Source organism: Natronospirillum operosum (assembly GCF_004768465.1).
Classification (GTDB): domain Bacteria; phylum Pseudomonadota; class Gammaproteobacteria; order Pseudomonadales; family Natronospirillaceae; genus Natronospirillum; species Natronospirillum operosum.
In genome coordinates this window covers 1-56,936 of sequence record NZ_SRMF01000002.1, presented here as the reverse complement: position 1 = coordinate 56,936, position 56,936 = coordinate 1, and the positions used below count along the sequence as shown (strand labels likewise).

The 56,936-nt window shown below is 59.8% G+C and carries 54 protein-coding genes, 1 pseudogene and 2 riboswitches (1 of these 57 running past the window's edge); of the genes and pseudogenes, 34 read left to right on the top strand and 21 right to left on the bottom strand.

Annotation, left to right across the window (positions count from 1 at the left end):
- A protein-coding gene (locus tag E4656_RS06715; RefSeq protein ID WP_135482405.1) for a helix-turn-helix transcriptional regulator crosses the window boundary here: on the bottom strand, positions 1-272 show its 5' end (the start). Its footprint begins 784 nt before the window's first position; only the first 272 of its 1,056 coding nucleotides appear in the window; the start codon lies at positions 270-272; its stop codon lies off the left edge, out of view.
- Between the two features lie 121 nt (positions 273-393).
- On the opposite strand from E4656_RS06715, the gene E4656_RS06710 reads away from it, so the two are divergent.
- From E4656_RS06710 to E4656_RS06700, 3 genes are read left to right on the top strand one after another with little or no spacing between them, the layout of a single operon-like run.
- A complete protein-coding gene (locus E4656_RS06710) occupies positions 394-2,877 on the top strand; it encodes an efflux RND transporter permease subunit (protein ID WP_135482403.1) in 2,484 nt (827 codons plus the stop codon).
- A gap of 18 nt (positions 2,878-2,895) precedes the next feature.
- The gene (locus tag E4656_RS06705; RefSeq protein ID WP_167855961.1) at positions 2,896-3,714 is read left to right on the top strand and encodes an outer membrane lipoprotein-sorting protein; all 819 of its coding nucleotides are present in this window, start codon (positions 2,896-2,898) and stop codon (positions 3,712-3,714) included.
- A complete protein-coding gene (locus E4656_RS06700) occupies positions 3,711-5,024 on the top strand; it encodes a DUF1302 family protein (RefSeq protein WP_135482399.1) in 1,314 nt (437 codons plus the stop codon). The genes E4656_RS06705 and E4656_RS06700 overlap by 4 nt, the downstream gene beginning before the upstream one ends.
- Positions 5,025-5,141: 117 nt before the next feature.
- Here E4656_RS06700 and E4656_RS06695 read toward each other — a convergent pair whose 3' ends face one another.
- The 10 genes and pseudogenes from E4656_RS06695 to E4656_RS06655 all read right to left on the bottom strand — a co-directional run bounded on the left by E4656_RS06695 (position 5,142) and on the right by E4656_RS06655 (position 19,512).
- Positions 5,142-6,218, bottom strand: coding sequence for a threonine-phosphate decarboxylase (locus E4656_RS06695; RefSeq protein ID WP_135482397.1), 1,077 nt, complete (start codon positions 6,216-6,218; stop codon positions 5,142-5,144).
- The gene (gene cbiB, locus E4656_RS06690) at positions 6,194-7,141 is read right to left on the bottom strand and encodes an adenosylcobinamide-phosphate synthase CbiB (protein WP_205849135.1); all 948 of its coding nucleotides are present in this window, start codon (positions 7,139-7,141) and stop codon (positions 6,194-6,196) included. Before cbiB ends, E4656_RS06695 begins: the two co-directional genes overlap by 25 nt.
- Positions 7,135-8,682 (bottom strand): cobyric acid synthase, encoded by a 1,548-nt coding sequence (locus E4656_RS06685; protein WP_240753920.1) that lies wholly within the window; start codon positions 8,680-8,682, stop codon positions 7,135-7,137. The genes cbiB and E4656_RS06685 overlap by 7 nt, the downstream gene beginning before the upstream one ends.
- Entirely contained in the window at positions 8,679-12,554 is a 3,876-nt protein-coding gene (cobN, locus tag E4656_RS06680; RefSeq protein WP_135482395.1) for a cobaltochelatase subunit CobN, read from the bottom strand. Before cobN ends, E4656_RS06685 begins: the two co-directional genes overlap by 4 nt.
- Positions 12,554-13,654, bottom strand: a complete 1,101-nt coding sequence (cobW, locus tag E4656_RS06675) for a cobalamin biosynthesis protein CobW (RefSeq protein ID WP_135482393.1) — start codon at positions 13,652-13,654, stop codon at positions 12,554-12,556. Before cobW ends, cobN begins: the two co-directional genes overlap by 1 nt.
- On the bottom strand, positions 13,645-15,033 hold the full coding sequence (locus E4656_RS06670; RefSeq protein WP_135482392.1) for a cobyrinic acid a,c-diamide synthase CobB: 1,389 nt from the start codon (positions 15,031-15,033) through the stop codon (positions 13,645-13,647). Before E4656_RS06670 ends, cobW begins: the two co-directional genes overlap by 10 nt.
- Positions 15,033-15,632, bottom strand: a complete 600-nt coding sequence (cobO, locus tag E4656_RS06665; protein ID WP_135482390.1) for a cob(I)yrinic acid a,c-diamide adenosyltransferase — start codon at positions 15,630-15,632, stop codon at positions 15,033-15,035. Before cobO ends, E4656_RS06670 begins: the two co-directional genes overlap by 1 nt.
- Positions 15,629-16,648 carry a VWA domain-containing protein gene (locus E4656_RS20740; RefSeq protein ID WP_420812678.1) on the bottom strand — a complete coding sequence of 340 codons (1,020 nt, stop codon included), beginning with the start codon at positions 16,646-16,648 and terminating at the stop codon, positions 15,629-15,631. The genes cobO and E4656_RS20740 overlap by 4 nt, the downstream gene beginning before the upstream one ends.
- Positions 16,649-16,906: 258 nt before the next feature.
- Positions 16,907-17,407: pseudogene (locus E4656_RS20735) on the bottom strand (ATP-binding protein); the annotation flags it as partial.
- A 71-nt stretch (positions 17,408-17,478) separates the two neighbouring features.
- A riboswitch (cobalamin riboswitch) is annotated at positions 17,479-17,687 on the bottom strand.
- Between the two features lie 181 nt (positions 17,688-17,868).
- The gene (locus E4656_RS06655; RefSeq protein WP_135482386.1) at positions 17,869-19,512 is read right to left on the bottom strand and encodes a DUF6880 family protein; all 1,644 of its coding nucleotides are present in this window, start codon (positions 19,510-19,512) and stop codon (positions 17,869-17,871) included.
- Positions 19,513-19,656: 144 nt separating this feature from the next.
- Here E4656_RS06655 and E4656_RS20470 point away from each other — a divergent pair, with 144 nt between their 5' ends.
- From E4656_RS20470 to E4656_RS06630, 6 genes are all read left to right on the top strand, one after another.
- Positions 19,657-20,058 carry a DUF3800 domain-containing protein gene (locus E4656_RS20470; protein WP_240753919.1) on the top strand — a complete coding sequence of 134 codons (402 nt, stop codon included), beginning with the start codon at positions 19,657-19,659 and terminating at the stop codon, positions 20,056-20,058.
- Positions 20,046-20,558, top strand: coding sequence for a DUF3800 domain-containing protein (locus E4656_RS20465; RefSeq protein WP_240753918.1), 513 nt, complete (start codon positions 20,046-20,048; stop codon positions 20,556-20,558). The genes E4656_RS20470 and E4656_RS20465 overlap by 13 nt, the downstream gene beginning before the upstream one ends.
- A 345-nt stretch (positions 20,559-20,903) precedes the next feature.
- Entirely contained in the window at positions 20,904-22,409 is a 1,506-nt protein-coding gene (locus E4656_RS06645; RefSeq protein WP_240753917.1) for a Fic family protein, read from the top strand.
- 217 nt (positions 22,410-22,626) lie between these two features.
- Entirely contained in the window at positions 22,627-23,820 is a 1,194-nt protein-coding gene (locus tag E4656_RS06640; RefSeq protein WP_205849134.1) for an NnrS family protein, read from the top strand.
- Between the two features lie 103 nt (positions 23,821-23,923).
- On the top strand, positions 23,924-24,175 hold the full coding sequence (locus tag E4656_RS06635) for a type II toxin-antitoxin system Phd/YefM family antitoxin (RefSeq protein ID WP_135482384.1): 252 nt from the start codon (positions 23,924-23,926) through the stop codon (positions 24,173-24,175).
- Positions 24,165-24,422, top strand: coding sequence for a type II toxin-antitoxin system RelE family toxin (locus tag E4656_RS06630; protein ID WP_135482382.1), 258 nt, complete (start codon positions 24,165-24,167; stop codon positions 24,420-24,422). The genes E4656_RS06635 and E4656_RS06630 overlap by 11 nt, the downstream gene beginning before the upstream one ends.
- On the opposite strand, the gene cobF is transcribed toward E4656_RS06630, so the two are convergent.
- The 3 genes from cobF to cbiE are packed head-to-tail and all read right to left on the bottom strand — an operon-like array spanning position 24,382 to position 27,237.
- A complete protein-coding gene (cobF, locus tag E4656_RS06625; protein WP_135482381.1) occupies positions 24,382-25,176 on the bottom strand; it encodes a precorrin-6A synthase (deacetylating) in 795 nt (264 codons plus the stop codon). The two genes, E4656_RS06630 and cobF, sit on opposite strands and share 41 nt — an antisense overlap.
- Positions 25,173-25,997: a precorrin-4 C(11)-methyltransferase gene (gene cobM, locus E4656_RS06620; RefSeq protein ID WP_135482379.1), complete on the bottom strand. Its 825-nt coding sequence runs from the start codon at positions 25,995-25,997 to the stop codon at positions 25,173-25,175. The genes cobF and cobM overlap by 4 nt, the downstream gene beginning before the upstream one ends.
- A 22-nt stretch (positions 25,998-26,019) precedes the next feature.
- On the bottom strand, positions 26,020-27,237 hold the full coding sequence (gene cbiE / locus E4656_RS06615) for a precorrin-6y C5,15-methyltransferase (decarboxylating) subunit CbiE (protein WP_135482377.1): 1,218 nt from the start codon (positions 27,235-27,237) through the stop codon (positions 26,020-26,022).
- On the opposite strand from cbiE, the gene E4656_RS06610 reads away from it, so the two are divergent.
- Positions 27,224-28,003, top strand: a complete 780-nt coding sequence (locus tag E4656_RS06610) for a cobalt-precorrin-6A reductase (protein WP_240753916.1) — start codon at positions 27,224-27,226, stop codon at positions 28,001-28,003. The genes cbiE and E4656_RS06610 overlap by 14 nt on opposite strands.
- Here E4656_RS06610 and cobJ read toward each other — a convergent pair.
- From cobJ to cobG, 4 genes are read right to left on the bottom strand one after another with little or no spacing between them, the layout of a single operon-like run.
- Positions 27,961-28,734, bottom strand: coding sequence for a precorrin-3B C(17)-methyltransferase (gene cobJ, locus E4656_RS06605; RefSeq protein WP_135482373.1), 774 nt, complete (start codon positions 28,732-28,734; stop codon positions 27,961-27,963). The two genes, E4656_RS06610 and cobJ, sit on opposite strands and share 43 nt — an antisense overlap.
- On the bottom strand, positions 28,731-29,459 hold the full coding sequence (gene cobI / locus E4656_RS06600) for a precorrin-2 C(20)-methyltransferase (RefSeq protein ID WP_135482372.1): 729 nt from the start codon (positions 29,457-29,459) through the stop codon (positions 28,731-28,733). The genes cobJ and cobI overlap by 4 nt, the downstream gene beginning before the upstream one ends.
- Positions 29,456-30,088, bottom strand: a complete 633-nt coding sequence (locus tag E4656_RS06595) for a precorrin-8X methylmutase (protein WP_135482370.1) — start codon at positions 30,086-30,088, stop codon at positions 29,456-29,458. The genes cobI and E4656_RS06595 overlap by 4 nt, the downstream gene beginning before the upstream one ends.
- Positions 30,088-31,248 (bottom strand): precorrin-3B synthase, encoded by a 1,161-nt coding sequence (gene cobG / locus E4656_RS06590; RefSeq protein ID WP_135482369.1) that lies wholly within the window; start codon positions 31,246-31,248, stop codon positions 30,088-30,090. The genes E4656_RS06595 and cobG overlap by 1 nt, the downstream gene beginning before the upstream one ends.
- Before the next feature lie 203 nt (positions 31,249-31,451).
- Here cobG and E4656_RS06585 point away from each other — a divergent pair, with 203 nt between their 5' ends.
- The 6 genes from E4656_RS06585 (at position 31,452) to E4656_RS06560 (ending at position 39,258) form a co-directional block, all read left to right on the top strand.
- On the top strand, positions 31,452-32,201 hold the full coding sequence (locus tag E4656_RS06585) for a sulfite exporter TauE/SafE family protein (protein ID WP_135482367.1): 750 nt from the start codon (positions 31,452-31,454) through the stop codon (positions 32,199-32,201).
- A 186-nt stretch (positions 32,202-32,387) separates the two neighbouring features.
- Positions 32,388-33,491 (top strand): ATP-binding protein, encoded by a 1,104-nt coding sequence (locus E4656_RS06580; protein WP_135482365.1) that lies wholly within the window; start codon positions 32,388-32,390, stop codon positions 33,489-33,491.
- 159 nt (positions 33,492-33,650) lie between these two features.
- Positions 33,651-34,979 carry a hypothetical protein gene (locus E4656_RS06575; protein WP_240753915.1) on the top strand — a complete coding sequence of 443 codons (1,329 nt, stop codon included), beginning with the start codon at positions 33,651-33,653 and terminating at the stop codon, positions 34,977-34,979.
- Positions 34,976-35,599, top strand: coding sequence for a condensin complex protein MksE (locus tag E4656_RS06570; RefSeq protein ID WP_135482363.1), 624 nt, complete (start codon positions 34,976-34,978; stop codon positions 35,597-35,599). Before E4656_RS06575 ends, E4656_RS06570 begins: the two co-directional genes overlap by 4 nt.
- Complete coding sequence (locus E4656_RS06565; RefSeq protein WP_205849133.1) at positions 35,596-38,358, top strand: hypothetical protein; 2,763 nt, start codon at positions 35,596-35,598, stop codon at positions 38,356-38,358. Before E4656_RS06570 ends, E4656_RS06565 begins: the two co-directional genes overlap by 4 nt.
- 18 nt (positions 38,359-38,376) lie before the next feature.
- Positions 38,377-39,258, top strand: coding sequence for a DUF7281 domain-containing protein (locus E4656_RS06560; protein ID WP_135482361.1), 882 nt, complete (start codon positions 38,377-38,379; stop codon positions 39,256-39,258).
- Between the two features lie 27 nt (positions 39,259-39,285).
- On the opposite strand, the gene E4656_RS06555 is transcribed toward E4656_RS06560, so the two are convergent.
- The gene (locus E4656_RS06555; protein WP_135482359.1) at positions 39,286-39,804 is read right to left on the bottom strand and encodes a GNAT family N-acetyltransferase; all 519 of its coding nucleotides are present in this window, start codon (positions 39,802-39,804) and stop codon (positions 39,286-39,288) included.
- Positions 39,801-40,088 (bottom strand): type II toxin-antitoxin system TacA family antitoxin, encoded by a 288-nt coding sequence (locus E4656_RS06550; protein WP_135482357.1) that lies wholly within the window; start codon positions 40,086-40,088, stop codon positions 39,801-39,803. Before E4656_RS06550 ends, E4656_RS06555 begins: the two co-directional genes overlap by 4 nt.
- Before the next feature lie 134 nt (positions 40,089-40,222).
- A riboswitch (cobalamin riboswitch) is annotated at positions 40,223-40,444 on the top strand.
- A gap of 263 nt (positions 40,445-40,707) precedes the next feature.
- Here E4656_RS06550 and E4656_RS06545 point away from each other — a divergent pair.
- From E4656_RS06545 to E4656_RS06510, 8 genes are all read left to right on the top strand, one after another.
- Positions 40,708-41,526, top strand: a complete 819-nt coding sequence (locus E4656_RS06545) for a (2Fe-2S) ferredoxin domain-containing protein (RefSeq protein ID WP_135482356.1) — start codon at positions 40,708-40,710, stop codon at positions 41,524-41,526.
- Positions 41,504-42,520, top strand: coding sequence for an ABC transporter substrate-binding protein (locus tag E4656_RS06540; protein WP_135482354.1), 1,017 nt, complete (start codon positions 41,504-41,506; stop codon positions 42,518-42,520). Before E4656_RS06545 ends, E4656_RS06540 begins: the two co-directional genes overlap by 23 nt.
- The gene (locus E4656_RS06535; protein WP_135482352.1) at positions 42,521-43,618 is read left to right on the top strand and encodes a FecCD family ABC transporter permease; all 1,098 of its coding nucleotides are present in this window, start codon (positions 42,521-42,523) and stop codon (positions 43,616-43,618) included.
- On the top strand, positions 43,615-44,409 hold the full coding sequence (locus tag E4656_RS06530; RefSeq protein WP_135482350.1) for an ABC transporter ATP-binding protein: 795 nt from the start codon (positions 43,615-43,617) through the stop codon (positions 44,407-44,409). Before E4656_RS06535 ends, E4656_RS06530 begins: the two co-directional genes overlap by 4 nt.
- 30 nt (positions 44,410-44,439) lie before the next feature.
- The gene (locus E4656_RS06525; protein ID WP_135482348.1) at positions 44,440-45,243 is read left to right on the top strand and encodes an ABC transporter ATP-binding protein; all 804 of its coding nucleotides are present in this window, start codon (positions 44,440-44,442) and stop codon (positions 45,241-45,243) included.
- A complete protein-coding gene (locus E4656_RS06520; protein ID WP_135482347.1) occupies positions 45,240-46,199 on the top strand; it encodes an ABC transporter substrate-binding protein in 960 nt (319 codons plus the stop codon). Before E4656_RS06525 ends, E4656_RS06520 begins: the two co-directional genes overlap by 4 nt.
- Positions 46,196-47,251, top strand: a complete 1,056-nt coding sequence (locus tag E4656_RS06515) for a FecCD family ABC transporter permease (RefSeq protein WP_135482345.1) — start codon at positions 46,196-46,198, stop codon at positions 47,249-47,251. Before E4656_RS06520 ends, E4656_RS06515 begins: the two co-directional genes overlap by 4 nt.
- Before the next feature lie 147 nt (positions 47,252-47,398).
- A complete protein-coding gene (locus E4656_RS06510) occupies positions 47,399-47,704 on the top strand; it encodes a hypothetical protein (protein ID WP_135482343.1) in 306 nt (101 codons plus the stop codon).
- A gap of 218 nt (positions 47,705-47,922) precedes the next feature.
- On the opposite strand, the gene E4656_RS06505 is transcribed toward E4656_RS06510, so the two are convergent.
- Positions 47,923-48,444: a phage integrase N-terminal SAM-like domain-containing protein gene (locus E4656_RS06505; RefSeq protein WP_135482342.1), complete on the bottom strand. Its 522-nt coding sequence runs from the start codon at positions 48,442-48,444 to the stop codon at positions 47,923-47,925.
- Between the two features lie 359 nt (positions 48,445-48,803).
- Between E4656_RS06505 and E4656_RS06500 the strand changes: the two genes are divergently transcribed.
- The 10 genes from E4656_RS06500 (at position 48,804) to E4656_RS06455 (ending at position 56,713) form a co-directional block, all read left to right on the top strand.
- Entirely contained in the window at positions 48,804-49,466 is a 663-nt protein-coding gene (locus E4656_RS06500) for a hypothetical protein (protein ID WP_135482340.1), read from the top strand.
- A gap of 282 nt (positions 49,467-49,748) precedes the next feature.
- Complete coding sequence (locus E4656_RS06495; RefSeq protein WP_135482338.1) at positions 49,749-50,714, top strand: SMEK domain-containing protein; 966 nt, start codon at positions 49,749-49,751, stop codon at positions 50,712-50,714.
- Positions 50,707-50,949, top strand: a complete 243-nt coding sequence (locus E4656_RS06490) for a hypothetical protein (protein ID WP_135482336.1) — start codon at positions 50,707-50,709, stop codon at positions 50,947-50,949. Before E4656_RS06495 ends, E4656_RS06490 begins: the two co-directional genes overlap by 8 nt.
- Positions 50,936-52,654 (top strand): DUF2326 domain-containing protein, encoded by a 1,719-nt coding sequence (locus E4656_RS06485; protein ID WP_135482334.1) that lies wholly within the window; start codon positions 50,936-50,938, stop codon positions 52,652-52,654. Before E4656_RS06490 ends, E4656_RS06485 begins: the two co-directional genes overlap by 14 nt.
- A 110-nt stretch (positions 52,655-52,764) precedes the next feature.
- Positions 52,765-53,232 (top strand): GIY-YIG nuclease family protein, encoded by a 468-nt coding sequence (locus tag E4656_RS20730; protein ID WP_135482333.1) that lies wholly within the window; start codon positions 52,765-52,767, stop codon positions 53,230-53,232.
- 74 nt (positions 53,233-53,306) lie between these two features.
- Complete coding sequence (locus E4656_RS06475) at positions 53,307-53,951, top strand: DUF6680 family protein (RefSeq protein WP_135482331.1); 645 nt, start codon at positions 53,307-53,309, stop codon at positions 53,949-53,951.
- 91 nt (positions 53,952-54,042) lie between these two features.
- On the top strand, positions 54,043-54,348 hold the full coding sequence (locus E4656_RS06470; RefSeq protein ID WP_135482330.1) for a hypothetical protein: 306 nt from the start codon (positions 54,043-54,045) through the stop codon (positions 54,346-54,348).
- A gap of 93 nt (positions 54,349-54,441) precedes the next feature.
- Positions 54,442-54,948, top strand: a complete 507-nt coding sequence (locus E4656_RS06465) for a hypothetical protein (protein ID WP_135482328.1) — start codon at positions 54,442-54,444, stop codon at positions 54,946-54,948.
- A 397-nt stretch (positions 54,949-55,345) separates the two neighbouring features.
- Complete coding sequence (locus E4656_RS06460; RefSeq protein ID WP_135482326.1) at positions 55,346-56,083, top strand: hypothetical protein; 738 nt, start codon at positions 55,346-55,348, stop codon at positions 56,081-56,083.
- Between the two features lie 93 nt (positions 56,084-56,176).
- Entirely contained in the window at positions 56,177-56,713 is a 537-nt protein-coding gene (locus E4656_RS06455) for a hypothetical protein (protein WP_135482324.1), read from the top strand.
- Positions 56,714-56,936: the final 223 nt, after the last annotated feature.

Genomic DNA, 56,936 nt, shown 5'->3' with positions numbered 1-56,936 from the left:
AGGGTGGTGAAGAAACACCCCTTGGTGTGGTGTACCAGAGCCGCACTGGCATGCAGGCCCAGATGGTCATCATTGCTCAGTTCCAGCGCCAGCTTCCAGATTTCATCCGGCCTTCTTTGCAGCAGATCCGATTCCATTCGATACCCGCGCTGTACCCGCCCGGCGGAGGCCCTGTCGTCTCGTTCCTGCCAGTAAGCACTGAGAATCTGCAAGGCAGATCTAGAATAGGTGTCCTCGATAGGACTGGACTGATGTTCCGGCAGTGCTTCCATAGTCTCACCACTGTGAACAAGTTTGCGCGAATTATCAAATTTTGCTGATCAGAGATCAATATTGCTGCCGGTCAGATCGGTACCCTCGGTGGTCACTATTCAACAAAAACGGTTGCAGATCATGAGAGTAAAGAACGGGTTGCCAAGGATAGCAGGCTGGACCTTTGATCATCCGCTGCTGAGCCTGCTGATGATACTCGGTATGACCCTGGCATTGGGTGCAGGGTTGCCCAAATTGGAGATGGATTCCAGCAACGAATCCCTGTTTCAGCGCGGCGATCCGACGCTGCTGGACTATCAGGCGTTCCAGCGGGAATTCGGTCGCAATGATGTAGTCGTGGTGGCGGTCACCACGGATGACCCGCTCAGCGCCGATTTCATGCACAGCCTGACGCAGTTGCATCGAGAACTGGAAGACCGTGTGCCCTGGCTGGACGATGTGACCAGCCTGGTGAATGCGGACTGGATGGCCTCCAATGAAGACGGCGGCCTCACGGTTGGAGAAGTCGGAGAGCTTTGGCCTGCAGAGGGCAGCCTCGACCCGGCGCACTGGGAAGACATTGTCACCAGCTCCCTGTACCGGGACACCCTGGTGTCCAGTGACGGGTCCATGGTATTGCTGGTGGTGCGCGCCATGGCCCAGTCTGCCGGTGAAGCAGACCCCGCCGCCCAGCAGGACTTCTTCAGCGCCGTCGGTGTCGAAAGTGGCGGCGGCTTCGATGAAACGCAAGGCAGTGGCGCCGGGCAACAGCGCCTGAGCAGCGCCCAACTGAACGATTTTGCCGGTGCTGTCGAGCAGATAGTCGCGGAATATCAGGCCGATGGCATGCAACTGCGGGCTGCCGGCGGCCCCCTGCTGGACAAGCTGCACCACGATGCCATTCATCATGACGTCGCCATACTGATGAGCGCTGCTTTTCTGCTTATCGTCATTGCCCTGTACGTGCTGTTCCGGCGTGTGTCCGCAGTTGTCATACCCGTAGTGGTCATCGCCCTGGGGATGGCCAGTACCTTTGGTCTGATGGGATGGGCGAATTCCCCCTTTACGCCCGTCACCCAGGCCCTGCCCGCACTGTTGCTGATGTCCGGTGTGCTGGCGTCGGTGCATCTGTTCGGGCTCTTTTATGTCGAACGACGACAGGACAGGGACGCCCGCACGGCCATTGTGAACGCGGTTGCGCACAGTGGCATGGCCATACTGTTTACGAGCCTGACCACGGCGGCCGGCTTCCTGGCCTTTACCGTAGCCCGCATGAAACCGATCGCGGATTTCGGCTGGCTGGCGGCCTTCGGCATTCTGCTTATCTTTGTCTACACCCTGGTGTTGCTGCCGGCCTTCATCCGGATTATTCCGGGGCGGGTTTCTGCTTCTGACAGGGAGACGCATACCCTCTGGCCAGCGCTCACCGAGAAAATGATGCAGCTGTCCGGCTTTGGTGTCAGGCATCCGGTCAAGGTGCTGAGCATGGTCGCCGTGCTGATCGTGGCGGCGATGCCGGGCGTCATGAAAACCGAGTTCTCCTACGATGTGCTCAACTGGTTCCCCGCAGACACGCCCATACGAGTCGACACCCTGGCCATTGACGAGAAAATCCAGGCCACGGTGCCGCTGGAGGTCATCGTCGATACCGGGCGTGAAAACGGCATCCTGACGCCCGAGTTCATGACCGCGCTCAGAACCTTCCAGGACCGCGCGGAAACCATGGACCCGGAAGCCGTGAAAGTGGGTCGGGCCAGTTCGATCGTGGATGTACTGCAACGCATTCATTCCCAACTGGCCGGCGTGCCGGTGGAGCAGGGCATCTCCGACAACGAGAATCTGATCCACCAGGAGATTCTGCTGTACGAGAGCGGCGGCGCGCGCGAGATCACCCGCCTGGTGGACCGGGATTACTCGAAAGCGCGCATCACGCTGCGCCTGGCCTACGCGGACGGTCGCGACATGGTGCCACTGCGGCAGACGGTGGAAGACTCCGCGCAGGAACTGTTTGGCAATCTCGGCGAGGTGACGGTCACCGGCACCGTGGATCTGGTCGCTACCGGCACCGTGGACCTGATCACCAGCATGACCGAAAGCTACCTGTTTGCGGCCATCAGCATCAGCCTGATGCTGATCATACTGTGGCGCTCGGTGCGGCTTGGCGTGCTGGCCATGATTCCCAACTTCATCGTGATCTATCTGGCCCTGGCCGCCATGGGCTATACCGGCATGGATATCAACCTGATCACGGTACTGCTCGGGGGCATTGCACTGGGGCTGGCGGTGGATGACACCGTGCACCTGATCAACGGCATGCAGTACAAGATACGCCATGCCGGGCACTCGCTGGACACTGCGGTCAGGGAAACCGTAAGAGTCATAGCGCCACTGCTGCTGATCACCACCCTGGTTCTGGCCGGCGGGTTCTCGATGTTCTCCCTGTCCATGATGTCTGCCCTGCAGAGCTTCGGCATCCTGCTGGCGCTGACCATCCTGCTGACCTTCCTGTTCGACCTGGTGGTGATCCCCGCCATCATGTCGATATTCGACCGCACCCAGCCTGCGGCTGATCAGAACGAAAGCCAAAGCGCCGACGACAACCGCCGTCAGGCCATCGGCAAATAGACCATGAGGATTCATACCATGACTGCGAAGAAAACCCGTTTCACCCTGGTTGCCCTGATGCTTCTGGCCGGTCTGCTGTCCTTGCCCATTATCGCCGGCGCCGATGAGCGCGGCGAAGGCTGGCGCATCATGACCGATGTCGACAACCGCTATCGCGGCGACAGCTGGTCCATGGACATGTACATCCTGCTGACGGACGAAAACGGCAGAGAGCGGGAGCGCTCGCTGCGCATGCTCGGCAAGATGTTCGGCGATGATGAACGAACGCTGACTTATGTGACGTCGCCTTCACGGCTGCGGGGCACCGGCATACTGACCTATGACTGGGATGATCGCGCAAGAAGCAATGAATCCTGGCTGTATCTGCCCGACCTGGGTCGGGTCACGCGCCTGACTACATCCAGCCGGTCCGACTATTTCCTGGGTACCGATTTCACCTATGGCGACCTGGAAGGGCTCGACGTGGAAGACTTCGAGTACGCAATAGACCGCGAAAACAGCAACGACAGCGAAACCGTGGTCGATGCCGAGCCTCTGGACCGCGACATCATCGACAAATACGGCTACACCCGGATCAGATACTGGGTGGATACCGAACGTGACCTGGTGACCAGGGCGCAGTACTGGCTGCAGAACGAAGGCTGGGTCAAATACTACAGTCAGTTCGACTTCGAGGAGATAGATGGCGTCTGGGTATCAGGCCGGGAACAGATGGTGCTCACCAGAGACAACAGAAGGATTCATTCAACGGTGATCACGCGGGGTGATGTCGAAATCAATCTGGATATCTCCGACAACACCTTTACCACCGGTGGACTCGAGAGGGCTGCGGAATGAAGGTCAGAACAACTGTCGCCGCCGCCTTCCTGCTACTGGGGGCCAACGCCGCCGGGGCGGAAGACTTCTTCGAGATGAGCGAGTCCGAACCGACGCGCAGCGCGGACCGGGACGAGCGGGCCATCGATCTGTCCGCCACTTTCACCCAGCGGATCCATTATGCGGTGACCGAGCAGAGAGAGTCATTTCCCTTTCGCCGCGAGGACAGGGGCCTCGCCTCCGTGCGCAGCGATCTGCTGCTGACAGCGCGTCACCGCCCGGCGTCTGATCTGGTCATCCAGGTCGCCGGGCTGGCCAGCTATGATGCCAAGCTGAATGACGACCCGGCCACCGTGGAGGTTGAGCAGACCTACGTCGAATGGGGTATGACGCCGGCCTTCAATATCAAGACCGGGCGTCAGATCATTTCTCTCGGGGAGTCCAACTACTTCCAGATTGCCGATCGCATCAACCCCATTGACGAACGGGCCTTCGGCCTGGCTGAGTTGCGTGAGTCCAGCCTGCCGGTGACCTCGACCCGGCTGAGCTATTACCAGTCCCGGTGGGGCGTCGATCTGGTGGCACTGCACGAGTTTCGCCAGAACCTGTACGACGAACCCCGTGGTGACTTCGACCCCTATATCGCCTTGCGTGATCAACCACTGGCTATAGAGGAAGACACGCCGGACACCTTTATGATCGTTCCGGACATTGCCGGCCGACTGTTCTGGTCGCTGCCCTGGGGTGATGTCGCTCTCTTTGCCTCCCGGCTGCACAACCGGGAGGCCCGGCCGCTGAAGGCCGGAGCGGATGTGCTGACGCTGGACTATCCGCAGATTACCCTGCTCGGCGCCAGCGGCAATCTGGTGCTGGGCAACTGGTTGCTGAAGAGCGAATACGCCTTCAGTGATGGCGATCTGTATCATGTCGAGCATGATGAAAACACGCAGACCCTGTCTGCGGAAGGGCAGGCGCATCAGTTGATGGTGGGCGGCCGCTATACCGGCATCAGCAATCTGACGCTGGATGTCGAGTTGCTGAACACCATTATCAGCTCAGTGGACGGCAGTCTGGATGAAGACAGAGCCCGGACGCAGGGGGTGGCGAATCTCGAGTACGAGATGCTGAACGACGACCTGGTGGCCAGCCTGACCTACATGGGCTGGGTGAACGAGCCCGCATCAATGCTGCGGGCGCGCATGGACTATGCGGTTCGGGACGACATTGTACTGTTTGGCGGCGCCATCGGTTACAGCGCCAGTGACGACGCCATGCTGGCACCCTACAGAAACAATGACCGGGTTTTTGTGGGGGTGACGATCAACCTCTGAGGCAGGGCATGTAGTCGACCGAGGACAGTCAACAGTCGACAGTAAAAACGGGCCTGAGGCTGTTTACGCTCATTCTGTCATCGGTCGACTGTCTACTGTCGACTAGATTGCCGCCGCCTACAAAAGTGCCAGGCTGTCCTCGAGCCGCCTGCGTTCGGCTTCATTGTCCGGATCGAACCGGCCAATGCGCACCAGGCTCTGCCGATCGTCGACATGAATCACGCGCAGCAGGATGCCGGCCCGGGCGCAGTGCATTTGCAGCCCTTCGGCTTCGGCGCGCGGCAGGCTCAGCGTGGAAAACAGCGGTGTGTGCACCGCCGGAGAGTCAATATGGCGCGTCAGCAGGCCACTGATCAGATCAGCAGCGTCCTGCAGGCGTGTGCGCACCTGCGCCTGCCAGCGATGGTCGGCCAGGGCTTCACAGGCAATGGCCTGCGCCGGGCCGTTCACGCTCCACAGCCCCAGCGCCGCGCTCAGATCGGCGCGCAGCGTTGTCGGCGCCGCCACAAAGCCCAGCCGCAACCCCGCCAGCCCGAAAAACTTGCCGAACGAGCGCAACACGATCATGTTCTCGCGCCAGTGCCCGGGCAGCACGCTGTATTGGGGCTCGGCATCGACAAAGGCCTCGTCGATGATCAGATAGTGGCCCGGTGCCAGCCGGTCGGCCCAGGTGCGCAGCTGCTCTGGTTGCAGCCGCACGCCGCTCGGGTTGTTGGGGTTGATGATGACCAGATGGCTGTGTCGATCCGCCGTCAGCGCCATGTCCAGGGCCGAGATCATGGCCTGAGCACTGTGCGCGGGATAACTGCGACACAACCGCCCGGCCCCGGCCCACTGCTGTGCATGTTCCCGATAACCGATATCCGGCACCCAGACCGGCGCTTCCGGCAGCAGGCAGGGCAGGGCCTGAATTAAAGGCTGGGTGCCGGCCGAGACCAGCAGGTTGGCATGGCCATAATAGTCGGCGGCGACCTGGTACAGTTGCGGGTCCGGGTAGGGCAGACGCCGAAAGGCGCTCGCCGGCGGTGGCGTGAACGGATAGGCAAAGGGGCTGATGCCGGTGGACAGGTCGATCCAGTCCGCAACCGGAATGCCGAACTGACGGCTGGCACTCAGCAGGTCACCACCGTGCAGGGTCGGGTGGTCGGCGGTCAGGCCGGTTTCCGGGTTCAGATCAGTGTCAGTATTGCCCATAGTATCCCCAGTGCGGCCAGCCAGATCAGCAGCGTGCGATCCACCAGCCGGCAGGCCTGCTCAATGTGCGTGGCCTCGGCAGGGCAGTCTGCCGGGCCCAGTCGGGGCCGCTCCTGCCATTGCCCATGATAGGGCGCGCCGCCACCCAGTGAAACATTCAGTGCCCCGGCGCCGGCGGCCATCACCGGGCCGGCATTGGGGCTTTTCCAGACGGAGCCCTGGGACCGCCAGCAGTGCAGCGCGCGTCGGACTGCAGACGGCGTACTGCCGGCCAGGGCATAGCCAAGCGCGGTCAGCCGTGCCGGCACCAGATTCAGCAGGTCATCGAAACGCGCGGCAGCCCAGCCGAAACGGTCATGGCGCGGGGTGCGGTAACCCCACATGGCATCCAGCGTATTGGCCAGGCGGTACAGCACCACGCCGGGCAGACCGGCCACCAGATACCAGAACAGGGCCGAGAACAGCGCATCGGCGCCGTTTTCCAGCACGGATTCGGTGGTCGCCCGCGCCACGCCGGCGCTGTCCAGTTCTGCCGTATCGCGGCTGACCAGCATGGCCACGGCGGCGCGCGCTGCAGTCAGGTCACCCTGTTGCAGCGGTCGGGCCACGCGGGCGGCGTGCAGCAGCAGGCTGCGTCGCCCGATGGCCAGCCACAGAATCAGCACCGACACCACACCATGGACCAGCGGCCAGGCGCGCAGGCCGTAGTCCAGCCCGGCGGCCAGTGCCGTCAGCGGCAGTACCGCCAGCGCCAGTGCCAGCAGGCCGGCGCGGCGCCCGCGCTTCGGGTCGGCCCGGTTCAGCCGTGCTTCCAGCCAGTGGGCAGCATGGCCGAAAGCCACCAGCGGATGGGCGCGTCTGGGCTCGCCCAGCCACTGGTCCAGTAGCAGGGCGCCGATGACAATCAGCAGCAGCGTCAGCATGAAGACGGCGTCTCCAGTTCCAGCAACTGGTACAGCCGGGGCAGTGTAATGGCGGTTTCCACCGCATCGGCCAGACGGTCGAAAGAGACTTCCTTGAGGCGGGCGTAGTCGAAATCGTGGCCTTGTCCGGGCTGGTCGAGTACCCAGTCGATCACCGCCTGCAGCAGGGCCGGCTCATCCAGACAGCCATGCAGATAGCTGCCGGCAATGCGGCCGTCTGCGCTCAGGGCACCGTCGGTCAGGGCCTGACCCCGAGGGTCATCCACCGGGGTCAGGCGGAACAGCGGCTTGTCCAGCGCCGGGCCGGTGCTCTCACCGGTATGGATTTCATAACCGCTGACCGGCGTTCCGGCCGGCGCCAGGGTGTCGCTGATGGCTTCACCATGCATACGGCGCAGCGTCTTGGTGCCGGTCAGCCGGGTGGCCATGTCCAGCCAGCCGAGGCCGGGTGAAGTGCCGGCGCTGGCCTCGACACCGTCCGGGTCGTCAATGCGCTGGCCCAGCATCTGGTAGCCGCCGCAGATGCCGAACAGGCGGCCGCCGAAGCGCAGATGGCGCTGCAGCACCGGCACCCAGCCCTGATCGTGCAGCCACTGCAGATCGCCGCGCACATTCTTGCTGCCAGGCAGAATGATCAGATCGGCGCCCCGGAAATCCGCCGGGTCGCGCAGAAACTGGCAGTCCACCTGCGGGTGCAGGCGCAGCACATCGAAGTCGGTGTGGTTGCTGGTACGCGGGTAGACCGGTACCACCACCTGCAGGCGGGCGCCGGTATCGGCTTCCGGGGCGTCCGTGAGCTGGCGCAGGTTGAGCGAGTCCTCGGCTTCGATATGCAGATCGGGCAGGTAGGGAATCACCCCCAGTACCGGCACGCCGGTGCGTTCTTCCAGCCAGTCCAGCCCGGACTGCAGCAGCGACACGTCGCCGCGAAAGCGGTTGATCACAAAGCCCTGTACCCGCGCCTGCTCGGTGGCACTGAGCAGTTGATAGGTACCGTAGAGATGCGCAAACACGCCGCCGCGGTCGATATCGGCGATAATGATCACCGGGCAGTCGATGGCCTCGGCAAAGCCCATGTTGGCAATGTCATTGGCGCGCAGGTTGATTTCGGCCGGGCTGCCGGCGCCTTCCACCAGCACCACCTGATGCCGGGCCTGCAGACGGCCATGGGCCGCGCAGACTTCGTCCAGCAGCTGCGGCTTGAAATGGTGGTACTCGCGCGCCTGCATGTTGCCGATGGCCTGCCCGTGCACGATCACCTGGGCCCCGAGTTCACTGTTGGGCTTGAGCAGCACCGGGTTCATGTCGGTCTGCGGAGTCAGGCCGCAGGCTTCCGCCTGTACCGCCTGGGCCCGGCCAATCTCGCCGCCGTCGGCCGAAACAGCACTGTTGAGTGCCATGTTCTGCGGCTTGAACGGTGCCACGCTGATGCCGTGCCGGTACAGGATGCGCGCCAGTGCCGTCACCAGCACGCTCTTGCCGGCATCCGAGGTGGTGCCCTGTACCATCAGGGTATGGGGGTGCTTGAAGCCCTGAGTCATGAGTCGGTGCCCGTGGGTTGGAATCGGGGCGACGGCTGTTTCTGGTCGGTCGCGCCCTCGGCCTCTGCATCCAGCTCCAGCAGCAGGTCGCGCAGGGCGTCGGCGTGCGCGCCCGGGTTCTGCCACAGGCCGCGCTGGGCCGCCTCCAGCAGGCGTTCGGCCATGTCTTCCAGCGCCTTCGGGTTGGCCTGGCGCATGAATGCCTGGTTGTCCGGGTCCAGCGCCAGGGCGTCGGTGACCTGGGCGTACTGATGGTCATCCACCAGGCCGGTGGTGGCGTCATAGCCGAACAGCAGGTCGACCGTGACCGCCATCTCGAAGGCGCCCTTGTAGCCGTGTTCGTGCATGGCGTGGATCCACTTGGGGTTCAGCACCCGCGAGCGAATGACCCGGTTCAGCTCTTCCTTCAGGGTGCGGATGCGCGGGCTGGCCGGGTTGGCATGATCGGCATGATAAATGGTCGGCTGGCGGCCGCTCAGGGCCTGTACCGCAGCGGCCATGCCGCCCTGAAACTGGAAATAGGGGTCGGAATCCAGGATGTCGTGCTCGCGGTTGTCCTGGTTCTGCAGTACCGCATCGAGTCGGGTCATCTGGTATTCCAGATCGGCCCGTGCCGGCACGCCGTCGCCCGGGGTCTGGCCGTAGGCGTGGTGGCCGGTGCCGAGCCAGGTGTTGGCCAGGTCGTCCCGCGTCTGCCAGCGCCGGCTGTCGAGCTGGTTGTTCAGGCCGGTGCCATAGGTGCCGGGGCGGCTGCCGAATACCCGGTAGCTGGCCTGGCGGAAAGCGGCCTGCGCGCTCAGGCCCTCCTCCTGCAGCTCGGCCTGCCGCGCCTGCACATGGGTGCGGATCAGGTTGCCGGTGCCGGGTTCTTCATACTCGGCCAGCGCCTGCACCGCCTGATCATAGAGGCGTATCACATTGGGAAAGGCATCGCGGAAAAAGCCGGACACGCGCAGCGTCACATCCACGCGCGGATAATCGAGCAGCATGGAAGGCACGACTTCGATATCCATCACCCGGTTGGAACCCGGCGCCCAGATCGGCCTGACCCCCATCAGGGCCAGTGCCTGGGCAATGTCGTCACCGCCGGTGCGCATGGTGGCGGTGCCCCAGACGGACAGCCCGAGCCGCTGCGGAAAATCACCGTGGTCCTGCAGGTGCCGTTCGATCAGTGCCCGGGCCGACTGCTGGCCCAGTGCCCAGGCCGCCGGTGAGGGAATGGCGCGGCTGTCGACGGTATAGAAGTTGCGCCCGGTGGGCAGGGTATCAAGCCGGCCCCGGCTCGGCGCGCCACTGGGTCCGGGCAATACAAAGCGCCCGGCGAGGCCGTCCAGCAGTGACTGCAGTTCCAGTGTGGCGCTCTGCTGCAGCACTGGCAGCAGGGTCTGGCGGGCAAAGCGGCACAGGCGGGCGGTGGCCGGCAGCTCGGCGGCCAGTGCCGCCAGATCGCCGTCTGCCAGCACATGGTCCAGCATCAGTTGCCGGGCCAGCAGTTCCAGGCGCTCGCGGGTGTCGGCAGCGGTGCGCCAGAGGCTGCGGTCCTGCGCGGCCAGACGTACGGGGCGCGCCCCCTGCCAGGGCGTGGCACCGGCGTCCAGCGGGTTGAAGGCGTTGCCGTCGGCGTCAGTCAGGTGCAGATCATGGGCCAGATTGTGCAGCAGGCCCTGTTGCTCCGGGGCCTGGCCCCGGGGCAGGCGCAGCAGGGCCACCAGGGTGTCGGCCAGCCGCTCGGTCTCCGGCAGCGCCCCCAGAATATGCAGCCCCTGGCGGATCTGGGCTTCCTTGATGTCGCACAGATAGGCATCCAGCTCATTGAGCAGGGTGGCTTCATCGGCGCTGGCCGGGTCCTCGATGCCGGTCAGCTCGCGGTCCAGCCCGGTGCGGCGCAGCTGTTCGAAGATGGCTGTGCGCAGCCACTCCTCCCGCCGCGGGTCCATGCCCACGGCCTGATAGTATTCATCCACCAGACCTTCCAGCTCGGCCAGATCGCCGTAGCTCTCGGCGCGTGTCATGGGCGGCATCAGGTGGTCGATGATCACGGCCTGAGCCCGGCGCTTGGCCTGCGCGCCTTCACCCGGATCATTGACGATGAAGGGATAGAAATGCGGCAGCGGCCCCAGAATGATGTCGGGCCAGCACTGGGCCGACAGAGCCGTGCCCTTGCCGGGCAGCCATTCCAGATTGCCGTGCTTGCCCACATGGATGACGGCGTCGATGCCGTATTCATGGCGCAGCCAGAAATAGAAGGCCAGATAGTTGTGCGGTGGCACCAGATCCGCATCGTGGTAGCTGGTGACCAGATCGATGTCATAGCCCCGGGCCGGCTGGATGCCGACAAAGGTCTCCCCCAGCCGGATGCCGGACAGCATCAGGCGGCCCTGGCGACAGGCCGGGTCGGCTTCCGGTTCACCCCAGCGGCGCAGTACGGCGGCGCGGTTCTCGGCCGGCAGCTGATCGAACCAGTGGCGGTAGGTCGCCAAGTCCAGACTCTGCCAGCAGGGCCGCAGCGGGCGGGTGTCGGTGTCGTTGGTAACGGCGCCCTGCAGGGCAGCGATCAGTTCGGCGCCATCGGCCGGCATGTCCGCCAGAGGGTAGCCGGCCTCGGCCAGCGCGTGCAGGATGCGCACGGTGGACTCCGGGGTATCCAGGCCGACGCCGTTGCCCAGTCGGCCTTCACTGGTCGGGTAGTTGGCCAGCACCAGCGCCAGGCGCTTCTCATGATTGGGTTTGCGGCGCAGGGCGCAGAAACGCCGGGCCAGCGCGGCCACAAAGGCCACCCGGTCGGGCTGCGGCGCATGGCGAATGACCGGTGCCTGACAGCGCTCGCTGTAGCGGTCTTCGGTCTTGAAACCGACGGCACGGGTGATGACGCGGCCGTCCATTTCCGGCAGCACCACCTGCATGGCCACATCACGGCTGCGCAGGCCGCCGGGCTGCTCTTCCCAGTCCTCGGCGCTGCTGCTGGCCAGAATCACCTGCAGCACCGCCGGCTGACCGGCCAGCACCGCCGCTTCCTCGCCCAGGGTGTTGCCCAGTTCGCGCGCCGGTACCCGGTTGATGGCAAAGCCGGTGGTGTTCAGCACTACGGCCGCATCGGTCTGCTCGAGCAGCGCATTGACCTCGGCCCGGCAGTGGTCTTCCTTCAGCGAAGTGATGGCCGCCGCCAGCGGCGCCAGGCCTTGCTGTTCCAGCGCCGCAAGCAGCGCATCCACCACGGCCGTATTGGCGCCCTGAAAATGACTGCGATAGAACAGGATCAGCGCCACCGGACGCTCCGGTGCCTGTTGCGCCTGCCACTCGGCCAGCGTCTGTTCACGCCCGCCGGGGCGGTAGATCAGGCAATGGGGCAGGGTGCGAGGTGCCTGCCAGTCGGAGTGCCAGCCCAGCCACTGGTCGGCCAGATGACGCAGCAATTGTTCGGCATTGTCCTCGCCGCCCTGCCGCAGATAGTGCCAGACGCGCTCGGCGGCCTCCGGCGTCACGGTAGAACCGGTCAGCAGTTCATAGTCCGGCGCATCACAGCCGGGCACCAGAATCAGTTGCCGCGTCGGGTCGGCCTCGGCCCAGGCCAGCAGCTGTTCATGGCCGTATTCCCAGTAGCGGGCGCCGCCCAGCAGCGACACCACGACGACTTTGGCCTGTTCCAGTACCTGATCCTGGTAGAGATCGAACGCGGCTGGCTTGACCAGGTTCATCCAGTTGGCCAGCCGCAGTGACGGGTAATCTTCCGGCAGGCGGTCGGCCGCCTGGGCCAGCGCCGACAGCGTGCTGTCTGCAGCCGACAGAATCACCAGGTCGCCGGGCGTCTGCGCCAGGTCGACAATGCCTTCATCGTCGACGAAACCGCCGGGTTTGGCCGCAAAGAGATGCATCAGGCGACCTGACGAATCTCGCAGCCGCGCAGGCGCTCGGTCAGCTGTGCCGGGTCCAGACTGCGGCCGATCACCACCAGCCGGGTCTGGCGGGTTTCATCGGCGGCCCACAGGCGGTCGAAGTGGGTATCCAGCCGCTGGCCCACACCCTGAATGACCTGCCGCATCGGCTTGCCGGGCAGGGCCGCAAAGCCCTTGGCGCGGTAGATCTCGAACTCGTTGAGCAGGCTCTGCAGAGACGCGCGCAGGGCCTCGCCGTCCACTTCGTCCAGCGTGATCACGCAGGAATCGAAATGATCATGCGCGTGATCGTGATGCGCACCCTCGGCATGGTGCTTGTCATGATGGTTGTGGATCTGGTCGATGCTGTCCTCGCTGGCGGCACCGATGCCGAGCAGGGCTTCCAGCGCTGCCGGGTCGTGGCTGAAGGTGTCCTTCTCGACAAACAGCGTGCGCACGGCCTCCGGCACCCGGTTGTTGACGATCTCGGTCACGCGCCGACGTTCGTCTGCGTTGAGCAGGTCATTCTTGGTGACCAGCACCAGATCGGCGGCGTCCAGTTGGTCATCCAGCAGTTCCTGCAGGCTGGGATCGTGGTCCAGGCTGTCATCGGCCAGACGCTGGGCTTCCACCGAGGCCACATCCGAGGCATAGCGCCCGTCGGCCACGGCCGGGCCGTCGAGCACGGTGATGATGGCATCGACGGTGCAGTGGCGGCGGATTTCCGGCCATTTGAAGGCCTGCACCAGCGGCTTGGGCAGGGCCAAGCCACTGGTCTCGATCAGGATATGGTCGATGTCGTCGCGGCGCTTCACCAGTTCCTGCATGACGGGCAGAAACTCTTCCTCCACGGTGCAGCAGATGCAGCCGTTGGCCAGTTCATAGATGCCACTTTCGCTGTTGCCGCTGACGGTTTCGTCATCGCAGTCCAGAGCACAGCCGCGCAGCACCTCGGAATCGATATCCTGCTGGCCGAACTCGTTCATGATCACGGCAATGCGCTTGCCGGTGACCTGGCGCAGAATGCCGGCGAGCAGGGTGGTCTTGCCACTGCCGAGAAAACCGGTAACCACGGTCGCGGGAATCTTGTTCAGTTGCATGGGGTTGTCTCCGTGCGCTGGGTGGAGGCACTGGTCTGCCGTTCTGCCATGGGCAGAAACAGCCGGGCCACCGCCTCGGGGTTGTTGGGGAAAAACAGGTGCAGATAGGTCGCGGTCAGGCCACGCACCCGGTAGATGGCTTCGCCCGGGGCCGGATGGCGCTGGCGCCGGCCGTGGCCGATGGGTTCGGGCGTGCCCTCGGCGCGCGAGCGATGGTGGGCGTGTGCCCGTACCTCGCCTTCCGGGAATACTGCCGTCTGCATGCCCTGGCAGCCGCGACGGCCGCGCATGGCGCCCTGGCCGGGCAGCAGGCCCAGCATGTCGTGAGTGAGGTCCTGCTGGTCGGTCAGGGTGTCGAGGCAGTACATCAGGCCGCCGCATTCGGCCAGTATGGGCTTGTCGGCCTCGAAGTGCCGGCGAATATCGGCCTTCATGCCGGCATTGGCGGCCAGCCCGGCCGCATGCAGTTCCGGATAGCCGCCGGGCAGCCACAGCGCATCACAGGCGGGCAGGTGAGCGTCATGCAGCGGCGAGAAAAAACTGACCTCGGCGCCCATGGCGCGCAGCAGGTCCAGATTGGGTTCATAGGTGAAGCTGAAAGCTTCATCTCGCGCCACGCCGATGCGCTGCCCGGCCAGCGGGCGTTCGTTACCGGTCGGGGCTGGCGGAGGCGCAGCGGGCGCCGGAAAGCGTACCAGTGGCAGCTGTTCGAGGTGAGCCAGCAGGCCGGACTCGGCCAGTACGGCCGCCCCGGCTTCAAAGCGCACTTCCAGGTCATCGCGGATTTCCGCCGCCTGCACCAGGCCCAGATGGCGCTCGGGCAAGGCAATGGCCGGATCACGCGGCACCGTCGCCAGCAACGGAATATGAACGGGCAGAGCCTGTTCGATCAGCTCCCGATGGCGTGCCGTGCTGCAGGCATTGGCGATCAGCCCGATCACGTTCAGGTCGTCGCGGTGTGCCACCAGACCGGTGACCAGCGGTGCAACCGTCTGCGCCATGCCCTTCACATCCATGACGATGGCCATTGGAATGCCGAACAGCGCTGCCAGATCGGCACTGGACGGCTCGCCGTCGAACAGCCCCATCACGCCCTCGACCAGAATGAAATCGGACTCCCGGGCCGCTTCCTGCAGACGTTCCCGACACCAGTCTTCGCCGGCCATCCACAGGTCGAGCTGCTCTGCCGGCACGCCGGCAGCCTGGCCCAGCACCTGCGGGTCGAGATAATCCGGGCCGGTCTTGAACACCCGCACACGCCGGCCCTGATTGCGCAGCAGGCGCGCCAGGGCGGCGGTCAGCGTGGTCTTGCCCTGACCGGAGGCCGGCGCGGCAATGAACAGGGCCCGGCATTGCGGCTGGGGGGTCGGGTTTGTCATCAGTATTCAATCCCCGGCTGTGCCTTCACGCCCTGGCGGAAGGCATGGCGTTCGTCCTGTACCGTGCTGATGGTGTCGGCAACGTCCTGCAGCTCGGCCGCCATGGTGCGCCCGGTGATGATCACGCTCTGGTGGCGCGGCCGCTTTTTCAGCGCTTCGACCACCGGCGCCGTGTCGAGATAGCCATACTTGAACATGTAGCTCATCTCGTCGAACACCAGCAGGTGATAGTTTTCGTCCTGCAGCATCTGCTCGGCTGTGGCCCAGGCCGCCTGCGCGGCTTCGATGTCCTTGTTGCGGTCCTGGGTTTCCCAGGTGAACCCATGGCCCATGATGTGCCAGTCCAGTTGCGGGTGGTCGCGGAAGAACCGGTACTCGCCGGTTTCGCGGCGGCCCTTGACGAACTGGATGACGCCGCCGCGTTGGCCGTGGCCCAGTGAGCGTGCCAGGGTGCCGAAGGCGGAGCTGCTCTTGCCCTTGCCGTTGCCGCGCAGCAGGATCAGTACGCCGCGCTCTTCCTGGGCTTCCGCGATGCGCGCATCCACCACTTCTTTCTTGCGTTGCATGCGGGTCTGGTGCTGGGTGTCTGTAGTGTTCATGTGGCCTCCGTTGCAGGCAGATTCATATAGTGCGCGCCCAGTCCCCGGGCGAGCTCACGGGTACGGCCTCGCCGTACAAAGGATTGTTCGGCATCCACCACCACGCAGTCGCCCAGCGCCGGCAGATGGTCGAGCGTTTCGCGGGTGCGCCCGTCGGTAATGATCCAGGTGCGGATATGCAGGCCCGGTTCGCGCTGCTGCCACTGGCGCAGCCGGGTGGCGGCCTGCTCCAGCGCCTGGCGCAGCGGGGTGCCACCACCGCCGGTCCACTGATCCAGTTGGCGAGTGATGGTTTTCGGTGCCCGCCGGCGTGGCAGCAGTTCCTGCACCTGATCATTGCCGAAGCCCAGCACGGCGAACTGTTCACGGGCCCGATAGGCCTGCTGCGCCAGTTGCGCCACCAGCCCCTTGGCGCGGCCGAACAGTTGCTGCTTGAGTGTCGAGCCGGAGGTATCGATCAGAATCAGATGCAGCCAGGGCTGGCTGGTGCGACGCGGCCGGAACCGCCACTGGCGCGGCGGCCACTGGCCGCCGTTGGCCACCAGGGTGGCGAACCAGTCCGGCCGGTCGGTGGTGTGCTGCCCGCAATGCGGGCCCGGGCCGGTTTGGCCGCGCTGGCTGCCAGCCGTGCCGCTCCAGGTGTCAGTCTGACGCTGCTGTGCCGGCGGGCGATCCGGTGCGCTGAGCTGCGCCGGCTCGACCGCAGTCTGGTGCTGCGGCGGCATGGCGCCCCAGGGGTTGTCGCCGGTGCCTGATGGCGCAGAGTCGTTGGATTCGCCCTGGGGCTGGCCGGAGCGACCCGAGCCGGACCGGCTCTGCGGCGGTTCGGGTGGTTTGTCGGCACCGGATGAATTGTTCGCATCGGGCGGGCCGGCCGGCGGTTCGGAAGACGAGGGGCTGTCATGGCGCTGACGGTGGGCCAGCACCCAGGGAGCTACGGCGTCGAGGTCGGCGCCCTCCACCCGGGTGCGGCCCTGCCAGGCGGCATAAGCCAGCGCCGCCTGCAGCCAGATCACATCGGCCCGTACGCCTTCCACCCCGGCTTCCAGACAGCACTCGGCAATGCGGGTATAGAGGGCATCACTGGCGGTGACATCCGCCAGCAGCGTGCGTGCCTGTTCAATGCGGGTGCGCAGCGCCTGTTGCTCGGCCGTCTGCTGCGCCACAAAGGCCGCCGGGTCACGTTCGTAGGCCTCGCGCTGGCGCACTATGGCCACCCGCTCGGCCACCGCATGCTCGCCCTGCATCTGCACCATCAGACCAAAGCGGTCCAGCAGTTGCGGGCGCAGGTCGCCTTCATCCGGGTTCATGGTGCCGATCAGAATAAAGCGGGCCTCGTGGCTGTGGCTGATGCCGTCACGCTCGACCACATTGATGCCGCGTGCCGTGGTGTCCAGCAGCAGGTCTACCAGTGCATCGGGCAGCAGATTGACCTCGTCCACATAGAGCACACCGCCATGGGCGCGGGCCAGCAGGCCGGGATGAAAGGTCACGGCCTGGTCATTGAGCGCACGCTCAAGATCCAGCGTGCCCAGCAGGCGATCTTCGGTGGTGCCCAGCGGCAGATTGACGAACGGTGGTGTGGCGCCATCATCCGCCGCCGGCAGAATATCGGCCAGACCCCGCGCCAGGGTGGATTTGGCACTGCCACGCGGCCCGCTGATCAGCAGCCCGCCAATGCGCGGATTGATGGCATTCAGAATCAGGGCAGTCTTCAGACCGCCTTGCCCGACCACAGCCGAGAAGGGATAGTCCGGACGCTGTTGGGTGCTCATGACAGCACCTGCAGCGCAGGCTTGAAACACGTCATACTGAAACCCTCGAGTACCCGCCGTACCCTGTGTGAATGTGGGTGTTCGAGCAGGCCGGTCTTCGGGCTCGGACTCGACCTTCTGCGCCTTCCCAGCCCGAAGGCCAGTGGCGAGTGCAGAAGATCGGTAGCTGTCCATTACCGATGCGGGGGCAGCGATGGAATCGGCCTTGCGGCCTCACCATACTTCCCGATTATCTCCATTGCCGAGTTGGCTCCGGAGCACCTGTTCGATGATCCCGTCATCGTAACTCATGCGGGGGTCCAGTCAAAGAACCTCTGTACAATCGGACGTGTCCGAACGCGACATTCCGGCAACCGATTGACCCGGGTCATGGTAAGGCGGAATGGCACCGTCTGGCGGCTTGTGTGACGACGCTGGGACTCGTCGAGCAGTTTCATTCGGTGGGATATTTACCGACGACATTAGGGCTTGTTTGGGTGCCCTGCCTGGGACCAGAACGAACGTTTGCGCCAGTGTTCTGTCTGCAGCTTCCTGATATAGGTTTGTGCATTGTCCAGGCCCTGATAGTCGGTAATCTTCTTGTCGAGTGCCAGCAGTCTCTTGAAATACTGGGCGCCGTGGTGATAGGCGCGACTGTATTTGCGCTCCAGCAGGTCATCCAGCAAGGCTCGGTAGCATACTACCTGAGCGAGCAGTTGACCGTGCTCCGCAAAGGTGTCTATCCAGTTCAGCAGGGTTGGGTAGGGCACAGAGGTCAGGTTCTCAGCTTGTGACAGCACCACAGATTCCGCCCGTTGCAGGTTGCCCATGAACAGCAGTACATTGACCAGCCGGCCGGGCGCGCTGGTGTCGACGGGCAGGTTATTCACTTGCTCTTTGAGCTGCGCTTTTTCGTGTTTGTTGGCCAACTCCCACAGCTCGGTTAGGGTGCCCACCTGGGGGAGCTTTGTGAAATCGCTCAGCAGTTCGCGTTTGAGTTGTTCGAGGTCGCCTTTCTGGCGCAGCCACTGGTGACGCAGAGGCTGATATCGCTGCGGCCGGCTTGAGTGCTTGAGTTTGTCCAGCCAGAACTCGGCACGCTCCAGCTCGTTTATCGCCAGTGCGTATGCTATGAGGTGCTCCAGTTGTATGGGGTTGGGGTCCGGACTGGTCAGCAAGGTACCCTGCTCGTACAGCGAGATATCCCGCAGCGCTTCAGCAACGGATTTCAGGCCGATGCAGGCGTGTGCGGCGGCGTGATTGTAATGGTCCTGCTGCGTTGGATTGGCCAATGCGTGTTGGGCATTGGCCTTGAATCGGTCCGCCAGTTGTCGCAGTTCCTGCTCCGTCAGCAAGCCGGCGCTGTGGGGAATGAGTTCGTCCAACACACCGTAATCATTATGGTCAAAGAAATGCAGGACTTTTCCCGGCCAGTCCTCTGCTTCCGGCGCCTCAGCGCGTACCTCTTCGGCGATGTTCAGCCACAGATCAGCGGCTTCTCGAAACAGGTCGCCCAAGTGACCATCGGAATCGTCTACCCGCTGAAACGCTTCCTCGGCCATATTCAGGAAGTCTTCCGTCAGCTGCAGGGCCGCCACGGGGGCCTGTGGGCGCAAGGCAGTGTCAATGGCAGAGAGCACTGACGCGAGCCGTTCACTGAAGTCGAAGCAGCCGTGGTAGCCATAAAAGTTGTCATTATAAACGAGTTCATGCAGTTGCTTGGTCAGCGTTTTTTCCAACGCCTGAGTACCGCGCCCGGAAGAGGTGTCGGCAGCCAGGTAGCGGTCAATGATGGCATCGACAGAGTGCTCAACACCATAGACGGATTGCAATAACTGAATCAGTTCCTTTTTAGTCAGCTTGCTGACCTGCTTCTCGAATGTCATGACCGGTAGGTTTCCTTCTGGGCTGCATAAATGGTGAATTGCAGTTCTTTCCCAATCATCTGATAGTCTGGCCGTGTGCTCGACAATTGTTCGGATTCGGTAAGAATGATCGGCACGCCCTCTCTCCACTTGACTATCATGCGGGGTCTGCGATGAATTCGGCGAGGCGACCTTACCATACTTCCCGAGTTCCCCGCTCCCACAGACGACGGCGGGGCACCTGCTCAATGATCTGATCATCGTAACTCATGCGGGAGTACGGTCTAATGAACCTCTGTACAATTGGACGTGTCCGAACACGGCATGCTGAACGTGAAGTTCGTTTTTCTGCCAGTCCGTTCATGTTAAAAAGAATCAGGCGCAAGCAGAGCATTTGCAGCACGGATGGATATTCTGACTATGGTAAAAACATCGGAAGGAAAAAGGGAATCAGGGCAGCTCTCATTATTCGAGTTTGACAAGGAAAACCTGAAAAAGGTCCAAAGCCATAGGCCCGGCCGCAAGACACCAGAGTCGGAATTTTCAAAATATATCGTCTATGTCGACGAAAGTGGTGACCATAATTTGCAAAGTGTGGATGAAAGCTATCCGGTATTCGCCCTGGCCTTCTGTGTGTTCCACAAACGGCACTACAGTGAAGTGATAGTTCCGGCACTTGAGAAGTTCAAGTTCAACCATTTTGGTCATGATCAGGTGGTACTGCACGAGAATGAGATAAGACGGCGCACCGGCTGTTCAACATCTTCAAGTCAAGGAATCATCAGACTCAGTTTATGGAAGAGCTGACTCAGATAATTGAGTTCAGTAATTTTATTCTGATCAGTACCACAATTGATAAACGTGCTTTGAAGCGACAAGACATAGACGACAATGCCTATCACATTGCACTTGGCTTCTGCATGGAGACGCTGCACGAGTTCCTCGCAGAAAAACAGCAGTCCGAGAAGAAAACGCATATCGTGGTGGAGCGAAGAGGCGAAAAAGAAGACAAGGAACTGGAGCTTGAGTTTCGTCGAATATGTGATGGTAACAATCGATTGGGAAAACCATTGCCTTTCGAGATTCTGGCTGCGGACAAGAAAGTGATGTCATCAGGTCTTCAGCTCGCTGATCTGGTAGCGAGACCGATCGGGTTGAAGACATTAAGACCGGATCAACCCAACAGAGCCTTTGATGTTCTAAGGAAAAAATTCTACTGCGAAGGAGGCCGAGAAAGCGTCGGGATTGGCTATGAAGGCATGGGTATGAAAATTTTTCCTTCCCCAAAAAGCGAAAAACCCCGATGAAACCACCGAGGTATAGACGCCGACCGGGACTGCCCAATCCATTTGGCTTTAGTTTGTCCAAATGTGGCTTGAGTGTCAACTCCGCCCCTTGCATGTCGCTGTAAGGCAAAACACACCCGATGCTTCATACTCTGCAACCGGCCCCCTATCGACCCTTCTTCCTGCTGGCCGGAGCAGCGGCACTGGCCGGCATCGCGCGGACCAGTGCCCAGACTGGTGTTGAGTGGGCCCAGAGTAGATCGTATTTCAGGGTAAACGGCTTGCGAACGTACTACAGGTGCGTGTAAAAAATATCTTTAAACCGGATAATAGTGTAAAAAAGGTGGGCTTGCTGTATAAAATTAAGTGCAGGAAATCAAAATGGGTTCAGGTATGCAGCCTGTGGGCTATACGCAGCTTATCAGCCATCACGGTATCGCCGCCATACCGCCTGCAGTGACAGCGGAGGTACGCTCGGTTACCCGCAAGGAATGGATCGGCGATACCATTGCAGTGCCCGCCAAAATGGCTCCGGCACCTGAAGACTTGCTCGGCCAGGTCTTGTTTGCCATCAAGCACGAAGGCATCAACCTTCAAGTATTGGCCCAGATCCTGCCGAAGATTCCGGAAGCCGACATACGGCAGGCCTTCGATGCCTCTCCGAACAGTCAATACCTGCGCAAAGCCTGTTATTTGTGGGAATTTTTTGCCGGGCAGACCATCCAGCGTGCCACAGATCACATCAGACAGTCCTATATCCCACTGTTCAATCCCGAGCAATATATTACGGGTGACGGTGAAAAGAACGCGCGCTGGCGCATCATCTTCAATGGCCTAGGATCTCTGGATTACTGTGTAACCGTGCGACGCACCGATACATTACAAGCTTTGCTGGACAAAAGCTTGCTGGAGAAAGCCGCAGAGTTTACAGACTCTCTGCCAAAAGACATTCTCAATCGCACCCTGGCCTGGGCCTATCTGCACGAAACCCGGGATTCTTACGCCATCGAGAACGAGGCGCCATCGGAAGACAAGGCCAGTCGATTTGTCAGCCTGCTCAAACAGGCCCATAGCTCCCGCAAGCTCGATGAGGAGTATCTGGTAGAACTGCAGAATGCAGTGATCAGCAATCCTTTCGCGCAGGCAGCTTCGTTCAGAACCGAGCAGAACTACCTGAGCAATGGACTGCGCGGAGCACTGGGGGTCACTTACGTGCCTCCCGGCCCGGAATTGTCACGGTCGCTGATGGACCAGTTGATGGCCCTGGCCAACCAGCCAGCGATGGAAGTGGAGCCGTTGGTTCTGGCCAGTGTCGTGTCTTTCGGTTTTGTGTTTGTGCATCCGTTCATGGATGGCAATGGTCGCCTGTCCCGATTCCTGTTTCATCAGGTTCTGTGTCAGTGTGGCGCTCTGAAAAACGGCCTGGTGCTCCCCGTCTCAATCGTCTTGCGTCAGAACGAGTCGGATTACTTGAGTGTGCTGCAGCAATTCTCGGAGCCCAGCCGCGCTTACTGGGATGTGACCTTTTTTGACGAGAACCAGTTCCAGTTCGACTTCAAGGGGCATGATGCACTTTATCGTTATTGGGACGGTACGGCTTGCGCCGAGTTTATGGCACGCGCCACCGAACAAGCCATTGAGCAGCATCTGAAGGCGGAGACGCTTTTCCTGACTCGGTATGACGAGATCTTTCGCCGTATTGACCGGGCTTATGATGTGCCGAATGCCGATCTGTCCAGATTGGTCATGTTTTGTCTGGATCAAAATGGGCGCGTGTCCGGGCATCGACGCAAGCAGTACCGGTACCGGGTTCCGGAGGAGGTATTCGATGCGCTGGAACGCGCTTACCAGAAAGTGGTCGTGGATACATGACAATGGCCAGGATCGGCTCGTCGCATCGGCGATGCCGCAACTGGCGCTGGCGTAGTCAGCGCGGGAATCGCCGTGTCAGCTTGCCGGACTTCCCGATTATCCCCTTGTTACGGAAGGCGGCGGGGCACCTGTCCGAACGCAACATTCAGACAGTCGATTGACCCGGGTCATGGTCAGGCGGGATGGCGCTGGCGCGTGAGTGCTGACACAGGCCAGAATGTTGCTCACTCTGGCCCAGGTTGGCGCTGCCATGCTTGATGATCTGCAACAGGCCCCCTATCGGCCCTTCTTCCTGCTGGCCGGAGCAGCGGCACTGGCGGGCGGCTTGCTGTGGTGGTGGCCCTGGGGCTCGCCGCTGTTGCTGCATCTGCACCTGCTGCTGTTCGGCATGGCCAGTGCCGCCATGGCTGGTTACCTGCTGACGGCGCTGCCAAGCTGGACCGGTTGGCAAGACTGCCCGCCGGTTCTGCTCTGGGCTCTGGTGGGCCTGTGGTGCCTCGATCGCATTGTGGTTCTGCTGCCGGAACCGCCCCTGTTCATCCTGCTGACGCCGGGGCTGGCCTTTCACGGCCTGCTGACGCTGTTTCTGCTACGCCGCCTGTGGCAGGCCCGTATCTGGCGGCCGGTTTGGTTGGCGCTGGCGCCGCTGGGGCCGGGTATGGCCGAGTGCTGGCTGCTGTTGAACTGGCACAATACTGGCTGGATCGGGGATGCCGGCGAATGGGCCGCATTGTTTCTGGCCCTGTTGCTGATTCTGGTGGGTGGCCGAGCCGTGCCTGCCTTTACCCGCACCGGACTGCAGCATCTGGGGCACCCGGATCGGATCATTGCACCCGACTGGCTGCAGCGTCTATCGGTAGGCTTGATGGGTATTGTGCTGTTGATGCAGGGTCTCGGTTGGCCTGCGCACTGGACGGGCAGCCTGCTGCTGGCCACCGGCCTTTTGCAGATGCTGCGCTGGGTCGGCTGGACACCCTGGCGCATCGGCCGGGCCCCGGCACTGTGGATGCTGCATGCTGCCTGGCTCTGGCTCGCCACAGGGCTGGCGCTGCTCGGCCTGACACGACTGGGCTGGCTGGACCTGCCACCCGGCACCGTTCTCCACGCCCTGACCATGGGCGCCATCGGCGGCATGTGCCTCGGCATCATGCTGCGCGCCGCCATGAAGCGCACCCCGCGGGGCCTGCAGCCCTCCATCCTGCAACTGCTCGCCGCCGCCCTGGTACTGCTGTCACCCCTCCCGCGACTGTTGCCCGCGCCCTGGTTTGAAAGTGGGCTGGTCACCAACAGCCTGTTGCTGGCCGCCACCCTCTGGAGTGCCGGCTGGTTGCTCTACCTGATGGCGCTCTGGCCGGCTCTGCGCGGACCGGTGCCAAGGCCGGTGTTGAGTGGGCCGAGGTCGACTGCTTGATGCAGCGGGCTTCCTGGCTTGCAAGGCATATTTCGGTGGGTGGCATAGCAGTCAAAAAAGACCTATAATAAGTGCCAAATATTGGTCCTTTTTAGGGGGCTCCATGCGTCAGGTTCATGCAGATTTTTCCGTCAGTATCTCGGAATTGAAAAAAAATCCTTCCGCCCTGCTGGCGCAGGCCAGTGGATCACCCATTGCAGTTCTGAACCACAACCGGCCTGCTGCCTACCTGATTCCGGCGGAGACCTATGAGGCTCTGATGGACCTGATCGAGGACTACGAGCTTGCGAAGCTCGTTGAAGAGCGCCTGGCCGACAAGGAGCAGGCCGTGTCGGTGTCTCTTGATGACCTATAAGCTCAAGTTCCTGCCAGTCGCCCTGAAGGAATGGCAAAAACTGAGTGGCCCGGTAAAGAGCCAGTTCAAGAAGAAGCTGGCGGCAAGACTAGACAACCCCAGAGTGCCCGCTGACAAGTTGAGCGGCTACGAATCCGTTTACAAGATCAAGCTGAGGTCAGCAGGTTATCGGCTGGCTTACGAAGTGGTCGACGATGAGCTGATTGTCATAGTCTTGGCTGCCGCCGCAACAGATAAGTATCCATAATCCACCCATGCTGTTCGCGCAGGCGGGCGCGTTCGCGCAGGATGTCGCTGCCGACTTCTTTGAGCGGGCCTTCGATCAGGTGCTGGTGGGGCATGCCGAGGTAGGCACCCCACCAGATGTGGTAGTGCTCTGCGTTCAGCACTTCGAAGGCGCCGCCGCTGTCGAGCATGACGACGAGGGTGTCGGCGCCTTGCGGCCAGCCGTGGTCGCGCAGGCGGCGGCCGGTGGTGATAACAACGGGCTCGGCGAGGCGGTTGAGCGGTATGCGGTGTGCCGCAGTAAGTGCCTGCAAACTGGTGATGCCGGGCACCACCTCGAGTTTCATCTTGCGACCGGCGCGTTCGAGCCGGTCGGCGATGCGCAGGCTGCTGTCATAGAGTGAAGGGTCGCCCCAGATCATCAGGGCCACGCGCCCACCCTGTGGCAGGTGTTGGTCGATCAGCTCGCCCCAGCGGGCGGCGATGGTGTCGTGCCAGTCTTCGACTACCTCCAGGTAGGTGGCTTTTTCCGAGCCTTTCTCAGCGCTTTTCTCTTTTTCCTCTCTCTGCGGCAGGTCGAACTCCACCACCTTGGTCGGGCTGTCTCTGGTCAGCAACTGGTCACACAGGGTGCGCCGCAGATCCACCAGGTCGCTCTTGGCGTCCCCCTTGCGCGGGAGCAGAATCAGGTCGGCTTCGTTCAGCCGCCGCTCGCCTTCCCGGGTGACATGGTCCGGGTTGCCGGTGCCAATACCGATCAGACAGAGGTGGATCATGTATCACGCTCCGCGGCTTGTTCGTCACTGTCATTGTCTGGCGCAGTGCTGGCAAACGGCGAGTCGGCGGACTGGGGCCGGAACCGGCGGTCATAGCCCAGTGCATAGAGGCTGCTTTCATCGAAGTCTTCGGCGGCCAGCGCCGGGCCAACCAGAATCAGTGCGGTGCGCGTCATGCTCTCGCCCACGGCCTGCTCGATCTCGCTCAGGCTGGCCCGCACCACTCGTTCGTCCGGCCAGCTGGCGCGCCAGACCACCGCCGTCGGGCAGTCGGCGCCATAGTGCGGCACCAGGTCGGCCACCACCTGCTTGAGATTGTGGATAGACAGATGAATCGCCAGTGTCGCGCCGGTGGCAGCAAAGTTGCTCAGCGTCTCGTTGGGTGGCATGGCACTGGCGCGCCCCGGGGTGCGCGTCAGCACCACCGACTGCGCCACGCCGGGCAGCGTCAGCTCGGTGCCGAGCGTTGCCGCAGCGGCAGCGAAGGCCGGTACGCCGGGCGTAATGGTGTAGGGAATGTCCAACTGGCGCAGGCGGCGCAGTTGCTCACCCAGCGCCGACCAGACCGAGAGATCACCCGAGTGCAGGCGTGCGATGTCCTTGCCTTCTGTGTGGGCCTGCGAGATCTCGGCCATGATGTCGTCCAGTGACATGGGCGCCGTGTTGACGATGCGCGCCCCGGGTGGGCAGTGGTCCAGAATCGCCTCCGGTACCAGCGAGCCGGCATAGAGGCAGACCGGGCAGGCGGCGATGCGGTCGCGCCCGCGCAGAGTCAGCAGGTCTGGCGCGCCTGGGCCGGCACCGATGAAATGAACCGTCATGTCCGATCTCCTGCGCGCACACTCATAAAACGGTCTGCCATTGTACGATGGGATAGCGGGCCCGCCAGCCCCGGCGCTGCCCGAGCGGCTCTGCGCTGGCCAGCTCAACGCGCAGCAGCTCGCCGCCGCGCAGCGCCTGCCAGCGGGTCAGCAATGCTTCGGATTCCAGCGTGACGGCATTGGCCACCAGACGGGTACCGGCGGGCAGCTGTTCGGTCAGGGCGTGCAGCAGCTCTTCCGACAGGCCGCCGCCGACAAAGACGGCATTCGGCACGGGCTGATCGGCGAGCACTGCCGGGGCTGACCCCGCGACCAATTGCAGCCGGTCCACACCCAGGGCGTCGGCATTGCGGCGGGCGCGGGCGAGCCGGTCGGCATCCATTTCGAAGCCGATGGCCTGGTTGGCCGGGTGGGCCAGCAGCCATTCAATGGCGATGGAGCCGGAACCGGTACCGATGTCCCACAGCCGTTCGCCGGGTCGGGGTGCCAGCGCGGAGAGCGTCAGCGCGCGCACCGGGCGCTTGGTGAGCTGGCCGTCATGCTCGAACAGATCATCGTCCAGGCCGCCGGCGCCGGTGATCACCGGGCCATCACCGCTGACGTTCAGTGCCACGGCGACCGGATGCTGCACATCGCCCAAGCCATAGTCTGCCGCGTGACAGGAGCGTATTCGTTCGCGTTCGCCGCCCAGGGCTTCCAGTATGGTCAGTTCGGTGGCGCCAAAGCCGATGTCATTGAGCCAGCGCGCCAGATCCGCCACGGCGTCGCCGTTGCGCAGCAGAACCAATAGACGCTGGCCCGACGCCAGATGCGGGCGCAGTCGCGTCAGCGGTGCGGCATGCAGGCCCAGACAGACCGTCTGTTCCAGGGCCCAGCCCAGCCGTGCCGCAGCCAGACTGAAGGTGGAGGGCAGGGGCAGGGCAGTCCACTCGCCGGGTGTCAGCTGTTCGGTCATTACCGTGCCGGCGCCGAACCAGAACGGGTCCTGCGAGGCCAGCATGACGACTGTCTGACCACGATGGGCCAGCAGCTCCGGGATGCCATCGGCAAAGGGCACCGGCCAGGTTTTCACGGTGGCGTTCAGGCCCTCGGGCAATACCGCCAGATGCCGCTCGGCCCCGAAAATGAACTCGGCCTGTTCCAGCACGGTTCGGCTTGCCGGTGTCAGCCCGGCTGTGCCATTCTCGCCCCATCCAATGATGGTGAGCCAGGGCGACTCGTTATTCATGACAACACCCATGATCAATATTCTGCTTCTCGGTGGCAGCAGCGAAGCCACGGCCCTGGCGCGGGTGCTGGCCGACCGGGGCTGGCCGGCCACCTTCAGCTATGCCGGCCGGGTGAAAGCCCTGGCGCCGCAGCCGCTGCCGACCCGGGTCGGTGGTTTTGGCGGTGTCGACGGCCTGGTGCGCTACCTGCGTGACCACCAGATTACTCACTTGATCGACGCCACGCATCCTTTTGCCGGCCAGATCAGCACCCATGCCGTACGCGCGGCCGAACAGGCGGGGGTGCCGCTGCTGGCGTTTACCCGTCCGCCCTGGACGCCGGAGGCCGGCGACCACTGGCAGACGGTGCCCGATATGGCCGCCGCCGTGGCAGCGCTGAGTGGCCCGCCCGAGCGCATCATGCTGGCCCTGGGGCGGTTGCAGTTGCCGCTCTTTGCTGCTCAGCCACAGCATCACTATCTGTTGCGCTTTGTCGAAGAACCGACCGAGCTCCTGCCGGTGCCCGACTACAGCCTGATCATTGATCGCGGGCCTTTTACCGAAGAATCCGACCGTGCCCTGCTGGAGCAATACCGCATTGATCGGGTGGTGAGCAAGAATGCCGGCGGCGAAGGCGCGCGCGCCAAACTGACGGCAGCGCGGCAACTGGGCCTGCCAGTGCTGATGATCGACCGGCCGCAGGTGCCGCCGCGCGCCGAAGTGCACAGCGTGGAGGCAGTTCTCGACTGGCTGGCTCATGAGTCTGAGCGCTCTCCTGAAGCTGAGCGGGGCGTATAGACCCAGGGCTGGCGGCCTTCCGGGCGTTCGATCAGCCGGGTCTGGCTGGAACCCACAATCACCAGGGTGCGCATGTCGGCCATTTCGGGATGTGCCTCACCCAGCGTGCTGACCTGGATCTGCTGTTCGTCGGACGACACAGCGCGCGCAAACAGAATCAGCCGGTCGTCACCACAGGTCTCGCGCAGGCATTCCAGTGCCTTGGCAAAGCCCTCCGGGCGTGACTTGGAGCGCGGGTTATAAAACGCCATGGCAAAATCACCCGCCGCCGCATGGCGCAGCCGGTGCTCGATCAGCGACCAGGGCTTGAGATTGTCGGACAGATTGATGCAGCAGAAATCATGCCCCAGCGGCGCGCCGGCCTCGGCACTGGCTGCCAGCATGGCGGTAATGCCCGGCAGGATGCGCACATCCAGCGCGCGCCATGCAGCCGGGCCTTCTTCCAGCGCTTCGAACACGGCGGCCGCCATGGCGAACACCCCGGGATCACCCGAGGACACCACCACCACCTGCTTGCCACTGGCCGCCAGCTCCAGCGCCTGACAGGAGCGCTCGTATTCCACCCGGTTGTCCGAGGCGTGCAGGGTCAGGCCGGGCCGGGGTGGCACCCGGTCCACATAGGTGTTGTAGCCGACCACATCCGTGGCCGCCGCCAGCGCGGCCGCCACCTCGGGCGTGATCAGCTCCGGCGCGCCCGGGCCCAGGCCGGCAACCGCGATCCAGCCGCTCATGGCCGTCTCCCGTTACCGTGTATGACCAGGGTCGAGAAGTAGGGCGCGGTGTCGCCCACCTCGGCCAGCGGTCGCACGCGCTGTTCCGGCATGGCGGCGTATTCCACCAGCCAGGCATCGGTCAGGCGTCCGGCTTCGCTCACGGCGCGGCGCAGGCGGCTCAGGTTGCGGCCGATCTTCATCACCACCGCAGCATCGGTTTCGCGGATGCGGCGGGTCAACTCTGCTTCCGGCAGCGTGGCCATCAGCACGGTCAGGATGTCATCGCCCCAGGTCACCGGCTGGCCGGTGGCCGTCCAGGCGCCGGACATGCCGGTGATGCCCGGCACCACCTCGACCGGCACGCGATCCTGCAGGCGGGTGTAGAGGTGCATGAAGGAGCCGTAGAAGAACGGGTCGCCTTCGCACAGCACCACCACATCCTCGCCGGATTCGGCGATGGCCAGTAAGCGCTCGATGCACTCGCTGTAGAATTCGGCCAGGCAGTCGTTGTAGCGCGGGTCGGTAAACGGAATCTCCGTCGTCACCGGGTATTCCATCGGCAGTTCCTGTGCCGTTTCGGGCAGCAGGTCACCGGCGATGCGACGGGCCTGACCCATGCGCCCGGCCTTGCGGAAAAAGGCCACATGGCGCGCACTGGTCAGCAGCCGGTGGGCGCGCACGCTCATCAGGTCCTGGGCGCCCGGCCCCAGGCCGACGCCATAAATGCGACCGGGCTGCGTCATGTCTCACTCCTGCTGGCCAGCGCATTCAGCGCGCCCACGGTAATGGCACTGCCACCCAGCCGGCCGCGCACTATGGCGCAGGGTACCGGGGCGGCGTGCCACAGGGCTTCCTTCGATTCGGCGGCGCCGACAAACCCCACCGGGCAGCCCAGAATGGCCGCCGGGCGCGGGCAGGTCGGGTCTTCCAGCATGGTGAGCAGATGAAACAGCGCCGTCGGTGCATTGCCGATGGCGACGACGGCGCCGGCCAGATACGGACGCCAGAGTTCCAGCGCGGCGGCAGAGCGGGTGGTGCCCATCTCACGGGCCATGTCGCGTACCGGGGCGTCGTGCAGGGTGCAGATGATGGGGTTGTCGGCCGGCAGCCGGGCCGGCGTGATGCCTTGCGCCACCATGCGCGCATCGCACAGGATCGGTGCACCGTCGGACAGCGCGGCACGCGCACTGGTCGCGAAGTCCGGGCTGAACAGAATATGCGGGGCCAGCTCGACCATGCCCGCAGAATGGATCATGCGCACGGCCACGGGCTCTTCTTCCGCCGTAAACCGCGCCAGGTCGGCTTCACGGCGGATGATGGCGAAAGACTCACGGTAGATCGACGCGCCGTCGGTCTCGTACGAATAGGGCATCAGGCGTCTCCGAAAAACTTCAGTACCTCGGCTTCAGACTGGGCTGAGCGGTGCGGAGGATCGCCTGCCCGCGCCTGAAAGGCAAGATCATATTGGCCCTCGCGGCCGGTCAGGCAAAAGTCTGTCGCGTTGGGACAGGCGCAGCCCTTGGCACAGCCGGACACATGCAAGGTGCCCCGAACCCGGGGCGCCAGACGGGCGGCCAGCGTGCGGGTGGCCACCGTGGCCTGGCTGCAGCCCGGCGCCCCGGCACAGGCCTGGACGCGCAGCAAGGGGTCATTGGGCTCGGTCAGAAACGCCGGGAACTCGCGGCCGGGCAGGGCAGGCAACTGATCCATGCCCTCCAGCAGCAGACAGCGCCAGGGGGTCAGTCGCAGGCCCTGAACCGAAGTGGTTTTCAGCACCTGCAGCAGGGCCTCGGCCTCGATCTGCCCGAAGGGCAGGCCGGCAATCAGCCCCAGTGCATGCTGGCCGGGCTGCAGTTTGGGACGCGCGGGCTGTGCGGTTTCCGTGGCGGTGAACCAGCCTGGCAACGGCATCTGATGATGACGCATGCGGCGGGATTCGATGCCGCCACTGTCGGCAAACCAGTGCGTGAGCCGGATCAGCGTGCTGATGGCTGTTTCGATGGTGTCCAGCGGCATGCCATAGGGGCGCCCGTCGGCACGCAGCAGCAGACGCCCTGAGGTGCCGCGTTCCAGCCGAAAATCGGCCGAGTCTTCACTCAGCATAGGCGCCGCACCGGCATCAATGGCAAAACCGACCTTGGCCGGCAGCTCGGGCAGTTCGTGCAGGCGCTCCTGCAGCCCCCGGGCGAGCCGATCCGTGTCATCACCGGGTTTCCAGTCCGGCGCTGCCAGTATATTGCGGCGCTGTTCCTGTTCGGGTGAGTCGTCCAGAAGTTCCAGCTCGGCCAGGCGCTGCTGCAGCGGCTCAAGCGCGGCCTCGCTGACCCCTCGTATCTGCAGGTTGGCCCGGTTGGTCAGATCCAGCAGCCCGATCCCGTGGTGCTTGGCCAGAATGCACAGCCCCAGCGCCTGCTTGCGGGTCAGCCGGGCCCGGTTCGGGCGCACACGCACCACCAGCCCGTCCCCCGAGGTCATCGGGCGCAGGGCGCCGGGGCACCAGCCCTGGACTGTGGGCGCTCTCGCTCTCCTCATGGGGTCTGGGCTCATGGAATCGGGTTCGTGGTTGCGGTTCAGAGTGGATTTTCGCACGGCAGCGCCACAGGCCCAAGTCTGCTGGCGACAAAACCCTGCCGGCTGACGGTGTGCAGGCTTTCCAGTACCATGGAGCGCTCCGATTCCTTTCTATTTGTACGCTATACGCAGGAGATATCGCCGTTACGATTGTCGACTGGATCATGCAGTGGCAGCCGGAGGCTGTGGCCGACTGGGCCTTCTGGCTGCTGGTGGTGTGCAGCTATTTCACTTCGGCGCTGACTGCGGCCCTGGGCATTGGCGGCGGCGTCACGCTGCTGGCCATCATGGCCAATCTGCTGCCGGCGCTGTCCGTGGTGCCGGTGCACACGGTGGTGCAGTTCGGTTCCAACTTCGGGCGCCTGCTCACCCTGCGCGGCTTTGCGGACTGGCGCATCCTGCTCTGGTTCAGCCTCGGCGGCGTGGTCGGAGCGCTGGCTGGTGGCCAGTTGGTGATCTCCGTACCAGCGGCCGTGATTCAGACCGCCATGGGGGTTTTTATCCTCTACTCGGCCTGGCTGCCGATTTTCAAGCTGTCATCCGGGCGCAGCTCCATGGCGCTGCTGGGCGGGGTCACCAGCTTTCTCGGCATGTTCATCAGCGGCACCGGGCCGTTCGTCTATGTGGTACTCAAGGACCTGTTCTCGGACCGGCGCGGCGTCATGGCCACCGTAGCCGCCATCAATGTGTCCCAGCAGGCGGTGCGCGCCATCATCTTCGCACTGCTGGGCTTTGCCTTCGCCCAGTGGTGGCTGCTGATTGCCCTGATGATCGCCACCGGCTTTCTCGGCACCCTCACCGGCAAGGTGTTTCTGGAACGCGTGCCGCTGCACATCGCCCAGCGCCTGCTCAAGCTGGTGCTCACCCTCCTGGCGCTGCGGCTGCTGTATGTGGGTATCAGTCAGTTCTTTTGAACTGTCCGGGTTGCTGCCACTCTGCTGTCAGGGTGCGACCGGAAGTTTAGCGACGGTTTTCGTGCACGCCCTCGGCCAGCCAAACCTTGATCAGGGACCGGTAGGCGTCTTCAGGACAATTAACAGAAATTTAGAGTTGTGGTATGATAATTAGCAAAAATACGTGCTAATTATGGACTAATCGTTATGCAGCTCCGCTCTCAAATCCCCTGGCACTATCCTCGTACTGCAGTTGCTCAGGGCCTTCTGGGTCCGTTTGCAAGCGGGCTGACACAGGTGCAGGCCCTGTTTGCTCCGCGTCGAATGGGCAAAACGGAACTGGTCCGACAGGATCTCACTCCACTTGCGGAAGAGGCTGGTTTCACCGTCGTCTATGTGTCGTTCTGGGATGCCGTCGATTCTCCCGGGGACTCCATCCTGCGCGCTATCGGTGCCACTGAACGACAGATGTCCAGCAGCCACAGTATCAGCGTTGCTGGCACCGGTGGCAGCCGCAATGTCAGTCATGAACGCGACACGGAAACGCACGCAGTTACGGTCAGTCAGGCACTGCGAGCCTATCTGGATCAGAAGAGCGACTCTCCAGTGTTGCTGTTGCTTGATGAAGTGCAGCACCTGGCTACGAGACCTGCGTTTGAACCCTATCTCTACATGTTGCGCACTGTCCTCGACGAGTATAAAGGGCGGGTATACGCCCTGTTCACCGGATCCAGTCGCGATCAGTTGCTGTCCCTGTTTCGCCGCCGCAACGCCCCGCTTTTCAGTGCGGCCAATACACTCACATTGCCCGACCTGGACTCGGAGTTCGTGCGTCACATGCTGGCTGTCTTCGAACAGTCCGGTTCGCCGGCGATCGACGAGGAAGATGCTATTGAGGTCTTCCATGGTTTGCGACGGGTCCCGGCCCACTTCCACAATTTGTTGCAGGCGATGAAGGCGGCAGGACGAAATGACATCAAGGTTGCGGCGCAAGAGTTCCTTCAGCAGATGGCGGACGAATCCGATGCTGCGTCTGTATATGACGGTCTCGCTCTGATCGAGCGAACCCTTCTCCTGCGCATTGCCCGGAATCGGTCGGCCGCACTCTATTCCGACAGCAACAAACAGCTTCTGGCAAAAGAACTGGGCCAGGAGCATGTGGCCGATTACCAGATCCAGCATGCATTGCGTCGCCTGCGCCGCGACGGTTTGGTGTCGAACATTGGCCACGGCCAGTACGTCATCGAAGATCCGGAAATGCACGACTGGCTGATCAACGAATTTGGCACCGTTGATGGGCGTCCTGAGTGAGAGGCAATGGTCATGTCCTTTGAGCTTTATTGGCACCGGGGGTTCGCTGATCTGGAACGGTCAGTCTCCTGGCCGAGTACGCCGAGGCAACCCGCCTGACGTCGTGATTCGGTAGCCGCTCGCCGGAAAACGCGGCAAATTGTTCAGCGGCACCTTATTTTGCCACAATGGATCTTCGCCTCGGAACTGGACAACCGCCCGGCCATGGCTACACCCAAGTCACTGCTGTTTCAGTTGCACCGGCACTGGGACCTGATCGAGCATCTGACGCGCCACTCGCGCACGCTGCCTTCCTTTGAAGAAGAGCAGGTGCTGGCGCTGATCGGTCGGTTTTCTCCCGATGCCGACGAGCAGGAGAAAGGCGCCCAGTTGCGCAGCCTGTGCAATGCGGATGTGCTGCAATGGCTGAGCCGCAGCAACAGTCTGCAGCTGAACCCGCTGGTGCTGGAGTTCGCCCGCGGCCTGACACGGGAGCATGAACTGGGCCTGTCGTCGGTGCTCAAGGCCCGGGTGGAGGCGATTCGCTCGGCCACCGAGTCATTGCAGCAGGGACTGGAGGCGCAGGACAATGACCGCCTGCGCCAGGCGGCCACCCAGTTGTCGGAACTGTTTCGCCAGATCAGCCAGCAACTGGATCAGGACCGGCATGCCATCATGGAACTGGCCGAGCAGGCCAAGGCGAAGGACGCCGCCATGCCGCTGGCCAAACGCTACCGTGCCGTGCTGGAAGCCTATGACCAGTATGTCGAACCCATGAACGAGATGATGGACAGTGGCCTGGGCGGCACCTTCTATCCGCATCTGGAAGCAGCAGAGCGGGCGCTGGACCAGGCCACGGAACAGCTCTCGGTACGCGGTGCGCTCTACAGCCATCGCCTGCAGTTGCGCCAGGTGGCCTATCAGGCCAAGGAGCTGCGCCGCATGGGGCGGCTGGTCGCCCAGCAGTGCGCGGAAACTCTGCTGCCGCTGCGTGAAGAGGCACGGCAGCACAATCAACTGACCACGGCGGTCAGCGCCCTGCTTGGACTGGTACGCAAACAGGGGCTGCGCCGCGCCCTGCGCAGTCCGGGCCTGGATTCCCGGCTGCCGCTCTGGCTCACCAGCCGCCAGCGTCGGGTCAGCGTCGGCGATGAGGTCAAAACCATCATGGCCGAAGCGCGGGATTTCGAACCGGTGCGTCATGACTTCCCGGAAGAAGCCAGCGCTGACCCGCTGCCGCTGACCGAGTGGGTGGACGAGCAGGCTCTGAAAAGAGCGCTGCGGGAGGCCCTGCCGGTCGACAACCTGCTGCACTGGCTGCAGCAGCGCTATCCGCAGCTCCCGGATGCCGTCACCCTGCGGCTCTATCATGATCTGGTGCGTGACGATCAATGGGCCGCCCTGCTGCAGGACGATGAAACACATACCCCGCTCAAGACCGTCCGTGTGCGCTATCATCCGCATCGTCTGCAACCGCTGGCCGAACAGGAAGGGTCGTCTGCACCATGAGTTCAGCACCGGTCAATCTCGACAAACTGCCGTCACTGGATGAGCTGTTTCGCTGGTTCAACAGCGGCAAGCATCTGAATCGACAGGCGGAACCGGCGCTCTGGGTCGAGCTGGACAACAATCTCGACGCCTACAAGGCCCTGTTCAGTGCCTTGGGGTACGAGCTCCGCCTCGATGAGCGCGGCTTCGCCTGGTTCCACACCGAAGAGGCCAGCAGCACCACCAGCAAGACCACCCGCCAGCTGGCGCTGCTGTTCATGATGATCTTCGATACCCAGGCCGATGCCGGCAAGGCATTGCTGCGCTTTGACGAATGGCGGCTCGACACGGCGTTTCTGCACCAGTTGATGGAACAGCATCAGAGTCTGCTGGAGGCCGAAAGCCTGGACCTGGAAGGCCTGAAAAGCCTGCTCGATGCGGCTGTCCGCTTCGGATTTGCGCAGTACGAGAGCGGCCACTGGCGGCTGCTGCCGGCCGTATGTCGGTACCTGGATCACTTCGAGGCGCTAGCCGACCATCACCAAGAACAGGCGCGCGCCGATACTCTGTATGACGAAGACACTGTCGACACAGACACTGTCGCCGAAACCAACAACGCGCAGGACGAGGACGAGACATGATGCAATTCGGCTTTCAGCGTCTGGTCCTGCTCGGCAGCGCCGGCTATCAGCGGGCGGAACTGCCGCTGGACGATTCGGTGTCCCTGATCGCACCCAACAATACCGGCAAGACCAGCCTGATCAATGCGCTGCAGTTTCTGCTGATCATCGACAAGCGGCGCATGGACTTTGGCGCCCATGAGTTCGACAAGACCCGTCGCTTCTACTTTCCGAACAACAGCGCCTATATTCTGCTGGAAGTGAGCCTGCCGCACAGCGGCACTGTGGTGCTGGGCTGCGTCGGCAAGGGCGTGGGGCACGACTACGAATACTTTGCCTATCAGGGCCCGCTGGTGGTGGAGGACTACCGCTTGAATGACGGCCGCCTGGTGGGCCAGCCGCAGTTGATCGAGCATCTGGCCTCCCGTGACCGGCTGGTGTATCGGTACAACCCGACCGAGTTCGCCGAGCTGGTCTATGGCGGCCGCCGCCAGCGGCCGCAGGGCGAGCCCGATTTCACCGTGTTCAAGCTGGAAAACCCGTCCGACGCACGGGCCTTCCGCCAGGTGCTGACGCGCACGCTGCGGCTCGACAAGCTCAACTCCCGGGATGTCAAAGCCTACCTGCTGCAGATCTTCAAGCGCGACCTGCCGGATGCCAACATCGACTTCAAGCAGGAGTGGGACAAGGCCTTTGCCGAGGTCAATGCCGACCGCGCCCAGTACGATGCGGCGAGAAGACAGCAAGGACGAATCTCGGAGCTGGAAGGCCTGTATGAACAGCGCCGCGAACTGCGCGGCAAGCTGCTGGACTGGCGGCCCCGCATCGATCATGGCCTGGCTGACTGGCAGGCCTATTATGAGCAGCAGAGCGGCGAGTTCGCCGAGCAGGAACAGCGACTGCGGGAACAGGAAAAGCAGCAGACCCGGCAGGATCGGGAACTGACCGAACAGCGTCTGCAGCACCGCCAGCGCCTGGGCGAGCTGCAGGCTCAGATTGACGAACAACAGCAACTGGCCGACCGGTTTGCGCTGGTGACCGAGCGCAGCACGCTGGAGCAGCAGGCGCAGGCGATCCAGCAGGCGCTGGAAGCGCAGATCACCCTGGTCAATCAGGCCAGCAGTCGGCCTGCCCAGTCGATTCGCAGTGAACTGCAGCGCAACCAGCAGGAACTGTCCGCCCTGCAGCAGACCCTGGCCAATCTGGATGACAACCTGTACCTGACGCTGGCCGGGCATCTGAGCGAGGCCGAACTGCAGCGGCTGAACCGGGTGCTCAGCCGGGGCGCCCTGACGCTGGGCAGCGATCAGTTTCAACTGGATCCACAGACCCTGAAGGCCACACTGGCCGACAGCAGCGATGAGCAACTGCACCTGGCCGGGCTGACCTTGAAGCTGGACGAACTGAGCGCCCAGCACCATCAACTGAGCCGCACCGAGCTGCAAGGCCAACTGGATGACCTGCGTCAGCGTCAGGAGGCGCTGGCGGAACAACTCGAGGCCGCCGAGGCGATGGATGCGGCAAGGGGCAAGAAACAGCAACTGGAAAAGGACCGGGCCGCCATCGAGGCGGATCTGGCGAGTTACGACCGGCTGGCCGAGCTGACCGCCGGGGCCGAACAGCGCGACGCCGAACATCGGAACCTGGGAGGGCGACTGGCCGAGATCGAAGCGCAACTGAGCGAGTCAGAAGCCCGCGCCGAGCAACTGCGGCAGGCGCTCTATGAAGTTCGGCAGCAACAGAACCAACTGGATGACAAGCACCGCCAGATTGCCCGTATTCGGGAACAGCGCGGTGATGATGGCGAACCCTTCACCTATCTGGCCGACCTGGATCATCAGCCCTGGCTCGGCGAGCCGGACTGGTCGCTGGAAGACCTGGCCGACAAGCTGGGTGAATACCAGCAGGGGTGTCGGCGCCTGCTCGATCTGGACCGACAGCTGCATACCGGGCTGGCGGAGCTGCATGCCGCCGGTCTGACCAAGTTCCAGTTCAGTGACGACCGCGACACCGAACTGCAACGTATCATCCGCTTCAGCCACCAGCTCGAACAGGAGTTCGAAGCGCTGGAGAAAAAGGCCCGCAGCGCCGTGGTCAATGTCACCGCCAGCCTGCGCGAACTGCGCGATGGCCTGCTTGCCTTCAAGGGCAAGATGCGCGAGTTCAACCGGCTGATCGGCCACCGCCAACTGTCGGACCTGAAAACCTTCAAGATCGAACCGGTGGACGAGCCGCAACTGGTCGAAGCCATCGAGACGCTGATCGACACAGCCTCGCGGGTCGACAGTGGCGACACCTTCGAGCTGTTCAACCACGGCAGCGTGCTGGACGACGTGGATCTGGACCGCGCTAAGCAGCGGCTGATCGATGAAGGCAATGCCCGCCAGGGCCTGCGCGTGGCTGACCTGTTCCGCCTGGTTTTTGTGGTGGGCAAGGTCGACCAGCCGGAAGAGGAATTCGATGACATCGACAGCGCCGCCTCCAACGGCACCGTGCTGATGGCCAAGCTGGTGACCGGCCTGGCCATGCTGTACCTGATGCAGGACAAGCGACACCCGGTGCGCACCCTGTGCTATCTGGACGAGGCTCTGGCGCTGGATGCGCACAACCAGCGCAGCCTGATCGACACCGCCAGCGAGTTCGGATTTGCGCTGATCTTTGCCTCGCCCGCACCGCTGACCACGGCCCGCTACTGCGTGCCCATCCAGCACCGAGACGGCAGGAACCACATCAGTCGGCAGAGCTGGCAGATTCTGGAATCGCTCGAGACCGAGGTATGACAGAGGTATGAAAGTCACATGAGCAAGGCCCTGGCCGCCGCACTGGCCAAGCTGAGCCGGGCAGACAACGGCGTACTGGCCGGTTCCAGCCTGACCGCGGCCCAGCGTCGGGCCGCCGACGACTTTGCCCGCCGTACCGGCGCCGTGGCACTGCAGCGCTCGGGGCGGGGCACTGTGTATCGAGTGCTGCAACCGGCGGTGGTCGAGCAGCACTGGCGGCATCTGTCACCGGATGGCCTGGTGTCCGACGGCCAGTCGGCCCCCGAAGACCAGCCGGCGAGGGCCGGGCATATCGGCCAGTTCCGCGACAGCAAGGGAGGCCAGCACGGCCATGACCATCACTATGTACTGCTGAAAGCGACCCTTCCGGATCTGAGCTGGCAGAACGAGCAGGGTGGGCAACTGGCGCTGGGCGAGCAGACCCGGCTGCAGGGCGCTGCCGCCCTGGATGTCAGCTTCGAAACTGGCTGGCAGTGTCCCGGGGCGCTCTGGCTGGTCGAGAACCAGGCCCTGTTTGACCGAACGGACTGGCTGCCGGATGACTCCGCCAGCCTGATCTATTACCGGGGCCAGCTTTCCCGCGCACTGCTGGCCTGGCTGCAGCGGTTGCAGGTGGGCGGTGCGCTGGTGTTCTTCGCCGATTATGACGGCGTCGGCCTGAGCAACTACTGTCGGCTGCACGAAGCCCTAAACCCGCCGCCGCAGTTCTGGTTGATGCCGCAGTGGGCCGAGAAACTGCAGCGCTACGGCCAGCCCCAGCTCTGGAAAACCCAGTTGGATACCTGGCTGGCTGCCGAAGAGTATCTGTGGGCGCATTGCTCGGATGCGGAACTCATGGAACTGCTGGTGCAGATGCGAGCACAAGGCCTGGCATTGGAGCAGGAGGCGGTGTGGTTATAGGCCTTAACGCGAATGGGGTGGGCTGAGCTAATGGGGCAGAGGTTCGAGTGAAGATTTGAGTGGCAGAAACAATCGGCGATCTTGTGATTCCAGAGGCACAAAACCAAACTGTTCGTAGAAGCGCTGGGCATTCTGATCAATGGCATCGACAACCATTGCATAGATGGCGATGTCATCGCTGACTGCCAACGTTCTCTTGAGCGCATCAACCAGCAACATCCGGCCTACTCCCTGGCCCTGGGCGGTCTGGCTAACCGCCAGCCGACCGAGCAATGCTGCTGGTATCGGGTGGCGGGGCAGTTTGCGTGCGACCTCTGCCGGTAACAGACTGAGTTCGATAGAGAGCGACGATAGCGTGTAATAGCCCAGTATAGAAGCAGGGTGTTCTGTTTCAGTGGCCACAAACACCTTGCTGACGCGCCGCCTTATATCCTGTTTGGCCTGCTTCTGAATGTACCGGTTCAAAGCATCATTGCCACAATTAAAAGCCGGCCGGTCGTGCTCACTATTCAGTGGCTGGATGACAAGGTTCGGCCGGGAGGTCATCTGCTGGTTACACGCTGATCATGCTCTTCGAAGGCGTCCAGTAGCTTTTTATTCAGTTGCACTGGCTTTGACAGGGCCTCCAGAAAGGCCTCTGAGTCCTTCGCATTCAGGCGCATTGCTTCATGTTCATGCACTGTTTTTTCGGCGTTCGCCATGGCGCTGGTCAGAATATAACTGCTCACCGTCTTGCCTTCAAAACTGGCGGCACGTTCCAGCAGAGCCTTGGCTTCCGGTTTGAGGCGCAGGTTGATGCGTTCCTGTTTGATATCTTTGATCGCAGTCATGGTCAGTATCTTCCGAAAGGGTGAATGCTTAAAGTTAAATGTACGTCAAAATGGTGCCTTTGTAAAACTTATAAGTCCTGGAAAAACTTCGGGGCAGTCACGCCTCTATTGACAGCCATCCGGTGTGAGTTAGCATGGAGCTTCATCGTTCAGGTGCCCCAATGCCGTTCCGGCAGAGGGGATAATCGGGAAGTATGGTGCGGCCGCATGCCTACAGCATCGGCCCATTCCATCGCTGCCCCCGCATCGGTAATGGACAGTTACTGATCGTCTGCACAGGCCACTGGCTTTTTGAGCTGGGAAGGCGCAGAAGATCGAGTCCGAGCCCGAAGACCGGCCTGAACACGCAATGTCTCTGACAGGGTACGGTGGGTGCCCGGAGGATAAAAATCGTGTTCTACCCCTGTGGTCCTGCCCGTTCGAGGCAGGTCGGTTCGGCGTACCCGGCAGACAATCCGGGTGATCGTACTTCTGCGCCCTTGTTTCAAGCCATACCCCAGTCCGCTTCTGCTGTGCAAAGGCCGCCTTCCGGTTGGCAGGCATTGAGAGAGATATTGTTATGTTATAACATACCAATTTATATAATATCTCAACCCAGAGCCTGCGGAGGCACCCCCTGATGACACAGAGCACAGCCACAGACGCCAACGCAGGCGCGGGCGCCAAACCGGACTTTGTGCTCTTTGTCGTCTCCAGCTACTCCGTCAGTCGCCGCCGCATCGAACAGTTGCGCGCCACCGTGTGTGACCACGCTGGTACAGAGGCTGATCTGATCCGGCTGGATACCAACGGCCCGGATCTGCTGACCGCACTGGATGACAGGGTGGCTCAGGGTTACCGCGCCATCCGTGTGCAGCCGCTTGGCCTGCCGTTGTCGGACAGCCTGCTCAACTGGCTGCCCGGCGTGCTGGCACACTGGCGCGAGTCACGCTCAGCCAGCGTGCAGATCCTGCTGGGCTCTGATCAGGCCGCACAGCAGGCCGGCTGGGGCGAGTTTCTGGGTGCCATGCTGGACGAGCCCGCCACCCCCATCGAAGAAGACACAGAACCCTCACTGGGCAAACCCGGCTGGACCAATGTGCCGGACTTCCGCTACCACCTGCTGGTCTGTACCGGCCCGCGCTGCCAGATCCACGGCAGCAACCCGCTGCTGCAGCAACTGCAGGCCAACTGCCGTAGCCAGGGCGTGTACAAGGACTGCCTGATCACCCGTGCCGGCTGCATGTTCCCCTGCAACCAGGGCCCGCTGGTGGCCGTGTATCCGCAGGGAGGCTGGTATCGGCTGGCCGACACCCAGGCTGTGGAAGACTTTGTGCGCGAAGTGCTGGTAGCGGGCGAAGAGTGCACCCGTCTGCGCGTCCATCAAACCGAAACACCAACACCGAATTCCAAACCAGATTACAGGGAGAGCACCATTGAAAGCATCGACATCAACTGAACTGACCGCGGTACAGACACCAAACAACAGCCACCCGGCCACCATGGGCCGTCTGCGCTCGGGGCTCTTCGGCCTGGTCGGCGCCCTGGGGCTGATTGCTGGCCAGGCCTTTGCGGAGCAGACGGAGTATCCGCTGACCATCGAGAACAACGGCGTCACACTGCAGTTTGACGGGCCGCCGGAACGGGCCATCAGCCTCAACGGCCACACCACCGAACTGATGCTGTCCCTGGGCCTGGCCGACCGCATGGTGGGTACCGCCTACCTGAACCACCCGCTGCTCGAGCATTTGGAAGACGACTACGCGGACATTCCCCAGCTCTCCGGTGGCACCAGCTACCCGTCGCTGGAAGTTGTGCTGGGTACCGATGCCGATTTCACCTACGGCCGCGACAGCGCCTACCGGGATACCGCAGTGGCGACCCCGGAAAGATTGCTGGAGATGGGCATCAACGCCTATGCCGTGGAAGGCACCCTGGTGACCAACGCCACCATGGACCATGTGTATCAGGACATCCGCAACCTCGGGCGCATTTTTGATATTCAGCCGCGCGCCGAAGCGCTGATCGACGAGATAGAGACAGAGATCGCCGCCGTGCAGGACGCCGTGGCCGATGTGGACAACACGGTCAGGGTTTTTGTCTATGACATGGGCGAGAGCACGGCCTATACCACAGGCCGCGCGCTGCAGACGCATCTGATCGAACTGGCCGGCGGTTACAATGTGTTCGGTGACCTGGAAGAAACCTGGCAGATGGTCAACTGGGAAGAGGTGGTGGACCGCAACCCGGACGTGATCGTCATCAACGACTATGGCCAGACCAGTGCCGAAAGCAAGATCCGCTTCCTGCTGGAAAACCCGGCGCTGTCCGACGTTGCGGCGATAAAGAACGAGCACTTTGTTGTGTTGCCGCTGCCGGCCGCCTTTGAAGGGGTGCGCAACCCGAGCGCCGTGCGCACCCTGGCGGAAGGGTTCTACCCCGAGGCATTTTGAATGGAGCGCACAGCAGCACCTTCATCCTCATCAACTGCTGCAGCGGCAGGGGCCATCGCTTCGGTGACCGGCTCCCTGCCGGTGCTGATCCCCATTCTGGTGGCCGGGCTGTTCCTGACCCTGACTCTGGCCGTGACCATAGGGCCGGTGGATCTGGACATGCGAACGGTCTGGTCCATCGTGGCGGCAAAAACCTTCGGCTTCACCGGTGAGTGGACCCAGTCGCAGGAAAACATAGTCTGGATGCTCCGGCTGCCCAGAGTTCTGCTGGCGGCCGTTGTCGGCGCCGGGCTGGCGGTAGTCGGGGTGGCCATGCAGGCCGTGGTGCGCAACCCGCTGGCGGACCCGTACATCCTCGGTGTGTCTTCCGGCGCCTCGGTAGGCGCGGTCGCCGTGCTCGGGCTCGGCTGGCTGGCCGGCATGGGCGCTTTCGCCGTCTCGGCAGGTGCCTTTGCCGGGGCCCTGGCGGCCTTTGCCGTGGTGTTTCTGGTGGCCAGTGCGGGCGGTGCCTTGTCGCCCCTGCGGCTGATCCTCGCCGGCATGGCCGTGTCCTATACCTTTTCCGGGCTGACCAGCCTGATTGTGATGACCTCCGACAACCGCGAGCTGGCACGCGCGGCCATGGAATGGCTGCTGGGCAGTTTCGGCGGTGCGCGCTGGTCCAACCTGGGCCTGCCCGCGCTGGTGCTGCTGGTCGGCACCGGCTATCTGGCGCTCAATGCCCGCCGGCTCAATGCGTTGCTGGTGGGTGACGAGACCGCCGCCACTCTGGGGGTAGACGTCACCAAGCTGCGGCGGACCCTGTTCATAGTGCTGTCGCTGCTGACCGGCGTCATGGTGGCCGTCAGCGGCGCCATCGGCTTTGTCGGCCTGGTCATTCCGCATATCGTGCGCATGGTCGTCGGCTCCGACCATAGACGGGTGGTGCCGGTGTCCATTCTGACCGGCGCCATCTTCCTGGTCTGGGTGGATGTGGGGGCACGGATGATCTTTGCGCCGGTCGAGCTGCCGGTGGGTGTCATCACCGCACTGCTGGGCGGGCCCTTCTTCCTGTGGATGCTGGCCACCCAGCGCTGGAAACTGAAGGGGGCAAAATGAGCCATATTCAGGTTGACGGCCTCTCGGCCGAAATTGACGGCACCCCCATTCTGGACGGTATCGACTTCAATATTCCGCGCGGGCAGTTCGTGGGGCTGGTGGGCCCGAACGGCAGCGGCAAGTCCACGCTGCTGCGGGCCATCTACCGCGTGTTCAAGCCCTGGGCTGGGCGGGTGGTGATTGACGACGAGGATGTCTGGCGCCTCGCGGCGAAAGAGGCCGCACTCAAGACCGCCGTGGTCGCGCAGGAACGCATGGGCGAGTTCGACTTCTCCGTGGCTGAACTGGTGCTGATGGGCCGCACCCCGCACAAGGGGCTGTTCGACAGCGACAATGCCGAAGACCACGCCATTGTCGACCGCTGCCTGGAGCGCGTGCACATGACAGAAATGCGCGAGCGCAGCTTTCTCAGCCTCTCTGGCGGTGAAAAGCAGCGCGTGCTGCTGGCACGGGCCCTGGCCCAGCAGGCCCGGTTCCTGGTGCTGGACGAACCCACCAACCACCTGGACATCCGCCACCAACTGGACCTGCTGCGTCAGGTGCGCGGGCTCGGCGTGACCGCACTGGCCGCCCTGCACGACCTGAACCTGGCCGCCCGCTACTGCGACCGCATCGTCATGATCAGCCAGGGCAGCATAGTGGCCGACGGCACCCCCGACGAAGTGCTCACCAATGAGCGCATTGCCAGAGTCTACGGCGTTGGCGCCAGAAGAATCCCCGACCCGGATGGCGTACCGCAGATTGCCTTCTACCCGCTGGATGAGGCGCTCACATCGGAAGTTGTGGCATGACCCCCAAACGGAAGACCAAGTGAGAAGACTATGAGCTGTCCGGACAAGCCACCCGCCAGTCTCAGGCTGCAGGGCGTCAGTTGGGGGCCGTCGCGCAGTGGTAATGTGCTGCACGATATCTCACTCGATCTGAGTCCGGGGCGCATACTGGTCGTGGTCGGACCCAACGGCGCGGGCAAGTCGACGCTGCTGCGTCTGATTTATCGTTTCCTCAAACCGACCACCGGCCGAGTGCTGCTGGACGACGAGGACATTCATGCCTGCTCGGCGCGCCATGTGGCCAGGCAGGTGGCGGCCGTGCTGCAGGAACAGCCCACGGACTTTGCACTGACCGTGCGCGAAATCGTGGCTCTGGGTCGTGCACCTCACCGCAACCTGCTGGCCTCCGACTCCCGTCGCGATGCCCATATGGTGGACCATGCCCTGGGCCGACTGGCGCTGCGCCCGCTGGCCAATCGGTTGTTCGGTACCCTGTCGGGTGGTGAGCGCCAGCGTGTCATGGTGGCCCGGGCGCTGGCCCAGGAACCGCGCCTGATCGTGCTGGATGAACCCACCAACCATCTGGATATTCGCTATCAGTTGGAACTGCTGCAGTTGATTCGTGAGCTGCGCATTACTGTTGTCTGTTCACTGCATGACCTCAACCTGGCTGCGATGACCGCAGACGACCTGCTGATCCTGCGTGACGGCCATCCGCTGGCCTTCGGCGCCGCCGAGCAGGTGCTGACCCCGGAGTTGATTGCGCAGGCTTTTGATGTGCGCGCCAGGCCCATTCAGGGCAGCACCCAGTTCGATTTTTCACTCAATGATCTGTCTATGGAGAGCTATTCATGAAAGGGTATTTTTCTGCCGCGTCGGCGGCACTGTCTGTTGGCGTCGGGCTGCTGGCGTCCGGTTTGAGCGCCGAACCGGTGACCGTCCAGAGCTGCGACCGCACCCTTACCTTCGATGAGGTACCGCAGCGGGCGGTGTCGCATGATGTGAACCTGACCGAGATGATGCTGGCCCTGGAACTGACCGATCACATGGTCGGCTACACCGGCATTTCCGGCTGGAAAACCCTGAGCGAGTACCTGCGAGAGGGCCTTGGCGAGCTGCCGGAGCTGGCGCCCCGGTACCCCAGCCGGGAAGTGCTGCTGGACGCCGATGTCGATTTCCTGTTTGCCGGCTGGAACTATGGCATGCGGGTCGGGGGTGAAGTCACCCCGGAGACGCTGGAGCGGTTCGGCATTCAGGTCTATGAGCTGACAGAAAGCTGCATCCATATCATGGACCGTGACCCGGTCACCATGGATGACATGTACAACGACCTGCGCAATCTGGCGCGCATCTTCCGTGTCGACGAGCGTGCTGAAACCCTGATTGCCGATTACGAGCAACAGCTTGCCGACATCACGGCCCGCGTTGACATGGAGGAACCGGTGCGTGTCTTTGTCTATGACAGCGGTGAAGACAGCCCGTTTACCACCGGTCGGTACGCCATGGGCCACGCCATGATTGAAGCGGCCGGCGGCCACAACATCATGTTTGATGTGGAGAGCTCCTGGACACAGGTGGCCTGGGAACCGGTAGTCGAGCGCGACCCGGAACTGATTGTCATCGTGAACTATGGTGAAGTGACGGCAGAACAGAAGAAGAACTTCATGCGCCGCAATTCGGCCTTCGAGGATATCGATGCGGTGCGCAATGACCGCTTTCTGGTGCTCGAATACGATGAGATCACACCCGGCCCGCGCAATATAGAGGCCATCCGGCAACTGGCGGATGCGGTAGTGGACGTCCGGCAATGACCGTAAGCGCTGAGACCGCAGCTCGGGTGCAACTGGCCCGGCCGGTTCGGGTCAGCCTGTGGGTGATCGGGTTGGCCGTGCTGGTCCTGTCCGTCTCGGCCGCAGTAGCGCTGGGCACAGTCAGCATACCGCTGCGCATGGTTTGGGGCATCATCGTGCATCAGGTCGCGCCGGACTGGGTAGTGCCAGACTGGAGCACTGGTCGTGCGGCCATTGTCTGGGATATTCGCCTGCCCAGAGCGCTGCTCGCTGTTCTGGTGGGCGCCGGCCTGGCCATGGTCGGTGCCGTACTGCAATCGGTCACGCGCAACCCGCTGGCAGACCCCCACCTGCTGGGTATTTCCTCCGGCAGCGCCTGCGGGGCTGTGCTCGCCCTGCTGCACACCGGGCTGTTTCTGGGCCTGGCGACCGTGCCTCTGATGGCCTTTTTTGGCGCCCTGGTGGCCACGGGACTGGTACTGAGTGTGGTGCGCTTCACCAATGCCTCCGGTGCCGACCGACTGGTGCTCACCGGGGTAGCGGTGTCCTTTATCGTGATGGCGCTGGCCAATGTGCTGATCTTCCTGGGTGATCCGAGAGCGTCCCATACAGCCGTGTTCTGGATGCTGGGCGGCCTGGGCCTGGCCCAGTGGAACCATCTGATTTATCCGCTGGTGGTTCTGGTGCTGGCCGGAGGCTGGTTCGTGCTGATGGCCGAGCGGCTCAACGCCATGACCATTGGCGATGAAACCGCCGCCACGCTCGGCGTGCCGGTGGGCCGCTTTCGGCTGGAAGTGTTCGTGATGGCCGCCCTGGTAACCGGCGTGATGGTGGCCTTCTCCGGCATCATCGGCTTTGTGGGCCTGATGATCCCGCACATCGTGCGGCTGTTCGTCGGCGGCGACAATGCCAGAGTCATCCCCATGAGTGCGCTGTTCGGCGCCATCTTCCTGGTCTGGGCCGATATCGTAGCGCGCGTCATCGTGCGCCCCGAAGACATGCCGATAGGCATCGTCACCGGCCTGATCGGCGGCGTGTTCTTTATCTGGCTGCTGCGCAGAAAGCGAGCCTGAACAGATGCATCGAGACCCAAGTACAAAACCATTGTAACGTGCTCACTTTGACACGGGGCCACGGAGATGACGATGCCGACAAACAGCCTATGGATAGCCGTCACCAAAAGCAGGCCCTTGCCCGCAGCGAATAGAATCAGGAGGTCTATGACTTTCAAGCCGTATCACTATGACCATGTCAATGATCTTCTCCGTTATTACGCATCGTCAATGGCACGACCAGATATTATCGCAATACTGGACAACGGGATCTCATCGGAACGGGATGCACAGGTATTTTGTGAGTTTATCCCTTTGCTACTGGATCAGCGCCTGGTTGATGAAGAGTCGGGTAATGATGTGCCAGTCGAAAATGGCAGTGCAACAATAGCCGACTTGCATCATGAAGCGGGTTCCTTTGTTTGTGATGCGGGGTTCGAACCTGTCTGGGATGCAATGCTGAGCAAGCTTTGAGTGTCACTCTCAAAATTGAGCCATTGAAAGTGGAATTTCTGCTGGCAGATCTGGACGAAAGCTATACGTGCGTCTAGTCTGTGTATAGTGAACGCTGTACGGAGAGAACCAAAACAACAAGCAGGGACTGACGCACCCACCCGCAGCTTCACGCTCTTTACCCCCAGCAGTCAGCCCCACCCTTGGCAGCCAATTCACCCGGCCGGGCGGTAGCGTGTCTATTGTAGGCTGCGGCCCTTGGCCGCGCATGGTGAGGCAGCGTTGCGCAAATCGATGTCCTGAACCCGAAGGCGAGTTGCTTCCATTACTCGGAGGCCTGACCCATAGAGCAGACTGGCGACCAGTCTGTTCTCTCCTTCTAGGCAATTGATCACAGCCATCGCTTCATCGTGGGTGAATACCGTTGGCAATGTGCGAGCCTTGGTCGTTCTGTCAAAATTGAGCGGAGGCAACTCCCGACCCAGAAACTGTTTGTACAGAAAAACAATGGCATTGAGCGCTGACTTTTGCGTGTTGATGGCAATCTTGCGATTGTTGGCCAAATGGCTCAGCCAGGCATCAATCTCTGCAGCGCCCATTTGTTCGGGGTGTTTCCGGCCGTTGAAACGGATGAAATCCCGAACCCAGCCGCAGTAGGCTTTCTCAGTGCGATAGGCCAAATGCCTGGCACGCATAAAAGCACGCAGTCGATCCATGAAGCGGGTGGGCTGCTGAGGCAGTGGTGGCGGTACGTCATACATGAAGAGTTCTCCAGAATGCTGTTTGTAATTACAGTACTCTGCTGTGACAATGGCTCAACTGTCCTCAGGTGTAGAAATGATCATTCTGATCGTCATTTGGGTGGTCGGTGCGGAAAATCAAAATAACCTTCAGAAATCAGCAGGTTACGCGGTGAGCGTGAAACAGAGATAGTCATCAAAGTGATTATATTTCCAGGGTTGTCGAGGAACAGGCGCTCCAAGGAGAGTTGATGAGATGAGGCTCTCAGCTCATTATGGAGATAAACTCAACAGTGAATATTAATCAATGAAATATAATCACTTTGACGACTATATTAATGTTATAGGGCTGCAAGTACCGGCATAGTGTCGAGATTTTCATGAGTTCATTAATTCACGTTTTCGAAAAGCCCTACGAACATGAGGGAGTTTTCATAGACAGTCATTTTCAAGCGGCCGCCCACATAGTGTGTGCCGTACAAGACAATCATTTAGGGTCGTTTGTCGAGCAATATTTGAGTTGCTCCTCAAGTTTTAAGGAACTTCGGCGCTGTATGCCAACGAGGACTCCAGAGGTGTTGTCTGGCTACCAAAAGAATCCGAGAAAATCTGATTTAGGAAGAGTTTCTTCGGAAATTGGAAACGTTGGGGTTGCGTTGCCAATAGGTACTTACCTATTTCATGGAGGGTTTTGGCCGAAAGGTTGGGAGAGTATAAAAAGAACGACGGCGCCATTCTCAACTTCATTCTGCCCACAGGTGGCACTCAGAAATGCAGAACATCGAGGTAAGGCTTACGATTCAGGCGAAGTACACATTTTTGTCTGTAGAGTAGTAAACCCTGCTACAAAGGCATTTGTCTTCCGGCATAAAGGCACAAGAATGGGGCACGAAAAGGAGGTTCTCTTCAAAAGCGGTGTCGAGCTTGTGCTACGCAACAAAGTACTGATCTGCAGTGATTATAGGGTCTCAAAAGTTGTCAGTGGTACAAGTCAATCAGAAAAAACCGTTCCAGCGTACGTGCTTGAGATTGATATTTCGTAGCCCGCCCAATAACAATCGGCTGCACAGCGACCGATTTTCCGCCGCTTCGCGGCCCCAAACCGGCGCGTGAGCCGGGCGTTATACGGGCAATCATGTGCGCCTTCGACTAAGATCGGATTTAACTAGGTAAACTGTCTCTAGTATTCATGAGAGTGGCGGAAGAGGTAGCTTTTCAAAGATCATGAATTGATTTGTCAGGATCATGGGCGATAAAAAGTTCTGTATCCGCTATCATTGACACCGCTGCGAGAAGTAAGGCTGAAGGGCAAAACGGATCAAATAATGACCAAGAAGCAGGAATACATAACAACTATCATCACTCTGCTTACGCGCATTCCACCGTTGGTTGAAGCAAGTAACAAGTTGAACCTAACAGATGTGAATAATTTTTCGGAAGACTTCTACGAACAATTATTGAATCTTGTTTATGGCTACAGCTTAAAGAATGCAAACCAGTTTGACCCAAATGCCGCAGCCATAGACCTTAGAGACTTAAACAACAAAATTTCTGTTCAGGTAACGTCAACTTCGTCGTTAAAGAAAACAACAACGACCGTGGATAAATTTATTGAACATAAGCTTTTCGAAAAGTACGACCGCTTGATTATTTTAAACATTGCCAAAAAGAGCAAACACAAAGACAAGAGTATAGGCAATGATCAGTTTTCAATCGATACCGAAAATGATATTTGGGATGTAAACGACGTCTTAAAGGACATTAAGTACCTCACTGACATTGAAAAAATCAAAGCTATCCGTGACTTTTTGATAAAGGAATTGCAGGATCAGTCTGACTCAACCTTGCCAAACGAAGTCAATACTATTTTGGCAATGATTGAAATGCTAAGTAATGAAAAACACCCAGAAGCAGGAAACGGCTTTATCGAAGATCCCGATCCTGACAACAAGATACATAAACGCTTCGCTGATCACGCTACATATTTAACCAACCGATACTACGATCTATATATTGAGTATGGACAGGTGCTTGGCGCCATAAATGAAGAAAGTGACATAGGATCACAGGCACTACGACGTGCGGGAACATATTTAAAAGGTTATAGCGATGACATTTTAACCAAGTGTGATGGTGACCCTAAAGCTGCCTTAAATGAGTTAGTGGAATCGTTCAAAAATCACCTATCAAATCTTGGATTCTCATTTGATGCATGTGCAGCTGAATTCTACATTGTGGACCAACTTATAAAATGCAACGTCTTTCCTAACAGGAAGGTGAGCAATGGCTAACTTAGTTTCAAAAAATGAAAATTTAGAAAAGTCGGCTCCTGTCATTGGCGCAGAAATTTTAAAACTGATTAATGCGTCTGAAAGTCGAATGATCAGCATTTTTGATGCTGCACGATCTCTAAGGAAAAGCAACAAAATTGGAGCCAAAAGTCTTTATTACGGAATATTATTTCTGTATACGCTGGACATTATTGAATTCGATGAACCGTATATAATTTCAAATGCTGAAGATTAAAAGACTATACAGCGAACCAAGCCTTTTTGAACCCATTGATTTTTTCAATGGGTTCAATCTTATACTTGGCGAAACAACTGACGATTCCGTTAAAACTAACGGAGTTGGAAAGTCTCTGTGTATTGAATTTATCAACTATGCACTTCTTAAAGATCACGGTAAAAGCCGGGTATCGAAGATACCAAAAAATGATTTACCTGAAGGATTCGAGATTTGCTTAGACTTCGAGGTTGACGATAAGAAAATCACTATTCGCAGGAATGTATTCAAAGAAGACTTTCCGCAACTTTATGTCAACGGTAAGCTCAAGCCAGTAGCAAATAAAAGCCAGGTTTTGGAGTATTTGACATCTTTAACTTTCGGATCAATTAGTACAAATGAATCGCCATCATTTCGATCTATCCTTGGACCGCTAATTAGAGATGAAAAATCAGAATTCAAATCTATCATCAAGTGTTTTGATACAGACAAACGCATACCGCCAGATTATGAGCCGCACCTTTACTTACTGGGAATTAATCCAGCTCCCTATAATCAAGCAAATCATCTAAGCAGAGATTTAGAAAAGATAAGAGCAGCCAAATCCAAAGTAAAGGAAAGCGTTGAGGCATTAACTGGCAAGAATATTTCAGAGGCAAAAGCAGACCTAAATGATCTAAAAAATCAAGCCGAAAAGACTCAGAAGGATATTGATAGACTTGAGAATATAGAAGGCTACGACATAGTAAAATCTGAAATTATCGCCCTTGAAGATGAAATTGAAGATAAACGTGCGCGTCAAGAAGTTTTGAAATCTGAAATCTCAAAAATACAGCTATTCAAAGGCGATAACTACATAGATGAAAATGAAGTCGCGGATCTATATAACCAATTTAAGGATGGACTAGGCGATCTGATTAAAAAGGAGTTGTCAGAAGTTAGCGCATTCAAAAAGAAAATTGACGATTTCCAACGCTCACTTATAAATGAAAGAAAAGAAAACGTCACCAAAGAAATCGGCGCACTAGATGAAGAATTGAAGACACTAGATAATCGCTACAAAGAAAAAGTGTCACTATTAGACCAAGAAGGGCTTCTAAAAAGCCTAAAGAAAACAATCGCTATACACCAAAGAAAAATGGAAGATTATTCTTCCTTAAACTCTTTCCTTGAAGCATTCAGCAATCACGAACAGGAAAGAAAAGACAAAGATATTGAGAGAAAAAACCAAATTCACCTACTTGACACATATGTTATTGAAGCTAAAGATTCAGTGGAATCTATAGAGTCTTTAATTTTAGAAATGCATGAATATGTCTATGGCAATCAACAATGCTCATTTGATGTAGAGGTCAAAGATAATAAAGAGATCGTAAAATTTGACTTGAGAATTTATGATGATGGAAGTCACAGTATCGATAGAGAAAAGGTGTTTTTTTATGACTATGCACTTTTGACATCACCGAGCACTGAAGGCCGACATCCCGGTCTACTAATTCATGACAACATATTCGAAGTTGATCGAGACACTCTCATAAAGAATCTTGATTACATCAGCTCTACATTAGGAAGTCTAGCCAATAAGCAATATATATTAACCTTGAACAAGGACATGTTGTCGCCGGAGGATTTGCTAACATTGAAGCTTAATATGAGCAATCACGTTCGCGCAACTTTCACAAAGAACAAGAGATTCCTAAATATTCATTATCAAGAATCATTATGACTTTTTTGGGAATTCTGGAGCTGGTCACGTATAACAAGCGCAAGCAGCCGGAAAAATTACTCGCTGCGCTCCCAATTTTCCGCTGTTGCGAGCGTTAAGGCAATCTGAGCATGCATCCTGTTTTTAAGGAATACATTGATTCTCTAGAGCCATCATTCCAAGGGCTTTTGAGTATGAATCCGGTTACCGTTGCAACACTACCGTGTGAAATCCCTGAGTCAGGTGTTTATCTTTTCTCAGAGAACAGCGTCAATTTATACGTGGGCAGAACAGACTCGATGAGGCGGAGGTTGCAGTATCACTGTCGCCCAAGCTCAGGACATAACTCAGCAACGTTTGCGTTCAGGCTTGCGCGCGAAGTCACTGGTATGACGCAAGCAACGTATGTTGCCGAGGGTTCACGTGCCAGCCTAGAAAGGCATCCTACGTTTGGGCCTGAGTTCATAGAGCAGAAGCAGAGAGTTAGAGCAATGCAGGTGCGCTACGTTGCCGAACCAGATCCGATGCGCCAGGCACTTCTGGAAATGTATGCATCAGTTAGCTTGGAGACGCCACATAATGACTTTGATAATCACTGAGGGCCTTAACAATGCCAAGCACGCGACAAGCGCGTGTTGGCGGCGTTATGCATAAATAATTCTTAGAGCGCTTTATGAACGATATGACACTCACGAACGTATTAATGGTTGCTGCGGTCGTAATTGCGCCAATCCTCGCAGTGCAGGTGCAAAAGTGGCTTGAGGTATTCAGGGAACAACGTGGGCGAAAAATTTGGATCTTCAAGACGCTGATGGCGACACGAGCCGCAAATCTCTCATCGGATCATGTTCGAGCGCTGAATATGATTGACCTTGAGTTCAGGGGAAAAAAATATAAGTCAGTCGCCGATTCCTGGAAGGCTTATTTGGATCATTTGGCCAGCTTTCCCAAAGAAAATGAAAACCTGCAAGTTCAGTGGCAAGAACGAATGACGGATAGACTAGCTAATTTGCTAATGGAAATGGGTAAAAGCCTCGGCTATGAGTTCGATGAGGTCCATGTGAAAAAAGGTGTTTATGCTCCAGAGGCGCATGGACGCTTGGAAGACGAGAATGCTCTCGTGCGACGTGGTCTGATAAAAGTATTGTACGGAGATTCAGCGCTGAAGATGAATGTTGAAAGCTTTCCAGTTTCAGAGGAGGAAGTGAAAGAGCAGGAGGAAATAAGGAAATCACTCATTGGGGTCTTACAAGGGTCTCAGCCTCTTCATGTAAAATCATCAGAGGGTGATGATGGCGGGGAGCGCGAAAATGCATAACCAAGCAATCAAATTCGCTCCCTTCGGTCGCCGGACGCTCGTTCCTCGCGCCGTTTATTGCGGGCGTTGGGCGTCCAAGAAGGAAACAGTTATGTTAACCACAATCGTTACAGCCGCAATTACCGCCGTTGTCACTGGTCTTGTGACGTTCGCTATTCAGGAAAGAAGGCTCAAAACCGAACTTCGGACGGAATTCATGGCAGAGGTGGCGGCTAAGTCATTGCTCGAGAATGAACAGTGGCAGAAGCGGAGTTTTGGAGAAATTAAGAAACGATTGGGCGGCTTCGATGATAACGAGCTTCGAAAGATTCTGGTTCGAGCTGGTGCCGTGCGCTTTAAAGGAAAGGAAGAAAATGAATTATGGGGGCTTATTTCCCGCAACAAGGGTGCCTTGTGAGCGCCCAACAAGGCGCTCCAGTCGACGCTGAAACCGCTGCGCGGTTCCAGCGCGCCTGAGCTTGGTCGTTAAGCAATAGAAAGGATTTTCGACATGGCTGGACGATTTGATCCTTCAAGTATTATACAAAACTTACAAGGTTTCTCGGGAACGGGCTCGAACAATGAGCTACCATCATTACCTGCTCGCGATAACCGAACCAGAGCGGAGGTACGAGAAGATTTCGATAAAGAGTTAGAAGAACTTGACTTCGCGGCCTTGGAAGAACTGAAAGAGAAAGCCCTTGATGCTACGGAACCAGAGGGGTTCTTTGAGCTAAAAGACGACCTTGAGAACTCGTTGGTTAAGTTTCTTCGGTTTTACAGAGCGTTCGAGGGCTTGAACTCCGAAGAATCGCGAAAAGTGGCGCTCAAAGAACAGGAGTTAAAGCTGGAGGCTAGGCACGATTGGGCAAGCAAATTCAGGTTGTTCTTTTTCAGAATTCTGGCGTCGGCTTTGCTGGTGTTTACGCTCTTCGGAATTGGCTATATTGAGTACCAGTATGATTGGGCAAGATTGCCAATGACGAAGTATTTTTCACCCACAGTAACGCAGCCATGAATGCTTAACAATCGCAGGCACAGCGACGGCTTCTTCATTCCGGCTGCGCCTTCATTACGAATCCGCGCGTGCTGCGGGCGTTATTGGGCTCTGCTTTGCAGCTTCGTTGGCTTTGCAGGCCCATCAAAATTAAGTGTTCTTGGCTGGCAATCCAACATTACAGTTATTAGTTAAATTCAATAGCAGCAGCTCCGTCCCCGGTGCTTCTGTTAAAGCATAATAGAAACCGGCCACTTAATCGCCACTGGTTTGGTGTGCCACTAAGAAAGCACATACGCCATGGCAACTCCGGCATTTTTGCCCTTGCACGTTTCCGGTTTTTTCACTGAACCGTGCGGTAGCGTGTCCGGTGCATCACCCAATAACCATGTGCACGGCGTTAGGCAGAGGAGAGGAAATGTCCTACGAGCCTCCAATGAAAAGAAATCCCCGAGAGCTCACGGTGGATCAGCATTTCCATACAGCCCATGCCATCTCTAAATTTTACGATCATGATGGCAAAGTCGAAGTGAGGATGGTTAGAACGGGGGAGGTCGTAAAGAGGCACAAGAGGGCAAAAATATTCTGCACAAAGCGCACTTGGGATCAGCGTGCTGAAACTGGGTACATGCTCTCAATAGAAACAGCCTTTCATGATGAAACCGACAATATAAAAGGATTCTCCGAGAGAAATCACGATGCCCTTTCTCGATACCATCTTCTCTGGCGATTGCGTCACCATTTTCACCAGTCCAACTGCCAAGATTTGGTTTTGAAGGGTGTGACGGGTTCAGGCTTGACGAAAGCTCAGGAGGAGATTGTTGAGAGTAAAGGTGGTGCATTCTTCAGAGATGAAGGTGTCGTAGCATCCCGTTTAGCAAGTGGCTTGGAGATACAGATTTCCCTTGATCGTTATTGGCACAACTACGAAGGTATTAAGTGGGGTCTTATACAGGCTGAAGAAGGTGAGTTCGTCGTGGCGGATGCGTATCACCAGCTCCCATTTATGCCAGTTTCCCCGAATACTGCGTTCTTGGCAGGTGCTGAAGATCGTACGGTGGACAGGGAGACGGTCTGTAGTTTGAATAGTAGATCCATCGCGGCTTCGCATGAATATTACTTTGCTAGGGAGCTTGCAGCGTGCCCTGTTGCCTAACCAGGCCAGGCACAGCGACGTCTGCTACATTGCGGCTTCGCCTCCATTCCGTAGCCGCGCGTGCTGGCTAGCGTTATAAGCAAAGGAGAGGTCGTGCTATCACAAGTGTTTAATGAGGCTTTGAAAGCTTTTCTACAGGCGGAAGCACAAAACATTATAAGTGGTGTGAGCGAGCGTAATCTGTGCGCTAGATTGGCGATGCCATTGCAGATGATGGCGAGCGATAATGGTTATGCTGGGTACTACGCAGACCCAGAATATAACCGAAAGCAAAATGGCAAGGTTAAAACCATCCTTGATGATGATATGCAGGTGGTGAATATAACATGTGATCTGATCTTGCATAGTCGTGGTGAGATTATGGAAAAGGATAACCTTATTGCCATCGAAATGAAAAAATCTGAGCGCCCAGAAGAAGAGAAAATAAGCGACAGAGCCAGATTGAGAACTTTAACAAAATCCAGCTTTGATGGTGTTTGGTCCTACGATGGAAAAACACATCCAGAGCATGTGTGCGGGTATGAGCTTGGTTACTTTGTAGAGCTTGACCGTGAAAATAAATCTTATGTAGTTCAAATGTTCCAAGCAGGAGAGCTTATTAATGAGTATGGCGGAAAATTCGGCTTATAACAAAGCAGAGCACGCGACAAGCGCGTGTCCGCTGCGTTATAAGTACAAGGTGGTATCTTTTGAGTTCTGAAAATATTAAGAGATTATTTAGTTACCGATCGATTGATGATGAAGGATACGAGCTTCAAAATATCGATAACGACGTGGTCGGCCCTGAACAATAGAGAAGCCCGCATGAATGCTGCGTTTCCAGCTGTTTTTCGGTAAAATGGCTACAACGTTT

Bases quoted from the DNA above. Each gene is read 5' to 3' on its own strand.
- E4656_RS06710 (WP_135482403.1), top strand. From the start codon at position 394: ATGAGAGTAAAGAACGGGTTGCCAAGGATAGCAGGCTGGACCTTTGAT.
- E4656_RS06705 (WP_167855961.1), top strand. From the start codon at position 2,896: ATGACTGCGAAGAAAACCCGTTTCACCCTGGTTGCCCTGATGCTTCTG.
- E4656_RS06700 (WP_135482399.1), top strand. From the start codon at position 3,711: ATGAAGGTCAGAACAACTGTCGCCGCCGCCTTCCTGCTACTGGGGGCC.
- E4656_RS06695 (WP_135482397.1), bottom strand. From the start codon at position 6,218: ATGGGCAATACTGACACTGATCTGAACCCGGAAACCGGCCTGACCGCC.
- cbiB (WP_205849135.1), bottom strand. From the start codon at position 7,141: ATGCTGACGCTGCTGCTGATTGTCATCGGCGCCCTGCTACTGGACCAG.
- E4656_RS06685 (WP_240753920.1), bottom strand. From the start codon at position 8,682: ATGACTCAGGGCTTCAAGCACCCCCATACCCTGATGGTACAGGGCACC.
- cobN (WP_135482395.1), bottom strand. From the start codon at position 12,554: ATGCATCTCTTTGCGGCCAAACCCGGCGGTTTCGTCGACGATGAAGGC.
- cobW (WP_135482393.1), bottom strand. From the start codon at position 13,654: ATGCAACTGAACAAGATTCCCGCGACCGTGGTTACCGGTTTTCTCGGC.
- E4656_RS06670 (WP_135482392.1), bottom strand. From the start codon at position 15,033: ATGACAAACCCGACCCCCCAGCCGCAATGCCGGGCCCTGTTCATTGCC.
- cobO (WP_135482390.1), bottom strand. From the start codon at position 15,632: ATGAACACTACAGACACCCAGCACCAGACCCGCATGCAACGCAAGAAA.
- E4656_RS06655 (WP_135482386.1), bottom strand. From the start codon at position 19,512: ATGATCAGATCATTGAGCAGGTGCCCCGCCGTCGTCTGTGGGAGCGGG.
- E4656_RS20470 (WP_240753919.1), top strand. From the start codon at position 19,657: ATGGATATTCTGACTATGGTAAAAACATCGGAAGGAAAAAGGGAATCA.
- E4656_RS20465 (WP_240753918.1), top strand. From the start codon at position 20,046: ATGGAAGAGCTGACTCAGATAATTGAGTTCAGTAATTTTATTCTGATC.
- E4656_RS06640 (WP_205849134.1), top strand. From the start codon at position 22,627: ATGTTGCTCACTCTGGCCCAGGTTGGCGCTGCCATGCTTGATGATCTG.
- E4656_RS06635 (WP_135482384.1), top strand. From the start codon at position 23,924: ATGCGTCAGGTTCATGCAGATTTTTCCGTCAGTATCTCGGAATTGAAA.
- E4656_RS06630 (WP_135482382.1), top strand. From the start codon at position 24,165: ATGACCTATAAGCTCAAGTTCCTGCCAGTCGCCCTGAAGGAATGGCAA.
- cobF (WP_135482381.1), bottom strand. From the start codon at position 25,176: ATGATCCACCTCTGTCTGATCGGTATTGGCACCGGCAACCCGGACCAT.
- cobM (WP_135482379.1), bottom strand. From the start codon at position 25,997: ATGACGGTTCATTTCATCGGTGCCGGCCCAGGCGCGCCAGACCTGCTG.
- E4656_RS06610 (WP_240753916.1), top strand. From the start codon at position 27,224: ATGACAACACCCATGATCAATATTCTGCTTCTCGGTGGCAGCAGCGAA.
- cbiE (WP_135482377.1), bottom strand. From the start codon at position 27,237: ATGGGTGTTGTCATGAATAACGAGTCGCCCTGGCTCACCATCATTGGA.
- cobJ (WP_135482373.1), bottom strand. From the start codon at position 28,734: ATGAGCGGCTGGATCGCGGTTGCCGGCCTGGGCCCGGGCGCGCCGGAG.
- cobI (WP_135482372.1), bottom strand. From the start codon at position 29,459: ATGACGCAGCCCGGTCGCATTTATGGCGTCGGCCTGGGGCCGGGCGCC.
- E4656_RS06595 (WP_135482370.1), bottom strand. From the start codon at position 30,088: ATGCCCTATTCGTACGAGACCGACGGCGCGTCGATCTACCGTGAGTCT.
- cobG (WP_135482369.1), bottom strand. From the start codon at position 31,248: ATGAGGAGAGCGAGAGCGCCCACAGTCCAGGGCTGGTGCCCCGGCGCC.
- E4656_RS06585 (WP_135482367.1), top strand. From the start codon at position 31,452: ATGCAGTGGCAGCCGGAGGCTGTGGCCGACTGGGCCTTCTGGCTGCTG.
- E4656_RS06580 (WP_135482365.1), top strand. From the start codon at position 32,388: ATGCAGCTCCGCTCTCAAATCCCCTGGCACTATCCTCGTACTGCAGTT.
- E4656_RS06570 (WP_135482363.1), top strand. From the start codon at position 34,976: ATGAGTTCAGCACCGGTCAATCTCGACAAACTGCCGTCACTGGATGAG.
- E4656_RS06565 (WP_205849133.1), top strand. From the start codon at position 35,596: ATGATGCAATTCGGCTTTCAGCGTCTGGTCCTGCTCGGCAGCGCCGGC.
- E4656_RS06560 (WP_135482361.1), top strand. From the start codon at position 38,377: ATGAGCAAGGCCCTGGCCGCCGCACTGGCCAAGCTGAGCCGGGCAGAC.
- E4656_RS06555 (WP_135482359.1), bottom strand. From the start codon at position 39,804: ATGACCTCCCGGCCGAACCTTGTCATCCAGCCACTGAATAGTGAGCAC.
- E4656_RS06550 (WP_135482357.1), bottom strand. From the start codon at position 40,088: ATGACTGCGATCAAAGATATCAAACAGGAACGCATCAACCTGCGCCTC.
- E4656_RS06545 (WP_135482356.1), top strand. From the start codon at position 40,708: ATGACACAGAGCACAGCCACAGACGCCAACGCAGGCGCGGGCGCCAAA.
- E4656_RS06535 (WP_135482352.1), top strand. From the start codon at position 42,521: ATGGAGCGCACAGCAGCACCTTCATCCTCATCAACTGCTGCAGCGGCA.
- E4656_RS06530 (WP_135482350.1), top strand. From the start codon at position 43,615: ATGAGCCATATTCAGGTTGACGGCCTCTCGGCCGAAATTGACGGCACC.
- E4656_RS06525 (WP_135482348.1), top strand. From the start codon at position 44,440: ATGAGCTGTCCGGACAAGCCACCCGCCAGTCTCAGGCTGCAGGGCGTC.
- E4656_RS06520 (WP_135482347.1), top strand. From the start codon at position 45,240: ATGAAAGGGTATTTTTCTGCCGCGTCGGCGGCACTGTCTGTTGGCGTC.
- E4656_RS06515 (WP_135482345.1), top strand. From the start codon at position 46,196: ATGACCGTAAGCGCTGAGACCGCAGCTCGGGTGCAACTGGCCCGGCCG.
- E4656_RS06510 (WP_135482343.1), top strand. From the start codon at position 47,399: ATGACTTTCAAGCCGTATCACTATGACCATGTCAATGATCTTCTCCGT.
- E4656_RS06505 (WP_135482342.1), bottom strand. From the start codon at position 48,444: ATGTATGACGTACCGCCACCACTGCCTCAGCAGCCCACCCGCTTCATG.
- E4656_RS06500 (WP_135482340.1), top strand. From the start codon at position 48,804: ATGAGTTCATTAATTCACGTTTTCGAAAAGCCCTACGAACATGAGGGA.
- E4656_RS06495 (WP_135482338.1), top strand. From the start codon at position 49,749: ATGACCAAGAAGCAGGAATACATAACAACTATCATCACTCTGCTTACG.
- E4656_RS06490 (WP_135482336.1), top strand. From the start codon at position 50,707: ATGGCTAACTTAGTTTCAAAAAATGAAAATTTAGAAAAGTCGGCTCCT.
- E4656_RS06485 (WP_135482334.1), top strand. From the start codon at position 50,936: ATGCTGAAGATTAAAAGACTATACAGCGAACCAAGCCTTTTTGAACCC.
- E4656_RS20730 (WP_135482333.1), top strand. From the start codon at position 52,765: ATGCATCCTGTTTTTAAGGAATACATTGATTCTCTAGAGCCATCATTC.
- E4656_RS06475 (WP_135482331.1), top strand. From the start codon at position 53,307: ATGAACGATATGACACTCACGAACGTATTAATGGTTGCTGCGGTCGTA.
- E4656_RS06470 (WP_135482330.1), top strand. From the start codon at position 54,043: ATGTTAACCACAATCGTTACAGCCGCAATTACCGCCGTTGTCACTGGT.
- E4656_RS06465 (WP_135482328.1), top strand. From the start codon at position 54,442: ATGGCTGGACGATTTGATCCTTCAAGTATTATACAAAACTTACAAGGT.
- E4656_RS06460 (WP_135482326.1), top strand. From the start codon at position 55,346: ATGTCCTACGAGCCTCCAATGAAAAGAAATCCCCGAGAGCTCACGGTG.